Here is a 57136-nt window from a genome sequence, read left to right on the forward strand (position 1 = left end):
CGCAGCGTCGACCGAAGATGGCATATGCGGATTGATCGTCTCTACCGCCGACAACACGCCAACCTTGGGCACTTTGATGCCGATGGAATGGGCCAGATGAATGGCGTTTTGAACGATGTCGGCTTTGGTTTCGAGATCGGGTGAAATGTTTACGGCCGCATCGGTGACCATGATGGGCCGTGACATGCCCGGCACGTCCATAACAAACACATGCGACAAACGCCGCCCCGTCCTCAGGCCTTTCTCGCGACGCAAGACGGCCCGCAAAAGAACATCCGTATGCAGATGCCCCTTCATCAGCATCCGAGCCTTGCCCTCCACGACCAGATCGACGGCACGATGCGCGGCCATCTCGTGGCTGTCGACCTCGATGATTTCAGTTCCGGATAAATCAGCGCCAAGCTCGGTCGCAGCAGCAGCAATTTTGTCGGGATCGCCGACAAGTATCGGAGTGATTATGCTGTTTGATTTCGCCAACAAAGCGCCGCCCAGTGAGTTCGGCTCTTCCGGGGCGATGACGGCTGTTGGCATAGGGTCCATGGGGCGCGCCTTTTCCAGCAGAGCGTCAAAATGCCGGTGCCTTTGAACGATCAGCCCAGGAACTTCGACCGAGTCAAACTTCAAATGCCGGGCGGGTGGCGTGACTTGCACTGTACCGCTTAGAATCAACGCGTTGTCCCCGACCCGGCGCACTTCGGCGGCGCAGGTCAAATCGCCATCTTCGCGCTTTTCCGTGACCGAAACAAAGGCGGTCAGTTCTTCGCCCGCCAGAACCGGGGCATGGAATCTGAGGTTTGCCCGGCGTGTCTGCGTGCCCGCCCCTGGCAGGACGTTTCCCAGTACCGCCGCAACAAGGCCAGCGGGCCACAACGCGGGTGCAACAGCTTCGGGGCGCCCATCACCATCCCCATCATAAGCGGCCAGATGCAACGGATTATGGTCTCCGGACGCCGATGCAAACGCGTAAAGATCGTCAACGGTGCAAAGCCTTGTAACCTGGGCCTTATCGCCGACTTTCAATTGTGAAAACGTCCGGTTTTCTTGAATTTTCATCTCGTCAGGCTTTGATTTTTGCAAATGATCGTATTTGAAACCGACGCTCGGCACTTCAGTCCCACCCGACTCGAGCTTGCCGCCGATTCCCCTGTATTTCTGCGCTGCAGCGTAGCCAAAAGAACTTCTGACCACAATTGATTAAGCTTCTTAGCGGCAATCTGGCGGGTAGCGCCCTTTGTCGCCTGCCAGACCTCAGCCCCGCTGAGCCGTCTGACGCGCTAAAGCTGTCTTCCAATCGCCACAACAAGGGGTCTTCGGTTTTGAGCTTGACCAATAATGCGAACTCGGGCACTTCTCGTCGTCGATGGTTCCCGATGGTGCGCCCAAGGGATGAAAAGGGAATACGGTGAGGTTGCCGAACGGCGCCAATTCCGTGACTGCCCCCGCAACTGTAAGCGGTGAGCGACGCCAACAGACCACTGGCCCAAACGGGCTGGGAAGGACGGCCAAGCCACGACCCGCAAGTCAGGAGACCTGCCATCTGATGTTCAACCAACCCGGGGCGGGGCGTCCTGGAAGGAGGCTATATGGCACGTCTGACGCGTGTTTTCATGATCGGCACCTTCTGTCCGCGCTTGACAACAAGCGGAGCGGGCAATGCTGAGAAAACCTGATCATTTCATTCCGATTTGCGAGACGTGCATGGGCACGGGTGTCGTCGGCTCGATCCAAAGCGGGTTGCCGGACAGGCTTCCTCGCGCGTTGTCCGCCCGTACGACCTTGCGCAAAACGCGTTGGGTCAACGCTGACGGTCGCTTGCGCGCATTGTTCAGAAAGAGTCATTCGCACCCGCCTCAGATCAAGCAGGAGGAACGCGTATGACCCGCAGACCATTTCTTGAAACTCGCGAGTTGGAATACCAAGCCCTGAATGGCGAAGTCCTGCTGAAAGACGTCAAGTTTGATTTGGACGAAGGGGCGATACTGGCGATTGCCGGGCCGAATGGCGCGGGCAAGACAACGCTCCTCAACCTCTTGTGCGGGGCAGAAGAGATCGTTCAGGGGGACGTTTTGATCAAGGGGCGCAGCCTTCGGCAACTTTCGGCAATGGATCGTGCCCGTATGATCGCAGTTGTTAGTCAACAAGAGGCCCCCGATGGACGGTTGTTCCTGCGTGACTATGTGGCCCTGGGACAAATTCCGATCCGCGCGGACCGATCCGCAAGCGAGCACGCCGACGAACTGGACCGTATCCTGAACCTGACCAGTTTGTACGCTTTGGCCGACAAGCGTATGGCCGTCCTGTCCGGCGGCGAGCGCCAACGGGCCCATATCGCGCGGGCTTTGGCCCAGAAACCGTCACTGTTGTTTTTGGACGAACCAACCAACCACCTGGACCCGGACGCCAAGGGCCGCATGCTGTCCCTGGTGGCGGAACTGGGCATCACGGTAGTGATGATCGTCCACGACCTGGTCATGATCCCCGAGTTCGCCACCCATGTCGCACTGATGAAGTCCGCCCGGCTGACCGGCTTTGGGTTGGTGCACGAGGTGCTGACCCCCGAACGCGTCCGCGAAACCTTTGGCGTCGATTACCTGTGTTTTCAACACGAAGGCCGCGTGATCCCGGCGCTGGATATCCGAAGAACCACAATCTCAAAATGAGGAACAAAACCATGAAACAGGCACTCTGGCCCGCGGCGCTGATCACCGGCCTGGCAACAAGCGCGGCCGCACTTGAGACCACAGTCGATAATTGCGGCGAACCTTTGATTTTCGAAACCCAACCCGAGCGGCTGGTCGTCCACGACATGAACATGACCGACATGGCCTTTGCGCTGGGTCTGCAGGATAAGATCGTTGGGCTGACGGGCATCACCGGCTGGTACAAAACAAGCCCGGAATTCGACACTTTGCGCGGCGACATCCCCGAGCTGGCGCCGAAATACCCGACTGTGGAAAACCTTGTCGCGGTAGAACCCGACTTGTTTTTTGCGGGCTGGTACTATGGCATGAAGCCCGGCGGCGATGTGACCCCGGACACTCTGGAGCCCTTCGGGATCAAAACGATGATCCTGACCGAAAGCTGCGTACATCTGGACAAGGAACGCCCCGAAGCAAGCATGGACCTGCTGTTTGATGACGTCCTGCGTCTGGGCAAAGTCATGCAGGTCGAAGACAAAGCTGAAGAACTGGTCGATGGCTGGAAGTCTGAACTGTCTGCTATCGAAGCCCAGACCGCCGACCTGCCCAAACCCCGCGTCTTCCTGCTGGACGGCCCCGCCGACGCGCCATTCACCGCTGGCAAATTCGCCATTCCCGACGCCATGATTTCGGCGGCGGGCGGTGAAAATGTCACACATGACATGGAAACCAGCTGGGGTCGCTCCTCGTGGGAGGCTGTAGCCGCTTCCAACCCGGAATTCCTGGTTCTGTTGGACTATCAAACCGGCAATGGTGCGGCGGATACGTTCAAGTTCCTGCAGGAACACCCGGTGATGTCCCAGACGGACGCTGTCAAAAACGAACGCTGGATTGGCCTGCGGTACGAAGAACTGACCCCCGGACCGGCAAATATCGAAGCGATCTCGAAAATGGCTCAGGCCATGCATCCGGGCTTGAACTGATATGGGCCGATTGTGCCTGACACTATTGCTGGGGGCGGCCGTTCTGGCCGCCCTCTTGCTGATTTCGACCGTATACGGGACCACGTCCATACCGGCATCTGATGCTTTTACCGGCGTCATGCTGGGCACCGGATTGATGGACGGGCAGATGTCACCGCTGCACCGCATCGTGTTCGACCTGCGCCTACCACGCGCCCTGTTCGCCGCGGTGATCGGAGCGGGTTTGGGCATCGTTGGAGTTGTCTTGCAGACGACCACCCGAAACGATCTGGCCGACCCGTTCCTGTTTGGCCTGTCTTCGGGCGCAGCCGCAGGGGCGGTTTTTGTCATCACGGTAACCGGAGACGTTCTGGGCTTTTGGACCCTGCCGCTGGCGGCGTTTTGTGGTGGTCTTGTTGCTTCAGGCATCGTGCTGGCCCTGGTTCACGGGCTGCGTACCAGCGCGCCTGAAAAGCTGATCCTTGCAGGTCTGGCTGTGTCGTTTCTGTTCTCGGCCGTCACCAACTACCTTATTTTCGCAGGCGACAGCCGCGCGGCTCACTCGGTTATTTTCTGGATGCTGGGTGGCCTGGGACTTGCCCGATGGGAAACGTTTCCGCTGGTCTGCGCCGGATTGCTTTTGATCCTTGCTTACGCATCGTATCGCAGCCGATGGCTTGACGCGCTGCTGACCGGCGATCTGACGGCCGCCACATTGGGCGTGCCAGTTCAGGGCCTGAGGTTCAGAATGTTTTTCGTGGCCGCCCTTGCCACAGCAGTGTTCGTTTCGGTCGCGGGGGTGATTGGATTTGTCGGTTTGATGGTGCCGCATATCGCCCGCGGGATTGCCGGACCGCTCCACAAACATTTGGTCCCTACTGCTGCCGTTGTTGGCGCTGCGTTGTTGACAGGTTCCGATATTCTCAGCCGGTTGCTGCTTGCGCCTCAAGAACTGCCAGTCGGCATCGTGACAACATCTTTGGGGTCGATATTCGTCTTTCTACTTCTGATCCGAACCGCCCGCCCACGCCGCTGATCGCCCCCCGGCGACAAACAACGCGGCAGAACGCGGTGGGAGATTTCCTAACTTTCAATAATTAATCGCAACTAAATGACCTAGATCAAAAAAAGTCCGCACAGCGCACGGTATGCGATACACTCGATCAGGGGAATCGAGTGCAGCCAGGTCGCATAGAATGCAACAACTGACCAGCCGACGCGCGTTTCTAAGCGCCAACATCCGACGCGAGGACGGCAAGACAGCCAGACCTCCGGGTTCTGTCGTGCAGGGTTTTACCGATTTGTGCACCAAATGTGGTGCGTGTTCCGACGCCTGCCCCGAGGATGTGGTGGCCGTCGGTCCGGACGGATATCCGGTGTTTCGACCCGGCGACAATGCCTGCACGTTCTGCGGTGACTGCGCGCAGAGCTGCCCTACCCCAGCGCTCGAAATCGGACGACTTGCAGACTGGCCGTGGCGCGCCACAATAAAAACGGCAAGCTGCCTTTCCATGAATGGGATCAGCTGTCGCGTTTGCCAGGATAATTGCGAACAAAACGCCATCCGTTTCAAGCTAAAGACCGGCGGCCGCGCTGAACCTGCGCTGGACGTCGAATCCTGCAATGGCTGCGGCCTCTGTCCAACCCTCTGTCCCGCCGATGCCATCGCGCTTGAACGCCAATCACAACCCCGAACGGAAGCCATTCAATGAACATCTGCGGCTGCCTTGCCCATGTCGTACCTGAACACGCCAGCGCTGCGGCGCAGGTGATGAAGGACACCCCGGGTGTCGAAGTGCACGCCGAAACGGAAGACGGCCGTTTTGTCGTTGTTGTCGAGGACACCGCTTCACGCCTTGCATCCGAGATCATCATGGATCTGCACCAAATCCAGGGCGTGATCTCACTAACCCTGACTTATCACCATTTCGAGGATCTCGCGGACGCCCATCCGCAGCCCGATGCCCCAAGCCAATCCACCAGCCGGAGGCCCACGCTATGACACACTCTGAATCTCGCCGGACTTTTCTCAAGGCCTCAGCGGCCGCAGCCACGGCATCCGCCGCAGGCATTCCCATGGCCGCTGGACAAGCCAACGCACAGACCGGAGCACCCGATATCCGCTGGGACAAGGCAGCATGCCGGTTCTGCGGCACAGGTTGCTCTGTTCTGGTCGGCACCAAAGACGGTCGCGTTGTCGCGACCCAGGGCGACCCTGACGCGCCTGTAAACCGGGGCCTGAACTGCATCAAAGGCTATTTCCTGTCCAAGATCATGTACGGCAGGGACCGCCTAACCACGCCGCTGCTGCGCAAAACCAATGGCGAATATGACAAGAACGGCGAGTTCGAGCCGGTCAGCTGGGACGAAGCTTTCGACGTCATGGCCGCCAAATGGAAAGAAGCTTTGGCCAAGAAAGGCCCAACCAGTGTCGGTATGTTCGGCTCGGGCCAATGGACAGTGTGGGAAGGGTATGCAGCTTCCAAACTGATGAAAGCTGGCTTCCGCTCCAACAACATCGACCCCAACGCGCGGCACTGCATGGCCTCGGCGGTTGTGGGCTTTATGCGCACCTTCGGCATTGATGAGCCTATGGGTTGCTATGACGACCTCGAGCACGCAGATACTTTCGTGCTGTGGGGCTCGAACATGGCCGAGATGCACCCGATCCTGTGGTCGCGCCTGACCGATACGCGCCTGACCAAGCCGGGATGTGAGGTTCACGTATTGTCGACCTTCGAACATCGTTCGTTTGAACTAGCAGACAATGACATTATTTTTGCACCGCAAACCGATCTGGCGATCCTGAACTACATCGCCAACTACATCATTCAGAATGGCGCGGTGAACGAAGAGTTCGTCAAAAACCACGTCAATATCACCAAGACCGACACTGATATTGGCTATGGCCTGCGTGACAACAATCCGCTGCAGCAAGAAGCGGCGAACCCGAACTCGGGCAAGCTGGAGACCATCAGCTTCGAAGAATACGCCGAAGCCGTTGCCCCCTATACGCTCGAATACACCTCTGAACTGTCGGGCGTTCCTGCTGACAAGCTGGAAAAGCTGGCGCAGCAATATGCCGACCCGAACCGCAAGGTCATGAGCCTGTGGACCATGGGCTTTAACCAGCACACCCGCGGGTCCTGGGTGAACTCGCTGATGTACAACGTGCACCTGCTGGTCGGTAAAATTTCGGAACCTGGAAACTCGCCCTTCTCGCTGACCGGTCAGCCTTCAGCCTGCGGCACCGCGCGTGAGGTCGGCACCTTTGCCCACCGTCTGCCCGCAGACATGGTTGTGGCAAATGACGAGCACCGGAAAATCTGCGAAACGGCCTGGAACATCCCCGAAGGCACCATTCCGCCCAAGCCCGGCTTCCACGCGGTGCTTCAGCACCGCAAGCTGAAGGACGGTGATCTGAACGCCTATTGGGTGCAGTGCAACAACAACATGCAGGCCGCGCCGAACATTAACGAAGAAGGCTATCCCGGCTATCGTAACCCGGACAACTTCATCACCGTCTCGGACCCCTATCCAACGGTCACCGCAGTCTCGGCCGACCTGATCTTGCCCACCGCCATGTGGGTTGAAAAGGAAGGTGCCTACGGTAACGCTGAGCGCCGCACCCAGTTCTGGCGTCAGCAGGTGAAAGCGCCGGGTGAAGCCAAGTCTGACCTGTGGCAGTTGATGGAGTTCTCGAAACGCTTTACCGTCGAAGAAGTCTGGGGTGAAGAACTGCTGGCCAAAATGCCCGAGCATCGCGGTAAGACCATGTACGATGTGCTGTATGCCAACGGTACGGTGGACAAGTTCCCGCTGTCCGAGACGGCAGAAGGCTTCGACAACGACGACGCCGAGCACTTTGGCTACTATGTCCAGAAAGGCCTGTTCGAAGAATATGCCGAGTTCGGGCGCGGCCACGCGCATGACCTTGCTCCGTTCGAGATGTATCACGAGGCTCGTGGCATGCGCTGGCCGGTCGTAGACGGCAAGGAAACGCTCTATCGCTTCCGCGAAGGTTACGACCCGTATGTACCCGAAGGTGCTGATGTAAAGTTCTACGGGCACAAGGACGGCAAGGCCAAAATCATCTTTGCGCCTTACGAACCCGCCGCGGAAGAGCCTGATGCGGAATACGATCTGTGGCTGTGCACCGGTCGGGTGCTGGAACACTGGCATTCCGGTTCGATGACACGCCGCGTGCCGGAACTGCACCGCGCCTATCCAGCAGCCGTCGTCTACATGCATCCTCTGGACGCAAAGGATCGCGGTGTGCGCCGTGGCCAGGAAATCGTTCTGTCTACACGTCGCGGCGAAGTTGTCAGCCGGGTGGAAACACGGGGACGCAACAAAGTGCCACGTGGGTTGGTCTTCATGCCGTGGTTTGACGAGGGTCAGCTGACAAACAAGCTGACACTGGATGCCACTTGCCCGTTGTCCAAAGAGACGGACTTCAAAAAGTGCGCCTGCAAGGTTGAGCGCGCGTAACGGACAAGCGAGGCAAAGGTCGTCCCCATGCCCCATGGAGGTAAACCCCTTTCGCCGCAGCGGCGCCGCTTCCTGCAGGATGCGGCCCGCGCGTCGGGCGGCTGCGTAGTCGCCGGGTCTTTGCTGGCCTGGCTGGCCCGCGACGCCCGGGCCCTGCCGGCCGAGGCTTTGCGGCCCCCCGGCGCGCTGCCTGAAAAGGAGTTCCTTTCTGCCTGCATCCGCTGTGGGCTCTGCGTGCGGGATTGCCCCTATGACACGTTGAAACTGGCCGAGCTGGGTGTGGATGCCGTGGCAACCGGAACGCCGTATTTTACGGCGCGGGATATTCCCTGCGAAATGTGCGATGATATCCCATGCGTTGCCGCCTGCCCGACTGGTGCGCTGGATCCGAATCTGGACAATATCGACGACGCTAAAATGGGCGTCGCCGTATTGGTCGATCAGGAAAATTGCCTAAATTTCCTCGGCTTGCGCTGTGATGTCTGTTACCGCGTCTGCCCTGTCATTGACGAGGCCATCACGCTGGAAGCCGCTCACAACACGCGGTCAGGCCATCATGCGTTGTTCATTCCGACTGTTCACGCAGATCACTGCACCGGTTGCGGAATGTGCGAGAAAAGCTGCGTTCTACCCGAGGCGGCGATCAAAGTTCTGCCGGCCCGCCTGGCGCGTGGCACCAGCGCAGATCACTATCGAAAGGGCTGGGAAGAAAAAGAGGCCAAGGGCGGTCCTCTGGTCGAGGGGATCATTGATCTGCCCGACCGCCTACCCGGCCCTGGCACCGACAATTTGGCAACCCCCGGCGGGTTCGCCCCCGGATACAATCTTCCGGGAGCCGGACAATGAGCGCCCGTACCCAAATGGCGGTAGGCCAAGAGGCCACCCAGGTCAAAGGTTGGCTCCGCGCCCACAAATACCTCCTGCTGCGGCGCACAAGTCAGCTGTTTTTTCTGGCGCTGTTTCTATTGGGTCCGTGGTTCGGGATATGGATCGTGCAGGGTACGTTGGCGGGATCGCTGACGCTCGGCGTGCTGCCCCTGACAGATCCGTTTATCCTGCTGCAAAGCGTAATCGCCGGGCACTGGCCTGAATTGACGGCCCTTGTCGGTGGCCTGATTGTCCTGGCCACCTACGCACTGATTGGCGGTCGCGTCTATTGTTCCTGGGTATGCCCCATAAACCCGGTCACCGATGCTGCCAACTGGCTGCACAGGCGTTTGGACTTGCCTAAGGGCTGGCAGCCAAAACGCAGTACGCGCCTTTGGATTCTGGCAACAGTCATGATCGTCTCTGGCCTGACCGGCGTGATCGCGTGGGAACTGATCAACCCGATCACCATGCTGCATCGCGGCCTGATTTTTGGTGCTGGGTTCGTGTGGGCCATGGTCCTCGCCATCTTCGTATTCGACCTCTTCGTATCCCGGCACGGCTGGTGTGGTCACATTTGCCCGGTTGGCGCGTTCTACGGCCTGATCGGCAAAAAAAGCCTGCTGCGGGTCAGTGCCTCGAACCGGGCCGCCTGCGACGACTGCATGGACTGCTATGCCGTTTGCCCCGAAAACCAGATCATCTCGCCAGCTCTGAAAGGTAAGCCGGGTTCAACGCCGCTGATCCTTTCCTCCGACTGCACCAATTGCGGTCGTTGCATCGATGTCTGCGCAGTGGATGTCTTCAACTTTACTCACCGGTTCGACGACCACGTCGCCGCACCTTCCGATCCAGTTCCCGCGCCCGATCCGCGCGCAGCCAGACCTATTTAAGGGAGTGCCAAAATGAACAAGCCAATCCGAACAGGCGTTGCCGCCCTAATCCCCGTATTACTCCTGAGCGGGTTCGCTCTGGCGCAATCAGCCCAGGTGGAAGCACTGCGTGGGGCAGAAGTAGACGAACCCGTTGTTCTGGATCAGGTCCATCGCAACGTCGAAGGCCGGATGCAGCGCAACTATCGCCAGCAACCGCCGCTGATCCCGCACTCGATCGAGCAATACCAGATTGACCTGCGCACCAACCAGTGCCTGTCGTGCCACGACTGGACCAAGGCCGGCGAACGAAATGCGCCCACCTTGTCGATGACGCATTATCTGGACCGTGAAGGGCGCGAGTTGGATCGCGTCGCCGGCACCCGGTATTTCTGCAATCAGTGCCACGTGCCGCAGGCAGACGCCCCTGCGTTGGTTGACAACGTATTCGAACCCTCATCCGGCAATTAATCCAACGCTTGTCTGAAAGGAGCACCAAAATGGCGGACTCTCCTGAAAATCGCGGTTGGATCGGCCGCATCTGGAATGCAATCTGGACACCTGCGGTCATGTTCAGTTCAGGGTTCCTGCTGTTGGCAGGTTTTCTGGCCGGGATCCTGTTCTGGGGCGGGTTTCACTGGACGCTCGAACTGACCAACACCGAGGAATTCTGCGTTTCCTGTCACACGATGGAAACCAACCTGGGCGAATATCGTGAGACGATTCACTACAACAACCACTCTGGTGTGCGTGCGATCTGTTCCGATTGTCACGTTCCGCATGAGTGGAACCACAAGATCAAAGCCAAGATCATGGCGGTCAAGGACGTGTATCACGAGCTTGCCGGCACCATCAGCACACCCGAAAAATACGAAGAACACCGCCTGAGTATGGCGACCGCCGTTTGGAAGAAAATGAAGGCGTCGGACAGCCGCGAATGCCGGAACTGTCATAACTTCGACTACATGGATTTCACGCTGCAAGAGACGCGAGCCGCCTCGGAACACCAGCGCGCCATTGACGAAAACATGACCTGCATCGACTGCCATCAGGGCATCGCGCACAGCCTGCCACCAGGATATCAAGAGCGGTATCAGGAAGTTACCGAGACCCTGGCTGGCAAATCCTCCGGCACACTGCAACACCAGACCGCCTCCAATGGCGATGACATCCGGTCATTCCTGACCACTCGGGCAGACTGAAAGAGGGACAAGAAATGCTGGAAATACTGGGAACTATCGGAGCAAACGTCATAAGCCTGCCGGGCATCCTTGGACTGGCGCTGGGAATGATGACACGTCGCGTCTGGCTGGGCGCCCTGATGGGCGGATTGGTCGGAGTTGCCGAAACTTTGATCTTTGCCCATGGGTCTTTTGCCAACGTGCAAACAATCGAGTTGTTGATCGCAGTTGTTGTCGGCCTGTGTGCCGGCAGCCTGGGATCGGCAATCCGCATCAAAGGCACAACGGCCTGATCCCAAAACACGACTTTGTTCTCAGGCGGACGGCAAACGTCCGCCAAAACACCCCAATCATTGACTTTGAACGCGATTAGCCTTTCCCGGGAAATAGTTTTCCAGTGGAACAAACAGATTTCATCATCTGCCTTGGTTGCATCCGCTTTTTTGATGGCCAATCAATTTAGAACGTTAACGAGCAACCTTTTATTTCGGAGCGCAAAAACGGTGCGCGATGTCGCGTGACCTGTCGATCAGTCGAATTGTAAAGCGGGGTGGGAACAAGGCAGCCGTCGTATCGGTATTGTTTCTCGGGTTGGTAGCCGCAGCGCAATTGTCAACCGGCCATGTTGCGACCGAGGTGATAACAACTCGGTAAAACACCCCTACCGTTTTCGCAAATTGCGAAGACAACACCACCACAAGTACCGGCTCTGTAAAGCTTACGACTAGCGCTCAATTTCTAACTAGGACTGACTTGCTCCTTCTGATGCGGATCAAACGGTTATCCACGCAAAGTTGCCGAACGGCACCGTCGAGACACGCCTGCTCGGCATAACCGGAATCTGGTTAACCGGCTGAGCTCCAGCCGATTACACTCTACCTCCGACCCTTCCTTTTGTTCTTCCAGAAAGGTGGGACGTCGCCGGCCATGATGCAGCCGTAGGGATCTATATAGTCTTCGATCTCAGCCAGATCATAAGACTTAATCTGCGCCACGACGCTGTCAGCGCTTTTGTAGCTGGACGGAAGTTCGGACGCATCCACCCCGCCGGCGTGGAACCTGATATCCAGCCCGTCGGTTTCCGCCATTAGCATCTGCTGAGGCGTCACCGATCCCATTCGCCGCTTGTGCTCTGAGCGGGAAAAGTTCCGCCCCGCGCCATGCGGACTGAACCCCAGGCCGTGACCCGCATCCTTGCCACGCACGACCAGTACCGGCTCGGACATGTTCAGAGGGATCAGCGTCAACCCTGTGGCGTCGGCGGCATAGTCACCCCAGGCAGGTGTCGCGCCCTTACCGTGGAAGTACAGATCACCCCGCTTGAACACAAAGTTATGCTCATTCCAGAGCCGTTCCCCAACATCTCCAACGCGCGCGGCCTCGACCGTGGCCTGATGGATCGCGTTATGGTTGGCCTTGGTCCACTTGCGGATCAGCTGCAGCGCTTCCCAGTAATCCCGCCCCTCCTCGGTATCCGCAGGAATCCAAGCGTTCTGTTTGGCGGTCATCGGAGACAGTTTTTTTCGAAACCGCTCGGCCACAGCCATGCCGTTCTTGTACAGAACCGCCCCCGGACCACGCGATCCGTGATGCGTCACAATGGCCGTCCGCCCGGTCTTGCGAGAGCGGCCCACGAACAGGAAATGGTTCCCGTCACCTTGCGTACCCATATGCTCCTGCGCCATGCGCAGGGATTTCGGGTTGTCCAGAAACGGGTTCTCACGGAACGCATCCAGCAGTTTCAGCGAGATCGTGAACCGCTGACCCTGCGGGCGTCCGCCCGGCCCGAAATGCGTCACTGACTGCGCGGCATCCAGAACCGCCTTGGGATCGGCATCCCCCAAATCGGTCATCATCACCGAACAGCAGATATCGGCCGAGTGCATCCCCGGATGGATCGCGTTGCGCGCAGCTGCCACACCGCCCACCGGGATCGTGCCGACGGGCCCTGCAGGGCAGGCATCGGGCATGATCGCGCCAGCCTCAACTGTTGGTGTCCTCATCAGGGCGGTCATCGTCTCGCGCACTTTTGCAACGTTGTCCTCTTCATCCGGATCAGAGGCGTCAATGTTTTCGTGAAATGCCATCTCTCCGGGTGCGCGCAATTCCATCGTTGGCAGGATCGGAGGGATTTCACCCTCCAGTTCCTGCCGGATGCGCACCAGCCCAAACCCTTCGGCCCGCATTTCATTTGCACGCGCCAGCAGGGCTGGAAATTGCTTTCCCGGGCGGTGACCCCAATCTTTCAGATGCTCCCCGGTCACGGGATCGAATGTCTTTTTTTCCATCATCATTACTCGCTTACGTTCCCAACCTGATCGGGCGACAAGGTGTTCGCAAACCATTTTTTCCGCCACCGGATCGCTCCGGGCTAGACTTGAACCAGCACGACATGGTTACCCACGCCACCCTCTCGGGTGCGTCTACCTGTAGGTCTGCGGGCATTCGCCCTGCGGGTTTAAACGGCCCCGGCGACAAAGGGTGAAGAAACAATTGGGAGGTCCGCCCCGCATCTGAATGGGCAGATGCGTTTGCCGTCTGGGCGCCGGCACGGAGGGGAGTTGAACCCACTCGACCTATCCCGGTTTTGAGAGCCATGTAGTTCCTTCGGCATTCGCCGGGGTGTTCCTTTCGTTTCGGGTCAGGCAGACAAGGAATGATGAGACAGCGCCCTTTAACGGGCGCGGATCGGATTCAGCGATGTAGTCCCACCGGCATTCTGCCTGATGTTGTTTGTGTCCCGGCGACAAAAGATTGGTGAAACATTAGGGCCAACTGCTCTATCCACCTGAGCTACATCGCCGAGCGCGATGGCGGGACTCGAACCCGCGACCTGTTGATAATGTAGTTCCACCGGCATTCGCCGAGTTTGTGTTCCTCTCATAGTTCACTACCGCGACGGCGTCTTGCGATCCTTTAGACGACATAGCGATCTCGCCAGGGCGTGACGCGACCCACACATTTCCGAAGGGTATTCTATGTTTCCAGTTTGGTTGGGTCAGGCGGACAAAACATGTGTGAGACATCTGACAGAGTTCAAAGCTGTAGTCCCACAGGCATTCCGCCTGAACCGTTTTCATACTTCGATCTTCTCGATCTGACCGACCCAATGATCTGGGCCGGTTCGACCGTCGGCGAAGGCCGCGATCTGGTCAAAAACCGCATCCGAGAACCCGCCGACATTCAACACGCCGGAACACGTCTGTGCCTGCGTGGTCCCGTACGGGGCGATGTCGATGCAGACCAGTTTGGCCTTCGGGTTGCGGCGTTTGATAGCCTCCCACTCTTTCAACATCGCCGTGCCCTGCCCGCCGTTCCGAGCATCAACCCAGGATTGGTTATCGGACACGAACACCACCAGATCCGGCGCGCGGCCGCGTTTGTTCAACCATGCCAGTGGAGCGGAACAGTTCGTGCCACCACCAGCCAACGCAGCCAAACGCTCGGCGTTGGTCAGGATCGTGTCGCGCGGCTCCAGACGTACATCACGCACATCGAAGTCGAACGGCAGAACCTGACAACCGCGGTTCACGCGCTGGAAGGACGCTGCGACCAGCGCCGCCACATCCACGTGCCGCACAGCGGAGGTCGCCCCCGGGCGATACCCGGTCACGGCCCATGTCATCGAACCCGAAACGTCCGGGCACACGACAACCTGACCCGTGGCCTGCGGCACGTTCTGCGCCGCGATTTCCATCGCATCGTGCAACGCGTCCACGATCTCTCGCGGCATATCCGCCGTCACATTTTGCGCCGCCACCATCAGCTGGTACGGAAACGCGCGTGCTTTGGCGATCGCCTTCGGATCTCGCAGCAGTGCGGCAACATGATCTACATTCTTCGCCACTTCAAAAACGCCGTGACGCTGGAACGTGTTCAGGTTCTGCCGCAACATCTGCCACGAGCCCTTGCGCGCGATCCGCGCCCAGTGCTGCGGCATCAGTTCCAGTTGTGTCAGCATCTGAAACGGTACGTCCGGCACCTGGCCTTTCCCGGTTTCGCGAAACGCGATCCAATCCTGCAGGGCCTGTGGCAGCCGTGCCAGATTGCACGGCCGCCCGACGATCCAGGCAAACAGTGCCTCCCGCTCGGCCGAGGCCGGTTTCGGGTGCACCATCTTTATCACGTCCGCCAATGACGGATCGTTCCCGATATTGGCGTTCAGCAGCGCCCGGTCAGACGCGGTGTTCAACCAGTTCTGCACCATCGCTTTCGGTGCCGATCCCAGAGACTTACGCCCCGTCTGACCCGACCGGATGACTTGCACAAAGGTGCGCAGCATCTTGCCGTTATCCACCACCCGGCCAAACGCCGCGCGGAACAGAACCGGGTCACGCCGGGCCAGAATAGCCAGCAACACGGCGGGCATATCCTTCATGTACCCGCATTGACGGGCATAGATTGCCGCCTGTGCCAGAAACTTCGGCTCGACCGCCTCAGCCACATCCAGAACGTATTCCAGCTCTTCCTGTGGCGACTGATAGAACATACCCCCAAAAGTGCCGGTCACGGCGACCTGTGCCAGAGCATGGGCATCGGAATAAGCGTAGGCCGGCGCCCCGTGCGTGTTCTCGGCAGTTGCCTTTGGCAGCAAGCGGCCTTTGATCGATGCAAACACGGATTTGTTCGCCATTGTCTTGTCCTCATTTTGTATGAGGACTTTTTGGCATGGCTAAGGGTTTATACCGAGGGAAATCTAAATTTCGCATAAGCCAATGTTTTAAATATGGAATTCTCGTTATTGAGTTTTGTGCACGCCCATCATACGATACAACAGTATCGTAATTTATAAACAGTTATACACAGTGAAAAACATCGTTATCGGATTCCTCGGCACCCAGTTGGACATGGGCAAGAAACGGCGTTGGAAACCGACGCTAAGCCTGACGACGCACGACCATTTTGACGTGCACCGGTTGGAGCTTCTGTATGCCCACAAGTTCAACCGCCTCGCTCATCAGGTCAAAAACGAGATTACCGAGGCATCGCCCGAAACCGAAGTTCTGCTGCATCGTATGGACTTGGACGACCCGTGGGACTTTCAGGAAGTCTACGGCAAGCTGTTCGACTTTGCCCGTGGTTACGGTTTTGATGAAGAGCGCGAGCAGTACCACGTCCACCTCACGACAGGAACGCATGTGGCGCAAATCTGCTGGTTCCTGCTGACCGAAAGCCGCCATGTCCCCGCGCGCCTGATCCAGACCGGCCCGCCGGGACCAGACGACAGTACGCCCAAATTCGATATCATCGACCTGGATCTGAGCCGCTACAACGCGTTGCAACAACGGTTTGACCAGTTGTCGCGCGAGTACAGCGATCAGTTGAAAGGCGGCATCCAAACTCGAAATCCGCAGTACAATGCGCTGATTGATCGGATCGAACTGGTGGCCAGCAACTCGGACGAGCCGATCCTGTTGTTGGGCGAAACTGGCACCGGTAAGACCGAGCTGGCCGCAAGGATTTACAACCTCAAACTGGACAGGCGCCGTGTTAAAGGCCGTCTGGTCCATGTCAATTGCGCCACTTTGAACGGCCCGGATGCGCTCGCCTCATTGTTTGGCCAAAGGCGCAGCTATTTGGGTCAGGCCGGAACCGAACGCAGTGGCCTGCTACGTGAAGCCGACGGCGGCGTCTTGTTTCTGGATGAGGTGGACGAACTTGGCTGGTCCGAACAGTCTTTGCTGCTACATGCGATTGAAACCGGGCGGTTCTACCCGCTTGGGTCAGACCATGAGACCACCAGCCGCTTCCAGATCATAGCCGGGGCGAACCGTGACCTTCAAACTTTGGCGGCCGAGGGGCAATTTCGCCTAGACCTGCTGGCCCGTCTGAGCATGTGGCAGTTTCGTTTGCCCGCCTTGCGTGATCGTCGCGAGGATATCGAAGCCAATCTTCTGTTTGAACTGGCAAGGTCCGAGCGGGTGCTAGGCACACAGGTCGGCTTCAACATCGACGCACGCGAAAGATTTCTGCAGTTCGCGACCAGCCCGACAACGCTCTGGCCCGGGAACTTTCGCGATTTCAGCGGTCTGGTGAAACGCTTGTGCACCCTAGCACCGAGGGGGCGGATCACACGCGCGATGATTGACGAAGAAATCGCGGCTCTTCAATCGAATTGGCAGTCGGCATCTTCGGACAAGGACTTCCTGCTGGTGAAAGATCAACTGGGATCTGCCGCCAGCGATATTGATCCCTTTGACATGGTTCAACTCGCGAAGGTTATTCGAACGTGCCAAACCGCCCCAAGCCTCAGTGCGGCAGGTCGGTCATTGTTCGCCGTGTCGCGGGAAAAGAGGTCAACCCAGAACGATGCGGATCGCCTGCGCAAATACCTTCAGAAGTTCGGTCTGGATTGGAATGCCGTATCGGCTGGAGCGCGCAGCTGAAATCTATGCCGCAATATGCGGCGAGGGTGATGGTACCAGACTGATCCAGGCGTCGTATTGCGACAGGAAAACTCGCCCGTTCAACTGATCAATGAAATGCGACCGCCTCAACCTGTCCATCACAGGACCCTTCACCTCTGACAAGTGCAGGCCAACGCCCATTTCAACGAGCCGGAGATTGATGGCCTCAAGACTTTCCAGTGCGGAATAGTCCACCTCATTCACAGCTGAGAACATAAGAACGACTTCGCGCACGTCGCTGCCTTCAGTTACGCGATTTTGGACCAGATCCTCGAGAAACCGAGCGTTCACAAAATACAGGCTCTCATCGACGCGCAGAGTCACGACTGTCGGGTCCGTCAGAACCTGATGCCGGTGGATGTTCCTAAAATGTTGAGTGTCCGGCACCAGTCCCACCTCGGCCACATGTGGTCGGGATGTCTTGTAAAGATGTAGCAGGATAGAAAGCGCCACGCCCGATGCGACCCCCACTTCGACCCCCATTCCAAGAGTCAGCAAAATGGTCGCCGTCACCGCCGCAAAATCAGCGCGCGAGTAGTTCCATGTCTTTCTCAGGATCGACAGATCAACCAGACCAAGGACCGCAACAATGATTGTCGCCGCAAGCGTCGCGTTGGGCAGGTAGAACACCAGCGGCGTCAAGGCCAGGGCCGCGATAGCCAAACCTAGGGCGGTGAACGCGCCCGCAGCGGGCGTTTCGGCTCCAGCGTCGAAGTTGACTACAGAGCGCGCAAAGCCCCCCGTGACCGGATACCCTCCGGTGAAGGCGGCGCCCAGATTGGCGGCACCTAGGCCGATCAACTCCTGATCCGGGTTTATCCTCTGGCGTTTCTTTGCCGCCAAAGTTTGCGCCACGGACACGCTTTCGACAAATCCTATGACCGAGATCAGAATGGCCGGAACCATTAATGCGCTCAACAGGTCCATGGAAAGCCCCGGCATCGTCAGGGGCGGTAGGCTTTGGGGAACCGCTCCGACGATCTTGACGCCCTTGTCGGCAAGATCAAACGCCCAAACGGAGATTGTGGTCGCGACGACGGCAGCAACCGGCCCCGCCTTGGTGAGGATATCGGCAAGCAACGGGGGTGTTTGCAATTTTCTCAACGTCGGCTTCAAAAAGGTTCGCCCCCAAAACAGAAAAGCCGTGGCAGACACTCCGATCGCGAAGGTAAACCAGTTGATCTGAGGCAGGTGGGAAACGATGTCCGCTAGCATTTCAGGCAAGGTGTGCCCATGGGCGCTGATGCCAAGGATGTGCTTTAACTGACTGGTCGCGATAAGGATCCCAGAGGCTGTGATGAATCCCGCAATCACGGGATGGCTGAGGAAATTCGCGAGCATTCCCAAGCGCAATATGCCCATGAGCACAAGAAACCCGCCTGACAAAAAGGCCAGGGTCAACGCGGCAACCGCATAGCCGGCCGTTCCCTGTTCGGCCACCTGCCCGATGGCAGACGCGGTCAAAAGTGACACCACCGCCACCGGACCGACCGCCAAAGATCGGCTTGTTCCAAAGATGGAATACAGCAATATCGGCACAATCGACGCATAAAGGCCCGCTTCGGGCGGCAATCCTGCCAAAAGCGCATAAGCCAGCGATTGCGGGATCAGCATGATCGTCACGATCACTGCCGCGATCAGGTCGTTCGACAGCGCCGCCCGAGTGTAGGAGCGTCCCCAATCAAGAATGGGGATATAGCGGCGCACAGCCGCGCCCCTGTGCGCGTTCAAGGCAGCCTTCATGACTTGTCCGCAGCCACCTTCAGCTTTTCGGGCTTTGCCAGCCACTCCTTGCCGCGCAGCATCGCCTTCCAGTAGATCGGAGGCAGCAGCCTCTCTTTCAGGAACCACGCCGTTCGCGACGGTTTGGTGCCGTCGATCAGAAAGGACGGAAAGCTGGGTTTGAGAGCACCACCATAGCCGAACTCTGCCAACACGATCTTGCCGCGCTCGACGGTCAAGGGACAGGACCCATAGCCGTCATACTGCGCCACGGCGGAACGCCCGTCGATGTCGGCCACAATGTTGTCTGCCACTGTGGGCGCCTGTTTGCGCGCGGCCGCCGCCGTTTTGGCATTCGGGGCATTCATTACATCGCCAAGCGACCAGATATTGTCGTAAGCTTTATGGCGCAACGTCGCCTGATCCACGTCGACCCATCCCGCTGTGTCTGCCAGTGGCGACACGCGAATAAAGTCCGGTGCCGTTTGAGGCGGACAGACATGGACCATGTCAAACTCGATGTCGACGAATTCCGGATCAGCGTCCGGCTTTCTCACCTCGAACCGCGCCGTTTTGGCAGGACCATCAACCGAAACAAGATTGTGGAAGAAATTCAGTGTTGCCCCGTATTTCTGCACATAGCTTTCCAACGCCGGGACGTAATCCTTGACCCCGAACAACACGCCACCGGCATTCATGAATTGGATATCGATATCCTTGAGAACGCCGCTGCGGAACCACGCGTCGCCCGACAGATACATCGCCTTTTGAGGCGCGCCAGCGCACTTGATCGGCATCGGAGGTTGCGTGAAAACCGCCCGGCCGCCTCGCAGCTGCTGCACCAATTGCCAGGTGTAAGGCGCGAGGTCGTAACGGTAGTTCGAGGTGACGCCATTGCGGCCCAGAGTCTCTTCCAGCCCTTTGATACCACCCCAATCCAGTTTGAGGCCCGGGCACACAACAAGCCGGTCATATTTCACCACCCGGCATCCATCCAGGATCACCGCGTTATTTCCCGGCTCAAACGCCGCCACTGCGGACTTCAACCAGTGCACCCCTTTGGGGATCAGGCTGCCCATTGTACGTGCAGTTGTTTGGGCGTCAAAGATGCCGCCGCCGACCATCGTCCAGCCGGGTTGATAGTAGTGTATGTCAGCCGGATCGATGACCGCGATGTTCAGGTCGGATTTGCGAGATTGTAGGCTTGCAGCGACCGAAATTCCGCCCGCGCCCCCTCCGACGATGACCACGTCGAAATGCGCATCACCGGTATCGGTGGGCGTTTTTCCACCATTGGCAATGCGACGCGCAACACCGTTCATGTCGTAGCCCGCAGCACCGGTTGCCGCCAGAATTTCGGCCATAGGGCGTGTTGGTGCCTCGTTGAAAGACCATAAAGTGACCGACCGGGTACCGGTGCGGCAGTAGGCCAGCACCGGCTTGGGCAGATCCTGCAAAGCCGCACCGAAGGCTGCCACATCCTCATCGCGCACCATGCCACTTTGGATAGGAGCGTAGCGGGCCTCGATCCCGGCTGCCTTGGCGGCCGCCTCGATCTCTTCGAACGAAGGCTGATCGGCGGCCTCACCATCGGGCCTATTACAAAGGATGGCGCGGTATCCGTCGGCGGCGGCAACTGCAACATCTGCGATTGAGATTTGCGGGCTCGCCGTGAATTGCGGTGTTATTTTCCTGAGTTCCATCTCTCTTCCCCCACCGTTCAAAGGCTGTTCACGGGAACCTTGAGCATCGGGTTTCCATCGCTATCGGTTGGCACCTCTCCGGCGCGCATATTGACCTGCAGCGATGGAATGATGAGCTTGGGCATGTCCAGCACCGCATCACGCTCGGTCCGGAATTTGACGAACTCTTCTTTCGTCTTGCCGCCGCCGACGTGAATATTTGAAGCCTTTTCCTCAGCCACGGTGGTTTCCCATGCAATGTCGCGACCGTTTGGTCCGTAGTCATGACACATGAACAGGCGGGTCTCATCCGGCAGGGCGAGAACTTTTTGAATCGAGTCGTACAGAACTCCAGCGTCGCCACCGGGGAAGTCGGCCCGGGCCGACCCACCATCAGGCATGAACAACGTATCGCCGACGAAAGCCGCATCGCCCATCACATGCACCATGCAGGCCGGGGTATGGCCCGGCGTATACATGGCAACCGCCTGCATATTGCCGACCGTGTAGGTGTCGCCATCTTCGAACAGGGCATCGAATTGCGATCCGTCCCGCTGGAACTCGGTGCCTTCATTGAAGACTTTGCCGAAGGTGTCCTGCACCACCAGAATGTTTGAACCGATACCTATCTTGCCGCCCAGCTTTTCCTGAATGTAGGGCGCGGCCGACAGATGGTCCGCGTGGACATGAGTTTCGATAATCCACTCAAGCTTCAGACCCTGATCCTGAATCTGCCGGATCAGTTCGTCCGCGTGATCGTAAGTGATCCGCCCAGCCGAGTAATCAATATCCATGACGCTATCGACAATCGCGCAGGCCAATGATGTCGGGTCTTTAACGATGTAACTGATGGTGTTGGTGGCCTCGTCAAAAAAGGCCTGAACGATTGGCTTTGTGCCGAGATTGACGGGATAGTCAGTCATGTCGAGTTTCTCCTCCGGTGATCGGTCAGGTCGTGGCCCGGGCGCGGTTCGCCGCTACAGATTGAATAAATTTGGCCACGAATATCCCCACGATCAGGGTCGCCAGGAAGGCAAACACCTGCCAGTTTCCGGTTCCGAGCGCGGGTATTGCGCCTCCGGGGCAGAACCCGGACAGTCCCCACCCGATGCCGAACAGCGCGGCACCGCCGACAAGTTTTAAGTCTATGTCGCGCGAGGTGGGCAGGCTGAAGCTGGTCGCAAAAACAGGTGCCGCGCGCCCAAACACCAGCTTGTAGCCGACGAACGTTGTGACCAGTGCTCCACCCATTACAAAGATAAGGGACGGGTCCCACGTTCCCGCAAGATCAAAGAAGTTCAGTACCTTAGCAGGGTTTATCATGCCAGACACAGAAATTCCGACACCAAAGATCAAGCCGATCAGATAGGTGATTATCAGTTTCATGGATCAGGCTCCGATCACATGTCGAACCACAAAAACAGTGGCGAAGGTAAAGGCCATAAAGGTCAGAGTTGCGATTATGGATCGAGGGCTGAGCCGGGCCATTCCGCACACGCCGTGACCCGAGGTGCAGCCCGCGCCGAAGGTCACACCGACGCCGACGATCAGGCCTCCGATCAGCAGGGCAGCAGTTGAAACGGGCACGTCGACCGCGGGCATATCACCAGTAGCCAGCCAAGTGACAGCAGGACCCGAAACCATCCCTGCGACAAGCGCTGCACGCCAGCCAAATTCTTGACCGGACGCGGGTTGGATCAACCCGGCCAAAATGCCAGTGGCGCCCATCACGCGACCCAGAACAAGCATCAGCAAGGTCGAGGCGACACCGATCAGGATACCGCCAGCCAGCGAAGCGAAGGGTGTGAACTCTGTCCCGGTCATCCGCACTTCCTGCAGGTTTTCAGGCCAATGGCACTATAGATCGGGCAATTGCCCACCAGTGCAGTAACGAAAAAAATGGCCGCGACGATCAGTGCGCCCCAGAACACAACAGCAGATCCCGTCAGCGTCGTACCGAAGGCCACAAACAGCAGAACCCCTGCAGCGGCAATACGCGCTGCCCGGTCGAATTTCCCCATATTGGTCGTCACGTTTCACTCCATCACGATTTGATGGAGCTTTATTGGCATAACCGATTCCGAACCTTTGGTGACATGGTCACCAAACTTGCGTTTTTTTTGCAAATCAGAGGTGCACGCCGGACGACCTGACGAGTTGTTCAAGCCCGGCGCGATCAGTCAGATGAACTTCACCACGTGACTGTTCGATCCAACCCCGACGGTGGAATTCGGACAGGGTTCGGGAAACCACCTCTCTTGCCGTACCGAGTTCGGTACCGAGCACAGCGTGGGTTGCACGTACAATATTGTCCTCATCGGAAAGCTCCAGCAGGCGCGATGCAAGCCGGACGTCCATGCGGCGGAACACGAGGTCATCAATCAACGAAAACAGGTCGGAAATTCGCCGCGAATAGGCTGTGAAGACGAAAGCACGAAAGACCGGTGACTTTGCCACAAGCTCATCAAATGTCGATCTTGGAATAGCGACCGCGCGCACGTCCGTTTCGGCTATGCCATCGGCTGAGTAGTCTTCGAAAGCAAGCATACAGGCCGTGGTCAGCACGCAGCTTTCGCCCGCGTGCACGCGATACAAAAAGACTTCTCGCCCGGTATCCGATTTCTGCTGCACGCGGATCGTACCTTCCAGCAACAAAAGCAGGTTGTCTGCCGTTTGACCGGGCGCAAACACTTGCGTACCTGCCGGAACACTGACGACCTGGCTGCCTTTTTCCAACTCATCGCGGATGTCAGAGGGCAACTGGCTTAGCCCTTTGAATTTATCAATCCATGACATGTCCATAACCGGAATTCCCGAGTTCAATGCTCTATAGGGTAGTGTGGACCCTGAATACATCTTCCATACCGCATATGAAACTGCGTCAAACAACCTCTGCAACGTCTAAACCGAAGATATCGGAAAGAACGACAAGTCGCAGAAAAAACAGTAATGTAACAAATTAAGGACTTCACGGTTTGCGCGCAGGTTCGCGCAGTTAATCCATTCAGATGGAGAGGCATCGATGCCGCGAGCAAGACGGTACAGACATTTCCCTATCCATGCCTTGGCGGCAGCAACTATGTTTTTTTCTGTCGAACTGGCGGGCGCTCAATCAAACTCAACCCCACCAAATGAAGGCACGGCCACCGATGCGCATTCGTCCCAGGGCGGTGACTGGAACGATGTGCAAACGATCCTCAACCGCAGATGCGTTGTGTGCCACAGTTGTTATGACGCACCCTGCCAATTGAAGCTTACGTCTCCTGCCGGGATACTACGTGGCGCCAGTAAAGAGGCCATTTATCATACCGAGCGGTTGACAGATGCACAGCCTACACGACTTGGAATCGACGCTCAGACAGTTCTGGAGTGGCGGAAATTAGGGTTCTTTCCTATCGTGCAGTCTTCCGATCAATCCGACAAGGCCGGAACCCTGTTGGAAAGCTATCTTGAACTCGGCAGGCAATCCCAATTGCAGGCCAACGCGCCTGTTCCAGCAGAACTTGGTCTTGATATTGATCGTCCTTTGGTTTGCCCGACGGCACAAGAGTTTGATGCCTTTCGCAATGCACATCCTCTGGCTGGAATGCCCTATGCGACTTCCCCGTTGGGCCACGACGAATATCAAACGCTATTGTTATGGGCGCGTAGTGGTGCCCCAATGCCGTCTTCATCACTGGAAATACCTGAGGACATTCAGGTTCAAATTGCTGAATGGGAAGCGTTTCTGAACCATCCCGACGCAAGAAACCAGTTGATGAGCAGGTATGTATACGAACACCTGTTTCTCGCCCGGCTTCACTTTCCGACTGGCGATCCAAGGCTGTTCTTCCAACTTGTTCGTTCGACAACTGCGCCCGGTTCAGAGATCGAAATCATCGCGACACGCCGCCCGTTTGATGACCCCGGCTCCGGTTCATTTTTTTATCGGTTGGAACCGATCAATGAGACCATCGTGCACAAAGATCATCTGGTTTATAAGTTCGGGCTGGACCGGATGGCTCGATACCAGCAGTTGTTCCTCGATCCCCCTTGGTCGGTGTCAGCACTGCCGTCCTATGGAGAGGCAGAAGGCGGTAACCCGTTCAGCACATTTGCACAAATACCTGCCCGCAGCCGTTATCAGTTTCTACTGGACGACGCGCTGTTTTTTGTACGCAGCTTCATCCGTGGACCCGTTTGCCATGGCGAAACCGCAGTTGACGTGATCGAAGACAGGTTCTGGGTCAGTTTCCTGGATCCAGATGCCGACCTGTCCATTACCGATCCAAGTTTTTTAGCGGACGGAGCGGCCTTCCTCGAACTACCCGTAGCCGACCTTGATGGCCGGGCGTTGGGTGACCTGCAGGGGCTGTCGCACGAAAACCAGGTTAAGTACCTGGAGTTTCGGGATGACCGGTATCGCAATAGCCCGGCCCATTTGACCGGGTTTGGATATGACGCGATCTGGGATGGGGATGACACCAACCACCAAGCGCTGATTACCGTCTTCCGTCACTTCGACAATGCTTCTGCCATGACCGGATTCCTCGGCGGCATTCCCGAAACCGCCTGGGTTATCGATTTTCCAGTATTCGAGCGCATCTACTACGATCTGGTGGCGGGTTACGATGTGTTCGGGCGTGTCGAGCATCAGCTTTCGACGCGGTTGTACATGGATGAACTACGTATGGAGAGCGAGGACACGTTTCTGAACTTCATGCCCAGAGGCGCTAGGCAAAGGATGCATGAAACCTGGTATGAGGGAGCGCTGGCTGAATTGCACACCTATTGGCACCGGCGGCGCGTCGATGACAGTTTCCCAACGGGCATCGATTTTGCAACGGACACGCCCAAGCAAGAGTTTCTTCTGGAGCTGCTAAACCGTGGAAACAGTCTTTGGGCCATCGAGGATTCGATCAACAGGTGTACCGGTTCAGACTGTTCGACTGATGACGCGGGCATCAATACAAACCTGCGCGCGCTGGCAAATCAAACCGGCGACTGGGTCAGGTATCTGCCGGATGTTTCTTTGCTTTTAGTCGAAATGGACGACGGGCCCACAGCGCTGTATTCGCTGCTGCATGACAAAGCACATTATAATGTGGCGTTCCTGTTCGACGAAAAAGACCGGCGCAATCCACAAGCCGACGTGCTGACAATTCTACCGGGTGTGATCGGAAGCTATCCGAATTTCTTTTTTAGAACCCGGCAAGATCAATTGGCCTCATTTGTTGCAGCCATGAAATCCGTGCGTTCGCAGGAAGAGTGGGTGGATTTTGTCGCAACTTACGGTCTGCGCCGCACTAGCCCCGAGTTTTGGGAAACAAGCGATCAGGTGACAGCGATGTTCTTGCAGCAAGCCCCCATCCAAGCAGGCGTGCTGGATCTGAATCGTTACAAAGACCCCAAATCAAGTGGAAATCCCGAAAACAACTGAACCTGCTTTCTGCAAGATGGACGCCGGGACCTGCTCGCTCTATCACTTTGGTGAAAACCAGCAGCACCCGGCATGTCCTTTGGGAGAAACGACAATGACCTCGAACCTGACCAACCGCAGTGTGATCCTGTCGAGCCGCCCGAAAGGTATACCGCAAGCCAAGCATTTCACGGTCCAAGAAAGCCCGGTTCCCGATTTGCTGGATGGATGCATACTGGTCAAAACGTCCTATTGGTCGGCTGATCCGGCACAGCGGGGCTGGGCCAATGATGCGCCCAATTACCTCCCACCCGTCGAGATCGGAGCTGCAATGCGCGGGTTTGCCGTAGGCGAGGTCGTTGCATCCCGGAACGCTGAATTTGCAGAAGGCGACCTTGTGTCTGGAATGCTCGGATGGAGCCGCTACGCGATTTCGGATGGATCAAATGTCGATCGCAAAGTGACCGAAACGGACCTGTCACCATCCATGTCTTTGGGCATTCTGGGTTTGAACGGTGTGACGGCGTATTTTGGCCTTCTTGAAGTGTGCGCCGCCAAGGAAGGCGATACCGTCGTTGTTTCCACAGCGGCTGGGGCGGTTGGCTCTGCGGTTGGGCAAATTGCCAAAATCAAGAGATGCCGGACGGTTGGCATTACCTCCAGCGCCGAAAAGATGGCCCTTTGCACGAACAAGTTCAGCTACGACGAGACCATCAACTACAAGGAGGAGGACGTTGCCGAGGCAATTCGCACTGCCTGCCCCGATGGCGTGAACTGCTATTTCGACAATACCTGCGGCCCGATCTCGGATGCGGTGATGACACATCTGGCGCATGGCGCGCATATCGCAATCTGTGGCACTGCAGCGTTGGGCGATTGGGATCCGATCCCTTTGGGTCCGCGCGTTCATCGCCAGCTACTGGTGGCCCGAGCGCGAATGCAAGGCTTCATCGCTTTTGACTATCAAGCGCGCTTTCCCGAGGCTATTGCCCAGCTTGCTGATTGGGTCCGGTCTGGCAAACTGTCCGCCAACGAACATGTCCTGGAAGGGGCAGAAGCCGCCCGAGACGCGATTGCGATGCTCTATCGCGGTGAAAATACCGGGAAACTGCTTATCCGCGTGGACTGAAATCGCCCTTCGGTTCAGCCGACTACCAAGAATACCGCTGGCAGGATTAAGCCCGAGAGCCGACCTTTTCCCGCCAGACGGATTCGTGTGCGTTACTTATACGTCGTTACGCCGTGGTAACTGCTGAAGGCCGGGTTGCCTTCGGATGGGAACGTCACTTTAAAGGTGTCGTTCTGGAAAATCTTTCCCTTGTAACCGCTTATTTCATAGTCAGTGGTCAGGCGACCAGTTACGGTTACGTCCTCACCTACCCTTTGAGCCCCCAGAATTTCAAAGGACTGAGCGGTTTCCTTGTAACCCTCAAAATACTGCTGATATTCCACGGGAATCTCGGCTTCGATATACTGCTTCAGGTCCCTGGGACTGTAGGTGATCGTTTCTTCCGGGTATGCCTTTCCAAAGTTGTAAACGCTTGTCGCTTTGGCATTGGGTTGAAACATATCAATCGCTACTTCATATTTCTCATCAATCAGGCTGGTGTAAAAGCTTTCAACCAGAGATTGGGCCCGGGCCACGTCATCTGCCCATACTGCAGTTGTGGCCAGAATTACGCCCGCAGCTGCGCCGGCGGTCATCGCAGTCAGTTTTACGAAAGCCATTATCGTCTCCCAGTTCGTTTATTTTCTCTTATGACAATTTACTTCATATATGTACTGGCTAGAGGTATGGAACCTGCGATTTTCCATACCTGTGGCCAGACTTCGGTTAACAAGCCGTCCGTTTTGACAAACTACTTGGAAAAGGCCCCTCTCTTGGGGGCAGAGTCCTGTGCGCCAGCCTCCTGGCTGCCGGTCAGGTAGCCGATAAGACGCTCAACACTGTGCGCGATGTCGTCAACGGTAACAGGCAGACCAGCAATAGATTGCTGGAGGAAATAGCGATAAGCCCCATCCAGCATCAAATAAATCTCTAGACCGCGCACATCGTTGAGGGCGAATTTCCTTCCCAGTTCGTCACAAACGGAAACGAACTTGGCTTCGACATCTGCGACCCGGTGCCTGAGCTGGCTATCAAACATGGCCTGGTTGCGAATGTCGTACCACAGCCGATGCAAATGCGCGTAATTGATAATCGAATGAGCAAACAGTTCGACATAAGCTCCGCGTGCTTCGCGCGGGCTCAGCTTGGCATCAACGATCTCGGTTAGTTGGCCGATGAAGCGATTGACCGACAAGTCAATGCAATACAACAGCAATCCTTCTTTCTCGGGGAAATAGTACTGGATCTTTCCCAGCGACACGCCGGTCGAAGCCGCGATATCCCGCAGAGTTGTGTTGGCATACCCAGCCTGCGCGATCGTCGTAATCGCGCTCTCTGCAAGCGCGCGCCGTTTCTGTTCTCGGTTCTTGTCGCGCTGCTTGGCGCGATTCTCTGTCAAATTTGGCATCATCGGCCTTCAATAACGTATTTTCCACCAAGATGTGAGGGGCTTCACAGCATTGGCGGGACCTAGATCAAAGCATTGAAAATACAACGTTTGCCGCGAAAGAAAATTTCAATGCATCCGTACAATACAAATGTATTGAAAAAGTGCAAATTGTGTGCAACAAAAATATTGTCATAAAAGACAGTTATGCCAGCGATAAGGCAAGCAACAGGGACAGACCTATGACCAATCCTGGATACGTCCGGATCTTTGGCAGGAATCATGCAGGAAATTTTTCCGACGCGCGGCGCTGTTTAAGGAGGAGCGCGCCGACATTGATTGGGAAAATCACTCAGCAAGCTCAACCAAATGACGAGGAGGTGTCAGACCGGTAGCACTCGCACCACGTTAACAAAAGAATATCGGCCTGCGACTGGGCTGCAGAACTTACAGGGACAATGAAAAATCGCGCAACCGGCATTCTTGCCGACCCATTTCGTATTGCCTGCTTCCAACTGCCCACTCCACAGGCGCAGAAAGCGACGCAACCGGAAATCTTCAATCCGTTTTCGCATGTGATTGCGACGGCCTCATTCTGCGCGTCTCCCTAATGCACAGCACGCAGCTCGACAAGCCAAAAACACTGCCAATGGAACGCATGTTTTTAGCTGGCCGTTCAAACACACGCCGTTCGTGGCGTCATCAACTGACAAACGGCCCGAATGCGCCGAGGTCAATGCAGTCCCCCCGGACAAAACAACTGAACTGACACCGGGGAAAAGGGAGGGAAGTATGAAAAAATTTGCAACGCTGGCATTGGGTGCGGGTCTGGTTTCAGGCCCTGTACTAGCCGGAGGGATCGAGGGGTTCCCGTCGGAAACAAGGTTCCTGTTTGAACAAGGCCGGTATGTCGAAATCACCGGGGGATGGGCGGATTCGAAAACAGAAGGCACCGAGTTTGGGCAGCCGACAGGTGACGTCACACCCAGCATCAGCGGCCTGTCTCTGGCCTACAAACAAGACATCGGTGAAAAGTGGGTTTTTGCAATCCGCGGTTTCAACTCGATCAACTACAAGCTGCTTTACCCCACCGGAACGGGGGCACCGTCGGCAGGCACCAACGTCCGGTATCGCGGCACCGAAGTAAACCTAATGGCGCGATACAAGTTCAATGAGAACATCAGCGCCTATGCGGGTATTCGCTTTGAAAAGCTGAACGACTTCAGCGGTGCATTGATCAACCCCTCTCTCAGCTATTCGCTGGACTCCGAAGGGGATTTCAACCCCGGCTTCCTTGTCGGTGCCGCATATGAGATCCCATCCCTCGCGTTTCGCGCCGACTTGACCTACTACTCGGAAATCAATCACGATCTGGACGGTGTCGAACAACTCCAGCCTCTTGATCCTGCTGACGTAACGACAGAACTGACCACTCCGCAGACAGTTGCGCTGAATGTTCAAAGTGCGATCAAGGGTCCTTGGGGTGCCTTCGGGTCGATCCGTTGGAGAAATTGGGATGACGTCGCAGTGCAATCCCCGGCACTTGGCGGTCCGCTTGCGGAATTCGCCGAAGATTCAATCGATTACCAAATTGGCGTCGGATACCTGTTGAACCCGAAATGGTACTTCTACGGCATCCTATCCAGATCGCAGCCCGAAGGCGGTTTTGAAGGGTTTAACTACGAGGGTGGCGGCCAGGGCATCACACTTGGCGCCGTGCACTCGATTGGTCAGACCCGCATTCTGGTCGATTTCACATACGGCACGCTTGGGGATGTGAACGAACCTGACGCCGGCCTGCAGATCCGGGACGTTTCCGGCACCGCAGTTCGTGTCAGCCTGTCGCACAACTTCTGATCGTGCGCCCGACAGTTCTGACTGTCGGGCTTCACACCTCAATCAAAGAACGGTCGCCGCTGTACGCTTTTTCAGCGATGGCCATTACCGCTCACCAAAAAAGTTGTCTGGTAAAATTACCTTTCACCTTTGACAAAAAATGAACCTTGTGATCATTTCGAAGTGATCGTTCACTAACCCGATTGTTGCGATGAGATCCGGAGGAGATAAATGAGCACCAGAACTGACAGCCCACCGGTCAGCATGCAACTGTTTTACGGGGCGGGCGGCATAGCCAATGGCATCCTGTCTAACGGCCTTAGCTTTTTCCTGCTGATCTACTACAATCTGGTGATCGGGCTTCCCGCTGAAACCGTAGGATTTGCTCTTTTTGTCGCTTTGATGTTCGATGCCGTGTCGGACCCCGTCGTCGGATACCTTTCGGACAACACACGTTCGCGGGCAGGCAAGCGCCACCCATTTATGTATGTGGCCATTATTCCGGTCGCGTTCCTCTTCTGGTTTATCTGGAACCCGCCCGAGTTCCTGACATCGCAAACGCAACAGTTCTGGTTTCTGCTGATCACGACGATCCTTTTGCGAACCGCTATGACGCTGTTCGACGTACCGCACAACGCGATGGTTCCGGAGCTGACAAAAAAGTACAGCGGCCGGACCATGCTGGCGGGCCTGAAGGTCTCGGTCACCTGGATCGCCGGTCAGATCATGGTGATCGCCATGTATGTGATCTGGTTGGTTCCAACCGACACCATGCCTTACGGCATCCTCAATCAGGCAGGCTATCAGGAAGCCGGGTTGGTCGGCGCCCTCATCATCGCGCTGGCCATTGCAATCACCGCAATTGGCACCCGCCGGTGGCAAGACAGGATGCACGACATTTCTCATGACGCGACATACAGCGCCTCGGGGTTTTTCAGCCAGTTTATTGCCGCGTTCAAACTACCTGCTCTTAGGGCGATCTTTATCAGCTCGGCCATCTTTGCCGTGGGCGCAGGGATCGGGGCTGCCCTATGGACCTACCTGACATCATTCTTCTGGGAGCTGAACAACGACCAGATCTCACTGATCCTGGTGGCCAACCTGATCGGAGCCTTGATCGCGGGTGCCACCCTGAAAGGGATAGCACGCTTTGGCGACAAAAAGTCGAGCGCGATTTTCCTGTCGATCCTGTCGGCAGTGGTCGGCGTCGCCCCATATATGCTGCGTGAAATCGGGTTCTTTCCCGCCAATGGCACAGAACTGCTGATCTGGTTGCTGTTCATCCACGGCATCCTGCAAATCGTCCTGATTGTCTGGACCTCATCCTTGCTGACGTCCATGACCGCAGATGTTGTCGAACTGGGCATCAAGACAAACGGATATCAGAACGAAGGGATCATCACCTCTGTCATAACGTTCGTGCTCAAGGCCGGAACCGCGGGCGGGCTGGCGGTGTCCGGACTGTTTCTTGCCTTTGTCGGCTTTCCGGAGGTCCCGGATCAATCCAATCTGACTGCCGAAGTTACACGCTCGCTGGGGTGGAACTATGCCTGCCTAAGCTTGGTCATCTACATGGCCTCGGTCGTAGCACTGATGTTCTATCGACTGGACAAGGCGCAGTTTGACGAACTGATGGCGATCCGCGACTGAGCAGCAGACACATAAACCCATCGCGCTCCGGGCAACCAAAGCAACTGCGGCCGCCCGGTAGTCGTCGGCACTCCTAATCCGCAAGCTGATTGCCCAGAAGCACACAGAAAGCTCCGCACCAGCACCACGTTAGGCGGACATGTCCCAACACGGGCAATGAGCCCAAAGAAAAGAGACTACAGAATGAAATATCTCCAATCCCATCCCCTTTCCTGGGTCGTTGTCGTTGTTTTGCTTTTGGCAACCTGGTTTCAGGTCTATTCGATTTGGGGTCTATTGTTCATGTGGTGGGCCATCTCATCTTTCATGACCGGCCAAGCCTTCCTGATCGAGACCATCGACAGCCGGGAAAACCCACCCCTTTTCTACGTCATTACGATCATGTGGTTTGGCTTTGGCTTGCTTTACGTCGTGCAGGATCTGGCATGGCGTCTGTTCGGAATTTACATCGGTTAACTGTTCGGGAGGAACCCAATGACCAAAACTGCATTCATCGCTGGCCTTATGGCACTCGCTGCATCTCAGGCCGTGGCCGGAGACATTCAGGTAGACATTTCCGGTGTCGATGCCGGTCGCGGGGGCGTCATTCATGTTCTGGCATTTGACGACAAGACTGCATTTGACCAAAGCCAGATGGCTAAAATCGTGGGCTACGCGAAAATCCCCGCCTCCGGAAGCTCGATTTCGGGAACTCTAAAAAACCAGAAACCAGGGCAGCTTGCGATCATGATCCATCATGATCAAAACGACAACGGGCAATTCGAGATGAAAGGCCCGGTTCCTCAGGAAGGGTGGGCCTACTCCAAAGGCGCTGGCGTCAGGTCCGTGCCAGTCTTCGAGGACGCGGCAATCGCCTACGATGGCAACAACGCCTCGGTTGGGCTGAAGATGAACTACGCCAACTAATGCTACCCAAAGTTTTGACCCCGACTGCCCCGGAAACGGGGCTTTTTTTGGCCTATCTCGAAATTTCGGGTTGAAAGACCACGGTTAAAATTTATTCTGTCTTTATTGACAGTTTAATGCTGCCTCAGCCATCGACTTCAGTTTTGAAGGACCGCTATCCACCATGAAAACATCACTTGAAGAAACCAGCCGTTTTTTGATGCAAGCCACGCTGGGCGCGGATCAGGACCTTCTTCAGCAGGTCAGCAAGATCGGCGTTGAACGCTGGCTGGAAGATCAGTTGAACGCCCCGATCGGGAAAAATGGTCCCTTCGAAATGTCCACGCGCAAGATATGGAAGAGCTTCCGAAAACGCCTGAAACGCGCCCATGGTGAGTGGGCGATCAACGGCGACGGCAACAACCCCGCCCTCCCCTACAAGTGGTATTTCCACATGGCCTGGTGGAACCACACGCTGACCCAACGCGACGACCTGTTGCGCCAAAGGGTTGCGCAGGCACTGTCCGAGATCCTGGTCATCTCGGACGCCTCATCGCTAGAGCTGGATGCCATCGGGATGGCGAACTACTACGACCTGCTCTACAAACACGCATTCGGCAGCTACGCGGACCTACTGCACGATGTGTCGATGCACCCGATGATGGGCATCTACCTGTCGCATATGACCAATCAGAAGGCCAACAAGGCCAAGAACATCCATCCCGATGAAAACTTTGCGCGTGAGATCATGCAGCTGTTTTCGATTGGCCTGTTCGAACTGAACGCCGATGGCACCGAGAAACTGGGCGCCAGCGGAGATCCAATCCCGACCTATGACAACCGTGACATCAAGGAACTGGCCCGCGTTTTCACCGGGTTGCTGCCTGCGGCCTATGAATACGAATGGAACACCTCGTTCTGGGAAAGCAGCTATAACGGTTATCCCGTTCAATTCGATGACGGGATCGAAGAAGCTTATAAGACGGTGCCCTTCATCGACGCAACCAAACCGATGATCGTGGAAGAGGCCTATCACGACCGCGGCGCCAAATCTCTGTTGAATGGCCGCCTGACCCTGCCCGGCAACCAGACCGGCCCGAAAGAGATCCGCTCGACCGTCAGTCAACTGGTGGCCCACCCGACGACCGCACCGTTCATCGCGACCCACCTGATCAACCGGCTGGTCACCTCGAACCCTTCACCCGCTTATGTCGAGGCCGTATCCCGTGCATTCGGCCCAACTGGCGACCTGAAGAATGCGGTGCGCACGATCCTAACCTACCCGCTGACCAACGAAGTCGCCTCCAAGCGCTTGCCGTCGGCCTACAAGACGTCGGCCAAGATCGTGCAGTCCCAAAAGCTGAAATCACCCCTGCATCGGGTGACGCAGGTCTTGCTGGCGTTTGGTGCTCATAACCAAAGCGGCAAGCTGTGGTTGCTGGGGGATGACATTCAGGACGCATTGCAGATGCATCCCCTGTCGGCACCCACGGTGTTTAACTTCTACAAACCCGATTTCACCCCGCACGGTGCCCTTCAGAAAATGGGCCTGCGCGCGCCCGAATTTGAGCTTCATACCGCCGCAACCTCAGTCGCTTATGTGAACACCATCTACTACTGGTTTTTTGGCGGCTATCTGCCTCTGGTCTCCAACCAGATCGGGTCCGGGTCCGAGCAGATGATGGTGATGGAGATGGATCCCGATACGCTCAGGGCCAACACCAAAAACGCGCTGCGCTTCGATCTGAGTGAAGAGATCAAGATCGCCCGGAACCGTGGCCGCCATGATGAGTTGATCGACCGGATCTCGGTTCTGTTGACCGGGCAGGCAAATGCGGCGGCGCGCAAGCGGATCAAGCAGGCCTATGTGCAATATGCCGACAATCCCGAATGGGTGGTGCAGACCATCGCCTTCATGATCGCCGTTTCCCCTGAATTCACTGTGCAGGAGGCCTAAGCCCATGCTGACCAAATCCATTACCCGCCGTCAGTTTCTGGCTTCGACAGGTGTTGCCGCAACAGGCGCGATGATGGGAGCGGCATTGCCCGGGCTGGCGCAAGTCGGTGGCGGCATGATCAAGCCCGCTCGCAAGGCGCTGGTGTTCGTAATGCTGGACGGCGGCAACGACAGCTTCAACATGCTGGTGCCGAACGACAAGATCGCCCACGGGCAATATACGGAAACTCGAGCCAATCTGTCACTGTCCCGAAAAGAACTGCTGAACCTGGATACCCCCAAGGACCGGCTTGGCCGCAGCTTTGGCCTGCACCCATCGATGCCAGAGGTGGCAGACCTGTTCAATCAAAAGCGCCTGTCCTTCGTCGCCAATGTTGGCCCACTCGTCGAGCGGGTCCGAAAAGAGCAGTTCTATGACGGTTCCGTGGCCCTGCCCCTTGGGCTGCTTAGCCATGCGGACCAGTTCAAGCATTGGCAAACGTCACGCCCTGACCTGCGCGTTAACGATGGCTGGTTCGGGTTTTTTGCAGATGATCTACAGCCATCGAAATCCGCACACGAGATCGGGATGAACATCTCTTTGGCTGGGAACAACATTGCCCAGAACGGCAAGATCGACCTGCCTTATGCGATCACCGACAAGGGCAGCGTTGGGCTTTATGTCAAAGACGAAAGAAGCCCACTGAACGATCTGCTGCTGGACAGTTTCAACCAGATGATGATTGCTGAACATACCGGCGATCCCTTTCGCGAAACCTATCTGCACCTGACGCGCGACGCCCAGGCCAAGCACGAGACGTTCAAATCCGCTACCCGCGGCATCAAAATCCCGCGATCATTCCCATCGTCTGATCTGGCCCAGCAATTGCGCATGGTCGCCAAGACGATTGCCGCCTCTGACCGGTTGGGACACGAGCAGCAGACGTTCTTTGTGCGCTACATCGGCTGGGATCACCATGACGAACTGCTGGTCAACCACGCCCGGATGCTGCGCGTGTTGTCCGAAGCGCTCGGGACTTTCCAGGCAACACTGGATGACATGGGGCTTGCGGATCGCGTCGTGACGTTCACCGGATCCGATTTCGGCCGGACCTTAACGTCGAACGGCAATGGCACAGACCATGGCTGGGGCGGAAATACGTTGGTGATGGGCAATTCTGTCAAAGGCGGGCAGATTCTGGGCGACTACCCGGAGCTGGGCTTGGCCAGTGACAACGCGCTGGATGTGGGCGATGGGGTGCTGATCCCGACAACTTCAACCGACCAGCTTTATGCTGACCTGTCCCTTTGGTTTGGCGTTCAGCCATCGGCGCTGGACACTCTGTTCCCGAATCTCAACCGGTTCGCCGATGTGGCGGGGGGCGAAAGGCTGGGTCTTTTCTCCTGACCCCGCCAACCCCGGGCACCCTGCCCACCGGGGTGCTCGAACCTTATCCAATTATCCGGAGCCCATTAGTCCGAACAGCTACGTGGAAGCGCCCTACACTCTGTTAAACAAAAAGCAGACCTATTGCGGTCTAATCAGTGTTTAAAACAACAGTTTACTGTCAAACTTGACAGTTTATTCAGAATATTATATTTTCGGGACAATCTGTATCTAGCAAAGAGTAATCGCATGGGTCGCCCCTCGGTACAAGATCAACGCAAAAAAGAAGTCCTCGACGCGTTCATGACATGCGTTGCCTTATACGGCGTCGAAGGCGCTACGCTTGAACATATTGCAGCTGAGGCCGGGCTGAAACGCCCCTTGATCCGGCACCATCTTGGCAACCGCAAAGCTATGGTTCTGGCGCTTGGTGAGCACATCGCAGATACCCTCAGCACTCAGAGCGAGATGCTGCGCGTTGCGTTGGAGGATCACCCCGGTGTTCGCAACTTGATCGAGGCGCTGTTCAATTCCGATGGTGAGTTGGATCCGAGGATCAACATTTGCTACCAGGCGTTGGTCAATTCGGTTGAGATTTACCCGGAACTTCGCAAACCGTTGCTTGAATCGATGGAGACCTTTTATAAGGTTGCGATAAATATCGTACTGGCGTCGCATCCAAATGCTGACAAACAAGCCTGTGAAATCGTCGCGCACGGCATCGTCAACCTGTTCATTACGACGGACGCGTTCATCCCGCTAAAACCGCCGAAAACGTGGGGCTACTCATCTTATTTCGCTGCGTTGAAACTGGCCGAAACACTCGAAACCACGTCGTGAGCACAGCCACCCGGCCTCAGGATGATCAATTGTAATTGACGGCCAGCTTTTCTGTGGTCGCGACAGCCTGACATGAAAGCACTGCACCCCTCGCGATTTCGCTGTCGTCCAGCGCAGTGCGCGCCCGCATGTGGACCGAACCCTTCTTCAATTGGCACCGGCACGCCCCGCAGACTCCGGATTGGCAGGAATACGGTGGTTCCAGCCCCGCCTGTTGTGCAGCCTGCAATATCGTTTGGCCGGCCGCCATCTGAACCGATTGGCGTTGTCCGTTCAACGTGATGTCCACGACGGCGTCGACACCTTTTACACTATCGTCCGTGTCCTGCGCGCCACCATAGCTTTCCATATGGATACGGTTTGCAGGCACATCCAAAGACATCAACGCCTCTTTGACCGATTTGTTCATTCCGCCCGGACCGCAGATGTAGTACTGAGCATTCTGAGCGTATGGTGGGTTCTCGGCAATCAATGCCTCAACCGCGTCCTTGTCGATGATCCCGCGTCGCCAATCGCTGAAACTGGACCACATCGAAGGCTTCGACAGCAGGTGATGAACCGTCAGACGATCGGCGAACGCCTCTTGGTAATCAGCGAGTTCGTCTCTGAACAGAATACTGTCCGCGTTCGCATTGCCATAGGCCAGATGCGCAACCGACCACGGCTCGGCCAATAGCACCGACTGAAGCATGGAATGCAGAGGGGTAATGCCACTGCCAGCGCCAAAGAAATAGTGCGTGCGACGCTCGGTCGGGTCTGTATCCAGACAAAAGCTGCCAAAAGGCGGCATCACGTCGATCACATCGCCCGGTTGCACCATGTCGTTGATATGGTTGCTGACAAGTCCTTTCTTGACCCGCTTGACGGTAATGCGCAACGGATCGCCCGACACCGGAGAAGAGGATATCGAATAGCTTCTGCGGACCTCTTCTCCTTTGATTTGAAATCGAAGAGTCAGATGCTGGCCCGCGCGCCAAGCGAATTCCTGCGCCAATTGCGGTGGGACGTCAAACATGACCGACTTAGCCTGCCCGCCGATCTCTTCGCGGGTCTCAACCACGGTAAGCGGGTGAAAAGCTCTGGTCATTGGAAACCTCCGAAAAGCGCGCCATTCGTCTGTGCTGGATGGGTAATAATATCCGATAAGATCCGGATACTTGAATTGGGTCTATCACGCATTCGCGCGCCTTCCCGATGCAGGTGCGTTGATCCGCTCTGTGATCTCAGACAATCGCGCAAGGCTTTGCAGCACCATCGGGACGACCACGACCGATTGCACGAACTCGAAAGAGTAAGTGACGACCGAGAATATTTGCCCTGCGGTGGCCTGACTTTGGGTCGCCGCGAACCACAGATTAAAGGCCAACATACTCAGCAAAACCGCAAAGATCGCACCGTAAACATAGGCTTCGGAATCCGATAGGCGCACCTCATGCGCGCGCAATCTGAACAAATGCTGGCCGATCTTTTTCAGGTCTTTGCTTTGCAAGGATGTGACCTGCCTTTCCGACTGCTGGTTCAGCAACCCGTTCAAACGAAAGAAACGGCGCGCAAACAAAGTGAAAATGATCAGGATCAGCGCCGCGGCGAGGCCGGCAGCGGCCGCCAACGCCCCATGAAACGACATCAGAATGCCGACGGAAACCAACACCTGAACGACGGCACCCATCGACTCGGGGGCTTCACCTTCCAGAAAATCGACCAACTCGCGCGCCATCAGGACGCGCGCATTCAGCACCGAAACCTCTTGCCCAGAATCGCGCATGGCCTGCGCTTTACCCATTTCGACGCGGATCGTGCCATAAGCGCGCGTGTCGTAGATACGGCGCAGTGTTGCGACCACCAACAGCGCCGCCATGACAGCGCCAAAATGGATGAAAGACGTGTAGTCACCGTTAGACAATCCGTCGATTGAATAGCCGATCAACAACGGAAGAAAGGCGAACAACGCTGTCTCGACAAGAGTCAGGCCCCAGGTCATTGCAATCTTTGCCCGGAATACCCGCAACAAAGTGGCAATAGACAGCCGGTCGTCAGGTCCGATCATTTGCCTTGCAACCAGTCGCGAACGACCCTCTGGTGTTGGACGACCGGGCTTTCGCCGACCGCGGCGGGGCCAACCTCGAAATAAGGCGAGGTCAAGGATTTCTGCTGCTGTTCACAGGCATAGATGTCCTCTTGTGTGAAATCGCCCGAGGCCATCGGGTCGTTTTCATCATAAACATCGTCACCTTCGTATTTGCCCTTGATCCCAAAACTGTTCCAGAACGACGCAGATCGACTGGCCTGTTTCGTAAACTCCCACGCCGAGGCATTGGCGACACGTGTCCGGTTCAGAATTCGCGTCCTGTCGGGCGCCAGCGGCGTGACGATAAAGACGTTCCACACATCCTCGGACGCACCAATTCCTATGCCTGGAAACAGCATCGGAACCCACGCTCCGTTCTGATCTTCAGGAACGACCCGCGGCATCTGCAATTTTTTGTTCTGGTCCTGGGCGAATTCTTCGACCGGCGGCTCCCAGAAGATGTAGTGCGGCCCATACCAGCCATACCGCGCCTTGGCATGGTCATACATCTGTAATGTGTTCGAGTGCAGGTGGCTCAGGTGATAGACGTCAATGTAATTTTCGATGACGATCTTCCAGTTGGCCTTGATCTCATAAGTATGAGAGGTGTCTTCATGCTCAACCAGTTCTTCGGGAACGTGCGGACCGACCTTGTCATCGACATCCCCGAACCACTTCATGATCGAGCCCGCGTTCGGATCGGGGTGAACGAACAACATGCCCTTCCAGATATCGACAGACGCCGGTTTCAGGCCGAAGCAGGATTTGTCGACCGATTTGTATTCGCGATGCTCGTCCGGCACTGAAACAAGGTTGCCCTCAAGGTCATAGGTCCAGTCGTGATAGGGACAGGTCAGCGCCTTTTGGGTCTTTCCAACCGCTCGGATTAATTGCGTGCCCCGATGGCGACAGATGTTATGAAATGCCCGCAGCCGCCGGTCGCGGCCCATCACGATAAAAAGGTTGTTCAAACCGGCCTGAACCGAGAGATAGTGGCCCGGCTCGGGCAGGTCTTCCATAAAACCCGCAAAGCGCCATGTTTTCGAGAAAATCTCGCGCTGCTCACGGTCGAACCACTCCTGCGAAGTGTAGGCTTTCGCGGGTAATTCGTGGTACATCTGTGGCATGCTGTCCCCTCCTCGGGCCGTATTTTATCACGGTTGGCAAGCTAATTTACTTCTGGTCCCGGCAACGTCGCTTGTCCGATGACGTTTCGCGACGGCATTCCGATGCGAAATAGGCAATCCACCCTTAGCTGTCAATAGTGACAATTAAATTGAAGGCCACAGGTAAGACCCTCATACGTGCTCAGGCGACATTTGGCCCGCCCGATCGGTGCCTTCCCGCCGAGGCACGAACCAGACACCTGAAAAGGAAACCAAGTCAGGCAACCATGACTCAACAACCGGCGATTGCCTCGCTAAGGAGCCTCGACCTTTTCGAGACGGACACGCCCGCATGCCTTCGCTGAAGAATTGCCTCCACATCGCTCTTGTTTTTTTGCTGACGGCCTGCGCTGCCAGCTACGATCGCACGGAGCTGACACCGACAGCAAAAACTTACGAAACATTCCTGCCTGTCGGTACAAATGCAGACAGTCGGTATTTCGAGGATGACAGCGGCGCCCGGCTGGCCGACCTGGACTCGGAGATGCGCAAGACACTGGCACAGGTACCGAAGGGACGCGGGCTGAACATCCTGGCGCTGTCAGGAGGTGGCCAGCATGGGGCGTACGGTGCTGGTGTACTCAACGGCTGGAGCGACACGGGAACCCGACCATCATTTGATGTCGTCACCGGAATTTCCACTGGGGCGCTGATTGCGCCTTTTGCCTTTCTCGGACCGGAATACGACAGCAGCCTAAAACGGTTCTATACCGCAACTGCGACGCGCGACGTGGTCCGGCTGGACCTGACTGGCGCAGTGTTCGGGCGCGGATTTCTGACAAAAGCGACACCGCTAAAACAGGCTATACAACAGGAACTAACGGATGACCTGATCCGGAAAGTCGCAGAAGAACACCGAAAGGGCCGCCAGCTGCTTATCGGCACCACCAACATTGATGCCGAGCGGCCCGTGATTTGGAACATCGGCGCAATTGCGCAATCCGATACACCGCAAGCGCGAGAACTCATCCACGATGTGATTTTGGCTTCAGCCTCTATCCCAGTCGTATTTCAACCGGTCACAATTGACGTAACAAACGGCGAAATCGTTCGCGAGGAACTACACGTGGACGGTGGGCTGACACGCGAGATATTTGCCTACCCCTACGAACTGCAGATGCGACAGCTTTTGCGCTCAGCCGGCTTGAGCAACCGGAACAACCGCATTTGGCTGATCCACAACAAAAAGCTGGAACCGACATTCGATCCCTTGCCGGGTAACGCAACAGCGGTGGCCAACCGCGCGTTCGAGATGCTGATCCGGTCGCAAAGTCTGGGCAATATCGACAGTATTCTGGCCCTAGCCAACCGCGACGGCCTTCGGGCGAACATCACCTATATTCCAAAAGAGTTTCTGACCAAACCTGACGAACCATTTGATCCTGATTACATGACCGAATTGTTTGCGATCGGGTTTTGGGCGGGTCAGCATAAAGATGGATGGGTCTACGACGTCCAGGACTGGCAGTAATTCCGGCGGGGACGCACAAGTTTCTTAAACTGTAGCGGTTGCAACATTCGCCTTTCAGCCATTAAGACGTGCAAACATTGAACAAATCGCAAATAACTGCGATGTATCGACAAAAAACCATGATCAAAACGCATAGATGATACCGCCACGCCGCCTTTTTCCTTCAATCTCGTCGCTCCGCGCCCTCGAAGCGTTGGACCGTCTCGGCTCGGCTTCAGCCGTCGCGGACGAGCTGGCACTGACCCAAAGTGCCGTAAGCCGCCAGCTGCAGACATTGGAAGCGCAATTGGGCGTGGACCTGATCCGCCGCGACCGTAAACGCCTGCTACTTACTCCGGTCGCGCAAGAATATGTGGCTGAAGTGCGTCAAGGATTGAACCAGATCGCTCAGGCCTCACTGAAACTGCACGTTGCGCCCGCCGGAGGAACTCTGAGCCTTGCGATTCTGCCGACCTTCGGCATGCGTTGGTTGGTGCCAAGGCTACCCGAGTTTGCTCGCATTCATCCAGACATAACAATCAACATGTCCACTCGCCTGCGCCCCTTTAGCTTTACCACCGAACCCTTTGATGCAGCGCTGCATTTTGGTGAACCTGATTGGCCCGGCACGGATCGGCTTTTGCTGCGGGTAGAAAGTGTGCAACCGGTATGCGCACCATCATTGCTGCCCAATGGCGCGCCAGAGTCACCGCGCGATCTACTGAAACTGCCTTTACTACACATCCAGACGAGGCCACACGCATGGCAAGAGTGGTTCCGCCACATGGGAACAAGCCACCCGGAAGCGTTGCCGGGAACAATTTACGATCAATACACCACGATCAATCAGGCAGCGGTGCATGGGCTCGGCGTGGCGTTGCTGCCGAATTATTTGATTGAACAGGACCTGGCGACTGGCAAATTGATCGCAGCCTTTCCCGATGCGGTCGAAATGATGGGAGCCTATTACCTCGTTTGGCCAAAATCCAAGTCCGACGACCCATCCTTGCGCAGCTTCAGGCACTGGCTTGCAACGCAGGCCCAGACCGAAGAGGGCCTGCCGCGATAAGAAGGCCAGACACCTATGCTCCAGTCGCCCCCGCTTAGCCGGGCGCGTCAAGCGTCTCAGTCAACAACAATGCCGCCCGCTCCAACTCCAGCCGCCAGTCTGACGGGGCATCAAGCGCAGCCAGCGAGTCAAGCGACAGAAATACAGTCGAAATCCCCTGCGCAACGGCCCGCACTTTATCTGCACTTGCGTTGGGCGACACGCGGCGAAGGGCTTTTTCAATGACTGACAAAAATCGCGAAAGGACCTCTAGCAGAGGTTTCGCAAGGTCCGGTTTGTCGCCAACCGACGTGGACAAAGCCTGCCACGCGGCCAGCAGTCTGGGGTCGATTTCCTCGTCTTCGGTAAACAGGATTTCCACCAGCTGACTGCCGGACTCAATCTGACTCAGGTAAAAATCCAACTCGGTCGTCTGATTGTTAAACGTGTTTGCAACGTGAAGGTTCAAGGCAACAATCATCTGATCCCGGTTGCCAAGATAGTGCCGCAACAAAGGGCGCTTCACACCCGCCTCGGCAGCAACGCGCTCCTGCGTGGCGCCCTCAAGGCCGAACCGGGCGACACATGTCATGTATGCATCAAGAATTTCTTCGGACCGTTGAGTTCTGAGGCTTGGACGCGGCATGGCAGATCCTATTTTGCCGAAGCGAGACACATTTGCCCGGCAGTTTGTCTTTAACCGCTCTTCTTGCAGCATTTTGGCCACTACATCAATTTAAGTGAACGGTCACTTTTTATTGACAAAAGACATATTTCCCGTTACCTGTCAATATTGACAATCTAGAGACAGCCAACCAGCCAATTGCGAGACTTAACATGCAACAACCCGACAAAATGCCGGAGGTCGCCACTCAGGAACTTCCACCCGAGGCATATACTTCAGAAGAATGGCTGGCGCAGGAGAACAAAAAGCTTTTCTCGCGCAGTTGGGTGTTTGCGGGGACGGAAGCGAAGGTTGCCAATGCCGGCGATTACATGACTGCGAAGGCTGGCCATTTTACTCTGGTTGTCATCCGCGGCAATGACGGCGAACTGCGTGCTTTTCACAATATCTGTCGCCACCGAGGGACTGAACTGCTCGACCGCGGCTGCGGCAATACAGGCAAAACCATCGTTTGCCCCTACCACTCGTGGACATTTGGTCTGGATGGCGCGTTGCGCGGCATCCCCGAGCAGCGCGCATGCTTTCCGGATATCGATAAGAAGGAAAACGGCCTCCATAAGGCCTCGGTGGCCGTGTTCAAAGGCTTTGTCTTCGTTAACCCTGAGCCGGATCAGGACTTGTCCGACTGGCTCAGCGGTTTGGAAGATGTCGTTTGGCCTCATGATATCACCAGCCCCGAACTTATCTCTTACGGTGAAGCGGTCACTTACGAGATGCAGTGCAACTGGAAAGTGTTCTTTGAGAACGCGATTGACGGGTATCACCTGGCCTACCTTCACAAGAACACCCTTGGTGGCCCAACCCAGGACAAAAACATCTGGGATCCCTACGGCGACAATCAGGTATGGTATTCGACAGAGAATGAAACCGTGCGTTCACGTGTTCCGAACTACGTATCGAACCGCATGGACAAGTGGAATGCAAAGAAAATCCCGCATGCCGAGAAAGAAGGCTATGGCGGTGTCTACATGTTGTTCCCGACAACCCTCATCGTGGCCAGCCCATGGTCTTTCTCGGTTTCCGTGATGGAGCCGGTCAGCGCAGGTGTAACCCGACTGAACGTCTATGTCTGGGCCGCGAAATCGTGGATGTCCAATCGTGGATCGGTCAAGGACATTCCCGGTTATGACAAGGCGACCGGACTGATCAAAAGCTCTCACTGGAAGGTTCATCCACTGGAAACTCAGGATTTCCAGACCGAGGACGTCTATGTGGTTGAAAAAATGCAACGCGCCTTGATGTCTCCGAAGTATTCAGTCGGCAAAATGGCTGATGGTGCCGGGGCGGAATCGCCGCTGACTTACTTCCAGAGATCCGTTCTCCGCCACATGGAGGCATAGACCCCTCCACCTTGTGCCGCTCAGGGGCCGCCGCCCGGCGACCCTCAGGCAAGGGTCAGATTCGGGCTGCTTTCGCACAGTTCGGATGCCTGCCGAAACAGCACATCTTCAAAGTCCTGCAAAGCCTCGGATTTTTCTTGTGTAACGGGATAGAGCAGGCCGAAAGTCATCCAACGTTCCGGCGCGATAGGAACCAGCGATAACCGGCCGAAAGGTTCCTGGGCCGCAATAAGTTCATCTGCAATGGTGACGCCGGCTCCTTCCGCAACAAGCGAGCAAGCAAGCTGTGACGCGGCGACCTCACAGGTATGACGGGGATCGACCCCTGCGGACCGAAAAATATCATCAAGTTGTTCGCGCAACAAAAGACCGTTCATCAACCGGATGACCGGTTCTTTGGCCAGATCGTTTGCCGATACCGACTGACGATCGGACAAGGCGTGCCCCGCTGGCAATACCGCCTGTGCTCGAACCCGCAACAATGGCTTTGTCCGCACGCCGGGATGTTCAACCGGCAATGCACCAATACCAATGTCATACTCGCGACCTGCCAGCCACTTGCTGGCCTCTCGCCGCGCGCGGATATCAAGGCTGACATTTGTGTCAGGATGAACTTTCAGGAACTTGGCCAGCGCGGGCGCCGAGATAGCGCGGGCTATGCGGGGCATCGTGACAACGCGCAGCGTTTCGGTCCGACCCGCACGTATTTCAGCCGCGATGCGAGGAACTTCATCTAAGTTGTCCAAAATTCGCCCGGCTTCGCGGTAAAAGGCCAACCCCTCACGCGTGGGTGTCAGATTGCGCCCGCTTCGATCAAACAAGGTCAGGCCCAGTTCCGCCTCCAACCCAGATATCAAACGGCTGATAGCTGGTTGGCTCAAATGGAGTATCTTTGACGCGGCGATCAACGATCCCTCGGAAAGAGTTGCACGGAATGCGCGAAGAGCCTTGATATTCATCGAATCCACTCTTTACTTTTTTGCAAGAGAAGATAACGCATTTGCATTTTTTTTAACATTCTTTTTCACCTAATTTGGATGGCATCTCAGGGAGGATGCTATGAAGCGTAGAACAATTCTCACTGCCGTCCTCGCGGCAGTAACCGTGACCGTAACCGCAACTGCGAGCTTTGCCGCCGATTGGCCGAAACGCCCGATCAATTTGGTCGTCCCCTACAAAGCCGGCGGCGGTACAGACGCCTATGCCCGCGCCATCTCGGCTGCGGCCGAAGGCATTCTGGACGTTCCGGTTGTCGTTGTGAACAAGCCCGGTTCGGGCGGTCTGAACGGGGCTAACTCTGTCGTGGGCGCACGCCCCGATGGCTACACGATGATGATGACATCGGGCGGTTCGTTCCTGCTGTCGACGATGACGCGCGACACCGACATTGACGCACTGGAAAGCTTTGACTTTGTCGCTCAGGTCGGCCAACTGCAAACCTCGCTGATGGTGCCACTCAACAGCCCGTTCCAATCCGTTCAAGACGTGATCGATGCGGCCAAAGCCAATCCCGGGCAACTGCGTTGGGCACATTCGGGACGCGGTGGTTTCCACCACGTTGGCGGCATGGGGTTTCTGGCCAATAACGGCATCGAGGCTCAGGACGTACCGTTCAAAGGTGGCGGACCGACCCGTGCCGCTCTGATCGGCGAACAGGCTGATTTTGGTTTCCTGGGCGTTCAGCAGTTGGCTGGGTTTGAAGAGCAGCTGCGCGCGCTGGCCGTCAACAGCCAAGACCGCGATGGCATCATGAAGGACGTGCCTTCGTTTGGTGAACTGGGCATTCCGTTCGCCGCAGTCTCCTCACCGGTGATCGTGTTCGCACCGAAGGGCACCCCGGCCGAGGTCGTTGCCGCGATGCAGACCGCGCTGGAGCAAATCGCCGCCAAGCCCGAGTTCGCTGAACTTCTGGCCTCGCGCGGAACCGGCCCGGTTTACCAGAATGGTGCGGATGCCAAAGCGACGCTGTCCGCCATGAAAGAGGACGCCACTCCCCTGGTCGAAAGCCTGACCAACTAAAGTCCTCAGGGCCGGGTGGGTTTTCTCCCCCCGGCCCTTTTGTATCTACTGTAATCAGGGAGGATCGACATGCGCGCCTATGCAGAAGGCCTTGTGCTAGCCCTCATCTCTATCATTGCCATCTGGGGTGCCTGGCAAGTGCCCGCAGCGTCACCGGGGGATACCTGGGCAGGCATCGTGCCATTCTCAGCGTCCATCGCATTGTTGTTTCTTTCCGGACTGCTGTTGTTGGGTGCCGCACGTCAAACAGCCGACGGCACCAGCCAGACGCAAGACCACGGGGCAACGCTTCAAATCATCGGCCTGTTCATCATCGCCTTGATCTATCAGCAGTCCTTCCGCTGGTTTGGCTACCTGCTGCCGACGGCGATTGCCGCGCCGATCGTTCTGTACTTTTTCGGCGTGCGCAACTGGATCGGGCTGGCGGTGTCCGTGGTGCTATGCCCGCTGATCTTCCACCTCATCTTTTTTATCCTGCTTGGCGTGTTCCCGCCGTACGGCGAGGTCTTTGACCTGCTCAACTGGATACAGGGGTAAATCGTCATGGAAATTTTTCCCGCACTTCTTTCGGTGATCACCGACCCCTCGCTGCTTTTTGCAATTGTGCTGGCCGCAGTCGTGGGCATGGTGGTCGGGGCCACACCCGGGCTGACCGCGTCGGCAGCGATTGCGATGCTGCTGCCCATCACCTTTTACATGTCGCCAATCTTTGCGCTCGCATTCCTGTACGTGATCGGAAAATCCGGCCGGTACGGCGGCTCAATCGCTGCTATTCTGTTCAATACGCCCGGAACAGCAGCCAGCGCCGCAACGCAGATTGACGGCTATCCATTGGCCCGGGCCGGCAAGGCCGGCAAAGCGATGAAAGTCGCGACGATTTCTTCCATCATCGGAGACCTGATGGGTGACATCATGTTAGTCGTCGGAGTCGGATTCATTGCGGCCATCGCCCTTAAACTTGGCCCGCCGGAAACTTTTGCGATCTACTTTGCAGCCTTCGTGGTCATCGGATCGGTTATCGGCAACTCAATCGTTAAGGGGTTGGCGTCTGCGTTGCTGGGTATTCTGATCGCCATGGTAGGCCTCGACCCGATCTCCAGCGAGGAACGGTATACCTTTGGTTCATTTGAACTGTCGAACGGCATCGGGCTTGTCCCGCTGATGATTGGCGTCTTTGTTCTGGGCGAAGTCTTTGCCCAATTGGAATCGCGCCGTAAGGCAACCAGCGAAACCAAAGAGAATGAAAGCAGCGAAAACGGCAACAGCCTGACCTGGGAAGAATACAAACCTTGCTTACCGCACGCATTCCGAGGTGGCTTTATCGGCGCTGGCATCGGCGTTCTGCCGGGCCTCGGGTCCGCGATCGCTGCGTTCATCTCATACGGCGAAGGCAAGCGCCGGGCCAAGAACCCCGAGATGTGGGGCAAGGGCGCGCTGGAAGGCGTCGCAGCCCCCGAAGCCGCCAACAACGCGGTGTCCGGCCCTTCGATGGCACCGCTTCTGACGCTCGGCATTCCGGGTTCGACCATCGGGGCGATTCTGCTGGGTGTTTTCCTGATCCACGGCATTCAGGTCGGTCCGACCCTGTTCCTGACGGATAAGGAGCTGGTCTATAAACTGTTTGCCTGTGGTATGCTGGGTATTCTGGCCTATGGCCTAATCGGATACTTCGGCGCCACTCAGGTTGCGCGCCTGATCCTGAAGATCCCGACCAATGTCCTGTATCCGCTGATCTTCCTGACCTCGTTCGTCGCAGCTTATTCAGCGCGCGGATCAATGTTCGACGTCACTGTCATGACCTGCGCAGGCTTTGCCGGCTGGCTGATGCGGAAGTACGACTTTAACGTTGCGGCCTTCGTGATCTCGTTCGTTCTGGCAAAAGGCGCGGAAGAGACCTTCCGCCAGTCGCTACTGATGTCCGATGGCGGCGCGTTGATCTTCGTCGAACGCCCGATCGCTCTGGCCTTCCTGGTCATCGGCGCAGGGGCTATCGCCTTCCGCATCCGGGGGATCATGAAGGAGCGCAAAATCGCAAAAGGAGAGCTGGAAGATGCTTGAGCACTCTCTTTACCGCGACTGCTTTTCCAGCGCTGACATGCGGTCCGTCTGGTCACAACACGCCACGATCTCGGCCTGGCTAAAGGTTGAACAGACACTGGCGCGCCATCAGGCGCTGGAGAACCTGATCCCGCAACAGACCGCTGACGCGCTCGACGCGATTTCGGTCTGCGACCTGGACACAGAACGCCTGCACGAAGACATGATACATGTTGGGCGCCCGATCGTCGGTCTCGTCGAACAACTCAGAAGGCAGGTAGGCGATCAGGCGACGAGCGTTCACTACCAGGCGACAACGCAGGACATCATGGACACGGCGCTGGCGCTGCAAATGAAGATCGGGCTGGAACACATCCAGACCGGACTGGTAAGGTTGACCGCCGCTATCGGACTGCAGATCGACGAACTTGGTGACACTGTCATGATGGGGCGCACCAACGGCCAACACGCAGTTCCCATTCGTGCTGGCACCAAGTTGACGGTTTGGAAAGTCGAGCTGCAGCGGCGCGCACAAGCGCTTGAAGAGGCGGCGGCGCGAGGCCTGAACGTTCAGATTGGCGGCCCTGTCGGCGATCTTCGAGGATACGAAAATGGAACAGGTCATCGGATCAAGGAAGGCGTCGCCGCCACGTTGGGTCTGAATGTCATACAGCCCCATTGGCAAAACGCCCGCGACGGCATTGCCGACATTGTCGGCGCGCTTGGGGGTCTGTGCGCGACGCTGTGCAAAATCTCTCATAACGTCAATCTGCTGTCATCCTCGGACATATTAGAATGGTCCGAGGTATCTACCGCAGGCAAGGGTGCGTCGTCTGCCATGGCTCATAAAAAAAACCAGCGCGCATCCGAATTTGGTGAAGCCGTCGCCCGGCTTGGCCGGCAGCGGGCCGAGCAGATCGGCGAATTCACAACCCATCAGCATGAACGCTCGGGCGGGATGTGGATTGGCGAATGGATTGTCGTGCCCGAGACCTTTTTGCTGACTTCGGGCGCACTGTCCTGGGTCGAGACCATCTTTGCCAATCTGATACTGGATACAGACGCCATGGCGCGCAAAGTCTCGAACTTTGACCATGCTGCGGCGGCAAACCCGCACTAAGTCCGTCAAAACACTTCCCTGACCACAGCGCACACAGGCACCCGGTCAGGGAGTTTTCTCAGGCAGCGCCGCTGTGGCTGGCGCGACTGCAGATGTCGATGATCTCACGCTTTTGAATTTTTCCAGTCGGCCCTTTGGGCAGCGCGTCCCAGATTTCGATTTCCTTCGGAATTTTGAAGTTGGCGATTTTGCCGCGACAGTATTCGCGCAATTCTGCCCCGCTGACAGGCGCATCGGAATTCAGGGTCACAACGGCATGTATCCGATCCCCCCATTTCGGATCGGGCAAACCGAACACGCTCACCTCGTCGACCGCTTCATGCTCGGCCAGGCAGTTTTCGACCTCAACCGGGAACACGTTGTACCCGCCAGACTTAATGCGGAATTTGGCCCGGTCTTTTAGGTGAACATAGCCCTCAGCATCAATCACAGCGATATCCCCGGTACGCAACCAACCATCGCGCACGGTTTCCGAGTATTCCACCGCTTGGTTCCAATACCCGGGTATCACATAGGGTGAGTGGATCAGTAGTTCACCCGCCACTCCGCTGGGCAGGTCATTGCCTTGCTCATCCACAACACGGACGTCCACGTAGTACAGGGGCCGACCTGCGCTCTCCAGACAGTTGTGCCCTTCTTTCAATGCGCGCTCGTGATCTGTTGCCGTCAACATCATCCCCATTCCCATCAGTTCGGTCGTCCCGAACATCTGCAGGAACTTGCACCCAAACGCCTTGAGCGCCTCGCGCACCGTGGCCGGCGGAATCGGGGCCGAGCCATAGCCGAGTTGCCGGATCGACGAACAATTGTATTGTGTGATCAGTCCCGATGACAAAAGATCGTTCAGCATAGTCGGCACCAGTACGCAGATCGTGGCCTGTTCCCGGTCGATCAGTTTCAGGGCCGTCTCGGCATTCCACTCGCCGATAATGGCGCATTTGGTGCCGTGGAACATGTTGCGCAGCAGGTGAATGATCGGAACGCCCGAGGCTGGCATCGCGTGCAACCAGACATCGTCCGGACCCGCACCTTCGGCCAGGGCGATTACGCCCATCGACTCGATCATCAACGCGTGGGGATAGATCGCGCCCTTTGGCAAACCGGTTGAACCGGTCGTGTAACAGATCATCAGTTGCTCATGCGGTGTATGAGCGAAACGTCCGCGATCAGCGGCCGCTGCGATCAGTGTTTCATAGTCCCGCTCCAGTTCATGCTGCGAACCGACACCCACAAGTGCAGGCTGGCGGTCACTGAACTTCAAGGCGTCCTGAGCGATCGCGACCTTCGAGTCCTGAACGAACAGCACATCCAAACCCGCATCGTCTATCAGCGCTCCGATCTCTCGCGGTGCCAGGCGATAGTTCAAACCCACTCGGATCGCGCCTGCCTTGGCGCAGGCTCCGATGGTTTCAGCCACTTCGATGCAGTCGGGCAGGATGACCCCAACCCGATCTCCTTTGCGGACACCCAAAGAACGCAACGCATGCGCCAGCGCATCAGTGCGCTTGCCAAGGGCACGCCAGCTGCGTCGGCGATCCAGTTCTACATATGCATCCCGATCCCCAAAACGGTCTGCGTTTCGGTCAATCAGCTGGCCGAGTGTCGCCATTTCTATCTCCTCCCGGGCATCATCACACCACGTCCGTGAAATGTCGCCCAAATGTTATTTGGTCGTGAAACCTGTCTGTTCACGGCGAGTGCGTCGCCACAAATCCAGTGTCAGCTCTCAAGCGGGGTGAGTTTGTGGAACCCTTTGCGCCCGTATATCAGCGCCGATTTTTCGGGGTTCAGGTGAACCTTTTTCACCAAGCCAAAGAACACCGCATGTGTCTTTGTGTTGGCCCAGTTGTCGACCACGCATTCAAAAGACACAACGGCCTCTTGCAACACGGGCAGACCAAAATCGCCTTGGATCCAGGTTCCCGCCGCCTGAAACTGTTTTTCCTTGTCCATTTTCGATGAAAAGGCACCGACAACGTCAGTCATGTCATCGGGCACAAGGTTCACGGCGAATTTCCGGCTGTCCATGACAACACCATAGGTTCGGGCGGTTCGGTTGATACAGACCAGCAACGCGGGCGGATCTGCGGTCAGCGAACACACCGCCGTTGCCGCCATACCGGCGCGCGCGCCTTCGAAACTGGACGTGATGATTGTGGTTGAGGCCGCAAGTAACTGCATGCCGGTCTTGAACCTGTCTTCGGTGGTCAGGGTCATTCTGCGCTCTTGCTTATTAGTGAACGATCACTTACCTTTCATATTGCCGGGCAGATGTCAACGTGAACTTGGCGGCCCGGCAATAAAGAACCAAAAGCCCTGCCCTTGCGACCAAGGGTTCAAAACAGGCACACAGATCAACAGGAAGGCGGTTGCACACCGCAGGACAACCGCAGGAGACGCACAGTGAATCAACATAGCCCCAACACAGTCGAGGGCCTTTCAACTCTTCTGGAAACGCAAAAGTCCCACCGGGCAGATCATGGCACACCGAATGCGGCTGAACGCAAGGAACGTATCACGCGCCTAATCGATTTGGTTTTGGATAACCGCGACGCCATGGTGGATACGATTTCGGCCGATTTCGGCAATCGGTCGAAACACGAGACGATCACGGCAGATATAGTTGGAACGGTAAAACAGCTGAAATTCGCACGGGACAATCTCGATCGCTGGATGCGCCCCGAGAAGGCCAAGATCGAGTTTCCCCTTGGGCTGCTGGGCGCGCGTGGTCACATTCAGTACCAGCCGCTGGGCGTAATCGGCATCGTCAGCCCCTGGAACTTTCCAATCTATCTGGCCATTGGCCCGATGGGCGAAGCCTTTGCTGCAGGCAACTCGGTCATGCTGAAGCCATCCGAATTCACGCCCCGCACGTCCGGCCTGCTGAAATCACTGATCGAAATGAATTTTGCCCCGCATGAAGCCGTTGTTGCAACCGGCGGCGTCGATGTCGCACAAGCATTCACCGTCCTGCCGTTCGATCATCTGCTTTTCACCGGAGCCAGCACAATCGGGCCTCAAGTGTTGCGAGCAGCGGCTGAACACATGGTCCCGACGACACTGGAACTGGGCGGCAAGAACCCAGCCATCATCGCCCCAAGCGCAGATATGGACCTGTCAGTTGCCCGCATCGCGGCTGGCAAGGTTTTCAATGCAGGTCAGGTCTGTCTTGCGCCAGACTACGTTTTGGTCCCGCGCGCAAAGATGGAAGACTTTGCAACCGCGCTGGCGACAAAGATCGCCGAAGCCTACCCGACCCTGTCCGGTAACCCGGATGTCACCCATATCGTGACCGACCGCCAGTTTGACCGCCTCAAGAACCTTGTCGCGCAGGCGCGCTCGGCCGGTGCGCGCATCACGCAGGTCAATCCCGCGAACGAGGATTTCTCGGCCACTAACGAGAAAATCTTACCGCCGACTCTGATCATCGACGCCGACCCTGACCTGGACGTCATGCAGGACGAGATTTTTGGGCCAATACTGCCAATCCTGCCCTATGACTCGCTGGATCAGGCCATAGCATTCGCGAATGCGCGCCCGCGCCCGCTTGCGGCCTATGTTTTCGCCAAGGATGCGAACGAGCAGCAAAAGGTGATGGAGAGCACAATTTCCGGCGGCGCGTGCGTCAATGACACCATCATGCACTCGACCCAAAACACTCTGCCATTTGGCGGCGTCGGAAACAGTGGCATGGGTGCATACCATGGCCACCACGGATTCAAACGGTTCAGCCATGCAAAGGCCGTTTACAAACAGATCAACATGGACGGCGTCTTCAAAGCCGTACGCCCACCCTATGGTGAGAAGTTCTTCAAGACGATGGCGCCGTTCCTGAAGAAGTAATTGGCCTCATAAAAAGGGAACTCCAAGTTTTGGAGCTCCCTTTACCCACTTCTGCCTGTCTCTACGCCAGTAACGCCGATTGACGCACAATAGAGTGGCCTCAGACCTCCAGCCATTCCTTGCGGATATCGTCATTTTCGCGCAGCGCTTGCGGAGTTCCTTCGTAGACCATGTGCCCATGCCCCATCACATAGACGCGGTTGGTCACCCTCAATGCGATGGTCAGCTTTTGCTCGACCAGCAGGATTGAAACGCCTCGCTCGGCGATCTGCAGCAGCAAATCCCCCACCTGCTCGACAATCTTCGGCGCCAGCCCTTCGGTCGGCTCGTCGATCATGATGAAGTCGGGATCACCCATCAACGCGCGGCATATGGTCAGCATTTGCTTCTCACCGCCTGACATGACCGAGGCATCCACATCCGCACGGTTGCGCAGGTTTGGGAACAACTCGAACATATCCTCCATGCACCAACGTCCGTCGCCATCTTTTTGGCCAGGCTTCAGCCCAAGCATCAGGTTCTGCCGCGTTGTGAGGCCAGGAAAGATATCCCGGTTCTCGGGCACATAGCCGATCCCGGCCTTTGCGATCTCAAAGCTTTTGCGGCCCGCGATCTCTTTGCCGCGGAACTGGATCGACCCGTGCGGCGCAACCTCGCCCATGATCGCCTTGCAGGTAGTGGAACGCCCCACACCGTTGCGACCCAAAAGCGAGACAATCTCGCCCTCACCCACCTTAAGATTCACACCCTGCAGAATGTGGCTTTTGCCGTAATAGGCGTGCAAGTCTTTGACGAGAAGCATCACACTGCCTCCTCTTCCAAACTCGCGCCCAAGTAAGCTTCTTTCACCTTTGCCGAGGATCGAACAACGTCCGGCGTGTTGGATTCGATTACTTCGCCGTAGACCAGAACCGAAATCTTGTCGGCCAGATCGAATATCACGCCCATATCATGCTCTACGATCAACAGAGTTTTGTCCTCGGTTACCTTGCGGATCAGATCGACGATCAGATCAGTTTCCGAATAGCTCATCCCGGCGCAGGGTTCGTCCAGCAGGATGATGTCAGCGCCCCCGGCAATCGTGATCCCGATCTCTAGCGCGCGCTGTTCCGCATAGGCCAGAGTACCCGCCAGTTCATTCCGGCGTTGGCTCAGATTGATCTGGGCCAGGATTTCGTCAGCCTTTTCCGTTACATCCTGTTGCCGCCAAACCATGTGCCAGAAGGAATACCGATACCCCATGGTCCACAACAGACCACAGCGAATGTTTTCGAATACGGTCATGTTGGGAAAAATGTTGGTGATCTGGAAAGACCGACTGAGGCCCCTGCGATTGATCTCGAAAGGTTTCATGCCAGTCACTTCCTCGCCATGCAGGAAAATCCCGCCCGACGTCGGCGCAAACCGACCGGTGATCAGATTGAACAGGGTCGATTTCCCGGCCCCGTTCGGACCAATGACGGCGTGGCGTTCGCCCTTAGCGATTTGCAAGTTCACCCCCTGGATAATCTTGGCAAGACCAAAGCTTTTCTCAAGTTTTCTCAGCTCGATGGCGGGCGCATTCATGCCTGACCCTCCGCGTGATTTGCATTATCCCAAGCGGCCCGAATTTCTGGCAACACGCGAGACACGAGGAAAAGGGATATCGCGGCGATGACTACGGCCATGCCGATGGCATGATAGCCGCTGCTGTCAAAGGCGATTCCGTAAAGCTCCATCTCATGATCGCCGCCGTAACCGTGGCGCTTATGAAACAGGATCTCCAGTGTGGCCGCCAGCGACAGAACACTAGTAATGGAGGGGATTGCCACCTTAAGATACGGCTTGATCAGCAGGTGCAGCTTACCCAGTGAAAACGGGCGGCGGTGCATTGCGATCAGCCCGGCGAACCCTGATGGGAAGAACATCACACAAGCGACAAACAAGATGCCCAGATACAGCGCCCAAAGCTCGGTATGCAGGCCAAGGACGGTTTGCAGCAACGTGAACACCACCGCTCCGATGATCGGCCCTACAAAGAACCCGGCCCCACCGATGAATGTAATCAGCAGTATTGATCCCGAAGTCGCAAGGTTCAGATTCTCTTCCGTCAGGATTTCAAAGTTGATCGCAAACAACGACCCGGCGACGCCAGCGAAGAACCCTGAGGCGCAGAAGGAAATCCAACGAACGTTGCGTTGCGAATAGCCCAGAAACTCTGCTCGTTCCTCGTTGTCACGCACCGCGTTGGCGATCCGCCCGATTGGCGTGCGCGAGAACAGATACATCAGCAAAGTCGCTACAAGCAGCCAGAAGATGGTCAGGTAGTAAACCTCTTGCTGAGTAAGGAATTCATACCCGAATACAGGCGGACCCATGGTGCGGTCGCCCGAGATACCCTCTTCACCACCAAAGAACACGACGATTATCACCGAGCAGGCGGCGATAAGTTCTCCAACGCCCAAAGAGATCATGGCGAAAACCGTACCCGCCCGGCGGGTCGAGAAGCTGCCGATCAGGAATGCAAAAACCAGACCGAACAAACCGCCGACAATCGGCAAAAGGGGCAAGGGAAGCCACAATCCGCCCTCGACCATGTTCATGACGTGCATGGCAAAGAATCCACCCAGCCCCATATAGACCGCGTGGCCAAAGGACAGCATACCGCCCTGCCCCAGCAGCATATTATAGCTGAGCGCGAACACGATGGTGATCGCCATCTGGTTCATGATCGTCAGCGCCGAGCTGGTTTGGAACACCAGCGGCAGGCACAGCAGAAACAAGGCAGCAAAGGCCCAGGGTATCGCATTCGACAACGAAACCAGCCGCGCCGTACCTGCTGTCAGGGGAGTCTTACTTGCGATACTCATGATTCACGGTTCCCCATAAGACCCTGCGGTCGCAGGACGAGCACGATGATCATCAGAAGATACGGCAGGATCGGACCCAGTTGAGGCAGCGTCAGCGTCCACAGGTCCTGCAGAGGATGATCCCAGATCATTTCCGGCTTGGTAAAACCGATGGCGGTCAACACCTGTTCGGCAGTGATGTCATAGGCGGTGGCAAAGGTTTGCATCCACCCGATGATCAGAGATGCGACCAAAGCACCCCAAAGCGACCCCAGGCCACCG

53 protein-coding genes and 1 riboswitch (2 of these 54 only partly in view) are annotated in these 57136 nt (G+C 56.6%); of the genes, 30 read left to right on the forward strand and 23 right to left on the reverse strand.

Features of this window, described 5'->3' with window-relative positions; genetic code table 11:
* On the reverse strand, positions 1–1053 hold the 5' portion of the coding sequence (locus ACR0AA_RS13290) for a bifunctional enoyl-CoA hydratase/phosphate acetyltransferase (protein WP_480756209.1). It extends 342 nt beyond the left edge of the window; 1053 of the gene's 1395 nt are visible here — the first part of the coding sequence; the start codon lies at positions 1051–1053; its stop codon lies beyond the left edge, outside the window.
* 291 nt (positions 1054–1344) lie between these two features.
* Positions 1345–1552, forward strand: a riboswitch (cobalamin riboswitch).
* A 101-nt stretch (positions 1553–1653) separates the two neighbouring features.
* Here ACR0AA_RS13290 and ACR0AA_RS13295 point away from each other — a divergent pair.
* The 12 genes from ACR0AA_RS13295 (at position 1654) to ACR0AA_RS13350 (ending at position 11305) form a co-directional block, all read left to right on the forward strand.
* Complete coding sequence (locus ACR0AA_RS13295) at positions 1654–1878, forward strand: hypothetical protein (protein ID WP_480756210.1); 225 nt, start codon at positions 1654–1656, stop codon at positions 1876–1878.
* On the forward strand, positions 1875–2660 hold the full coding sequence (locus ACR0AA_RS13300) for an ABC transporter ATP-binding protein (protein ID WP_480756211.1): 786 nt from the start codon (positions 1875–1877) through the stop codon (positions 2658–2660). Before ACR0AA_RS13295 ends, ACR0AA_RS13300 begins: the two co-directional genes overlap by 4 nt.
* 11 nt (positions 2661–2671) lie before the next feature.
* A complete protein-coding gene (locus ACR0AA_RS13305) occupies positions 2672–3622 on the forward strand; it encodes an ABC transporter substrate-binding protein (protein ID WP_480664547.1) in 951 nt (316 codons plus the stop codon).
* 1 nt (position 3623) lies between these two features.
* On the forward strand, positions 3624–4637 hold the full coding sequence (locus ACR0AA_RS13310; protein WP_480664548.1) for a FecCD family ABC transporter permease: 1014 nt from the start codon (positions 3624–3626) through the stop codon (positions 4635–4637).
* Positions 4638–4797: 160 nt separating this feature from the next.
* On the forward strand, positions 4798–5313 hold the full coding sequence (locus ACR0AA_RS13315) for a ferredoxin-type protein NapF (RefSeq protein ID WP_480664549.1): 516 nt from the start codon (positions 4798–4800) through the stop codon (positions 5311–5313).
* Complete coding sequence (locus ACR0AA_RS13320; RefSeq protein ID WP_480664550.1) at positions 5310–5603, forward strand: chaperone NapD; 294 nt, start codon at positions 5310–5312, stop codon at positions 5601–5603. Before ACR0AA_RS13315 ends, ACR0AA_RS13320 begins: the two co-directional genes overlap by 4 nt.
* Positions 5600–8092, forward strand: coding sequence for a nitrate reductase catalytic subunit NapA (gene napA / locus ACR0AA_RS13325; RefSeq protein ID WP_480664551.1), 2493 nt, complete (start codon positions 5600–5602; stop codon positions 8090–8092). The genes ACR0AA_RS13320 and napA overlap by 4 nt, the downstream gene beginning before the upstream one ends.
* A 27-nt stretch (positions 8093–8119) precedes the next feature.
* Entirely contained in the window at positions 8120–8938 is an 819-nt protein-coding gene (gene napG, locus ACR0AA_RS13330) for a ferredoxin-type protein NapG (protein WP_480664552.1), read from the forward strand.
* Entirely contained in the window at positions 8935–9852 is a 918-nt protein-coding gene (napH, locus tag ACR0AA_RS13335) for a quinol dehydrogenase ferredoxin subunit NapH (protein ID WP_480664553.1), read from the forward strand. Before napG ends, napH begins: the two co-directional genes overlap by 4 nt.
* A gap of 12 nt (positions 9853–9864) precedes the next feature.
* A complete protein-coding gene (locus tag ACR0AA_RS13340) occupies positions 9865–10302 on the forward strand; it encodes a nitrate reductase cytochrome c-type subunit (RefSeq protein WP_480664554.1) in 438 nt (145 codons plus the stop codon).
* Between the two features lie 29 nt (positions 10303–10331).
* A complete protein-coding gene (locus tag ACR0AA_RS13345) occupies positions 10332–11033 on the forward strand; it encodes a NapC/NirT family cytochrome c (protein WP_480664555.1) in 702 nt (233 codons plus the stop codon).
* A 14-nt stretch (positions 11034–11047) separates the two neighbouring features.
* The gene (locus ACR0AA_RS13350) at positions 11048–11305 is read left to right on the forward strand and encodes a hypothetical protein (RefSeq protein WP_480664556.1); all 258 of its coding nucleotides are present in this window, start codon (positions 11048–11050) and stop codon (positions 11303–11305) included.
* A 582-nt stretch (positions 11306–11887) separates the two neighbouring features.
* Here ACR0AA_RS13350 and ACR0AA_RS13355 read toward each other — a convergent pair.
* Positions 11888–13369 (reverse strand): RtcB family protein, encoded by a 1482-nt coding sequence (locus ACR0AA_RS13355; protein WP_480756212.1) that lies wholly within the window; start codon positions 13367–13369, stop codon positions 11888–11890.
* Between the two features lie 719 nt (positions 13370–14088).
* The gene (locus ACR0AA_RS13360) at positions 14089–15645 is read right to left on the reverse strand and encodes an RNA-binding protein (RefSeq protein WP_480664558.1); all 1557 of its coding nucleotides are present in this window, start codon (positions 15643–15645) and stop codon (positions 14089–14091) included.
* A gap of 172 nt (positions 15646–15817) precedes the next feature.
* Between ACR0AA_RS13360 and rtcR the strand changes: the two genes are divergently transcribed.
* Positions 15818–17398 (forward strand): RNA repair transcriptional activator RtcR, encoded by a 1581-nt coding sequence (gene rtcR, locus ACR0AA_RS13365; RefSeq protein ID WP_480756213.1) that lies wholly within the window; start codon positions 15818–15820, stop codon positions 17396–17398.
* Positions 17399–17401: 3 nt separating this feature from the next.
* Here rtcR and ACR0AA_RS13370 read toward each other — a convergent pair whose 3' ends face one another.
* The 7 genes from ACR0AA_RS13370 to ACR0AA_RS13400 form a co-directional block, all read right to left on the reverse strand.
* Entirely contained in the window at positions 17402–19162 is a 1761-nt protein-coding gene (locus ACR0AA_RS13370) for a SulP family inorganic anion transporter (protein ID WP_480664560.1), read from the reverse strand.
* Positions 19159–20844: a bifunctional protein tyrosine phosphatase family protein/NAD(P)/FAD-dependent oxidoreductase gene (locus tag ACR0AA_RS13375; RefSeq protein ID WP_480756214.1), complete on the reverse strand. Its 1686-nt coding sequence runs from the start codon at positions 20842–20844 to the stop codon at positions 19159–19161. Before ACR0AA_RS13375 ends, ACR0AA_RS13370 begins: the two co-directional genes overlap by 4 nt.
* A gap of 17 nt (positions 20845–20861) precedes the next feature.
* The gene (locus tag ACR0AA_RS13380) at positions 20862–21746 is read right to left on the reverse strand and encodes an MBL fold metallo-hydrolase (RefSeq protein WP_480756215.1); all 885 of its coding nucleotides are present in this window, start codon (positions 21744–21746) and stop codon (positions 20862–20864) included.
* A gap of 25 nt (positions 21747–21771) precedes the next feature.
* Positions 21772–22209, reverse strand: a complete 438-nt coding sequence (locus ACR0AA_RS13385) for a DUF6691 family protein (RefSeq protein ID WP_480756216.1) — start codon at positions 22207–22209, stop codon at positions 21772–21774.
* A gap of 3 nt (positions 22210–22212) precedes the next feature.
* On the reverse strand, positions 22213–22647 hold the full coding sequence (locus ACR0AA_RS13390; RefSeq protein WP_480756217.1) for a YeeE/YedE family protein: 435 nt from the start codon (positions 22645–22647) through the stop codon (positions 22213–22215).
* Positions 22644–22856, reverse strand: coding sequence for a YgaP family membrane protein (locus ACR0AA_RS13395; RefSeq protein WP_480756218.1), 213 nt, complete (start codon positions 22854–22856; stop codon positions 22644–22646). The genes ACR0AA_RS13390 and ACR0AA_RS13395 overlap by 4 nt, the downstream gene beginning before the upstream one ends.
* Before the next feature lie 94 nt (positions 22857–22950).
* A complete protein-coding gene (locus ACR0AA_RS13400; RefSeq protein ID WP_480664566.1) occupies positions 22951–23625 on the reverse strand; it encodes a Crp/Fnr family transcriptional regulator in 675 nt (224 codons plus the stop codon).
* A gap of 277 nt (positions 23626–23902) precedes the next feature.
* Between ACR0AA_RS13400 and ACR0AA_RS13405 the strand changes: the two genes are divergently transcribed.
* Positions 23903–26242 carry a fatty acid cis/trans isomerase gene (locus ACR0AA_RS13405; RefSeq protein ID WP_480756219.1) on the forward strand — a complete coding sequence of 780 codons (2340 nt, stop codon included), beginning with the start codon at positions 23903–23905 and terminating at the stop codon, positions 26240–26242.
* A 94-nt stretch (positions 26243–26336) separates the two neighbouring features.
* Positions 26337–27350 (forward strand): NADP-dependent oxidoreductase, encoded by a 1014-nt coding sequence (locus ACR0AA_RS13410; RefSeq protein WP_480664568.1) that lies wholly within the window; start codon positions 26337–26339, stop codon positions 27348–27350.
* A 92-nt stretch (positions 27351–27442) separates the two neighbouring features.
* Here ACR0AA_RS13410 and ACR0AA_RS13415 read toward each other — a convergent pair whose 3' ends face one another.
* Together ACR0AA_RS13415 and ACR0AA_RS13420 are read right to left on the reverse strand one after the other, a co-directional pair.
* The gene (locus ACR0AA_RS13415; RefSeq protein WP_480664569.1) at positions 27443–27949 is read right to left on the reverse strand and encodes a hypothetical protein; all 507 of its coding nucleotides are present in this window, start codon (positions 27947–27949) and stop codon (positions 27443–27445) included.
* A 131-nt stretch (positions 27950–28080) separates the two neighbouring features.
* Positions 28081–28737 (reverse strand): TetR/AcrR family transcriptional regulator, encoded by a 657-nt coding sequence (locus ACR0AA_RS13420; RefSeq protein WP_480756220.1) that lies wholly within the window; start codon positions 28735–28737, stop codon positions 28081–28083.
* A 771-nt stretch (positions 28738–29508) separates the two neighbouring features.
* Between ACR0AA_RS13420 and ACR0AA_RS13425 the strand changes: the two genes are divergently transcribed.
* The 7 genes from ACR0AA_RS13425 (at position 29509) to ACR0AA_RS13455 (ending at position 37250) form a co-directional block, all read left to right on the forward strand.
* Positions 29509–30573, forward strand: a complete 1065-nt coding sequence (locus ACR0AA_RS13425) for a hypothetical protein (protein ID WP_480664571.1) — start codon at positions 29509–29511, stop codon at positions 30571–30573.
* Between the two features lie 210 nt (positions 30574–30783).
* Positions 30784–32202: an MFS transporter gene (locus ACR0AA_RS13430; protein ID WP_480756221.1), complete on the forward strand. Its 1419-nt coding sequence runs from the start codon at positions 30784–30786 to the stop codon at positions 32200–32202.
* 183 nt (positions 32203–32385) lie between these two features.
* Positions 32386–32658, forward strand: coding sequence for a hypothetical protein (locus tag ACR0AA_RS13435; RefSeq protein WP_480756222.1), 273 nt, complete (start codon positions 32386–32388; stop codon positions 32656–32658).
* An 18-nt stretch (positions 32659–32676) separates the two neighbouring features.
* The gene (locus ACR0AA_RS13440) at positions 32677–33108 is read left to right on the forward strand and encodes a DUF2141 domain-containing protein (RefSeq protein ID WP_480756223.1); all 432 of its coding nucleotides are present in this window, start codon (positions 32677–32679) and stop codon (positions 33106–33108) included.
* A 163-nt stretch (positions 33109–33271) separates the two neighbouring features.
* Positions 33272–35044 (forward strand): DUF1800 family protein, encoded by a 1773-nt coding sequence (locus tag ACR0AA_RS13445; RefSeq protein WP_480756224.1) that lies wholly within the window; start codon positions 33272–33274, stop codon positions 35042–35044.
* 4 nt (positions 35045–35048) lie between these two features.
* Positions 35049–36431 (forward strand): DUF1501 domain-containing protein, encoded by a 1383-nt coding sequence (locus tag ACR0AA_RS13450; protein ID WP_480756225.1) that lies wholly within the window; start codon positions 35049–35051, stop codon positions 36429–36431.
* Positions 36432–36659: 228 nt separating this feature from the next.
* Entirely contained in the window at positions 36660–37250 is a 591-nt protein-coding gene (locus tag ACR0AA_RS13455; protein WP_480756226.1) for a TetR/AcrR family transcriptional regulator, read from the forward strand.
* 25 nt (positions 37251–37275) lie between these two features.
* Here ACR0AA_RS13455 and ACR0AA_RS13460 read toward each other — a convergent pair whose 3' ends face one another.
* From ACR0AA_RS13460 to ACR0AA_RS13470, 3 genes are all read right to left on the reverse strand, one after another.
* Positions 37276–38337 carry a 2Fe-2S iron-sulfur cluster-binding protein gene (locus ACR0AA_RS13460; RefSeq protein WP_480664578.1) on the reverse strand — a complete coding sequence of 354 codons (1062 nt, stop codon included), beginning with the start codon at positions 38335–38337 and terminating at the stop codon, positions 37276–37278.
* 84 nt (positions 38338–38421) lie between these two features.
* On the reverse strand, positions 38422–39297 hold the full coding sequence (locus tag ACR0AA_RS13465; RefSeq protein WP_480664579.1) for an ABC transporter six-transmembrane domain-containing protein: 876 nt from the start codon (positions 39295–39297) through the stop codon (positions 38422–38424).
* The gene (locus tag ACR0AA_RS13470) at positions 39294–40445 is read right to left on the reverse strand and encodes an aromatic ring-hydroxylating oxygenase subunit alpha (RefSeq protein ID WP_480664580.1); all 1152 of its coding nucleotides are present in this window, start codon (positions 40443–40445) and stop codon (positions 39294–39296) included. The genes ACR0AA_RS13465 and ACR0AA_RS13470 overlap by 4 nt, the downstream gene beginning before the upstream one ends.
* A 331-nt stretch (positions 40446–40776) precedes the next feature.
* Here ACR0AA_RS13470 and ACR0AA_RS13475 point away from each other — a divergent pair, with 331 nt between their 5' ends.
* Both ACR0AA_RS13475 and ACR0AA_RS13480 read left to right on the forward strand, forming a co-directional pair.
* Positions 40777–41955: a patatin-like phospholipase family protein gene (locus ACR0AA_RS13475; protein ID WP_480756227.1), complete on the forward strand. Its 1179-nt coding sequence runs from the start codon at positions 40777–40779 to the stop codon at positions 41953–41955.
* Between the two features lie 136 nt (positions 41956–42091).
* A complete protein-coding gene (locus ACR0AA_RS13480; RefSeq protein ID WP_480664582.1) occupies positions 42092–43003 on the forward strand; it encodes a LysR family transcriptional regulator in 912 nt (303 codons plus the stop codon).
* Positions 43004–43037: 34 nt separating this feature from the next.
* On the opposite strand, the gene ACR0AA_RS13485 is transcribed toward ACR0AA_RS13480, so the two are convergent.
* Positions 43038–43628 (reverse strand): TetR/AcrR family transcriptional regulator, encoded by a 591-nt coding sequence (locus ACR0AA_RS13485; RefSeq protein WP_480756228.1) that lies wholly within the window; start codon positions 43626–43628, stop codon positions 43038–43040.
* A gap of 191 nt (positions 43629–43819) precedes the next feature.
* Here ACR0AA_RS13485 and ACR0AA_RS13490 point away from each other — a divergent pair, with 191 nt between their 5' ends.
* Entirely contained in the window at positions 43820–45007 is a 1188-nt protein-coding gene (locus ACR0AA_RS13490; protein ID WP_480664584.1) for an aromatic ring-hydroxylating oxygenase subunit alpha, read from the forward strand.
* Positions 45008–45051: 44 nt separating this feature from the next.
* On the opposite strand, the gene ACR0AA_RS13495 is transcribed toward ACR0AA_RS13490, so the two are convergent.
* Positions 45052–45966: a LysR family transcriptional regulator gene (locus ACR0AA_RS13495; RefSeq protein WP_480664585.1), complete on the reverse strand. Its 915-nt coding sequence runs from the start codon at positions 45964–45966 to the stop codon at positions 45052–45054.
* Positions 45967–46066: 100 nt separating this feature from the next.
* On the opposite strand from ACR0AA_RS13495, the gene ACR0AA_RS13500 reads away from it, so the two are divergent.
* From ACR0AA_RS13500 to ACR0AA_RS13515, 4 genes are all read left to right on the forward strand, one after another.
* Positions 46067–47026: a tripartite tricarboxylate transporter substrate binding protein gene (locus ACR0AA_RS13500; RefSeq protein WP_480664586.1), complete on the forward strand. Its 960-nt coding sequence runs from the start codon at positions 46067–46069 to the stop codon at positions 47024–47026.
* A 69-nt stretch (positions 47027–47095) separates the two neighbouring features.
* Positions 47096–47563 carry a tripartite tricarboxylate transporter TctB family protein gene (locus ACR0AA_RS13505; RefSeq protein ID WP_480664587.1) on the forward strand — a complete coding sequence of 156 codons (468 nt, stop codon included), beginning with the start codon at positions 47096–47098 and terminating at the stop codon, positions 47561–47563.
* Positions 47564–47569: 6 nt separating this feature from the next.
* Positions 47570–49084, forward strand: coding sequence for a tripartite tricarboxylate transporter permease (locus ACR0AA_RS13510; RefSeq protein ID WP_480664588.1), 1515 nt, complete (start codon positions 47570–47572; stop codon positions 49082–49084).
* Complete coding sequence (locus ACR0AA_RS13515; RefSeq protein WP_480664589.1) at positions 49077–50183, forward strand: lyase family protein; 1107 nt, start codon at positions 49077–49079, stop codon at positions 50181–50183. Before ACR0AA_RS13510 ends, ACR0AA_RS13515 begins: the two co-directional genes overlap by 8 nt.
* A 58-nt stretch (positions 50184–50241) precedes the next feature.
* Here ACR0AA_RS13515 and ACR0AA_RS13520 read toward each other — a convergent pair whose 3' ends face one another.
* Complete coding sequence (locus ACR0AA_RS13520; RefSeq protein ID WP_480664590.1) at positions 50242–51792, reverse strand: class I adenylate-forming enzyme family protein; 1551 nt, start codon at positions 51790–51792, stop codon at positions 50242–50244.
* 110 nt (positions 51793–51902) lie between these two features.
* Positions 51903–52400, reverse strand: a complete 498-nt coding sequence (locus tag ACR0AA_RS13525) for a flavin reductase family protein (protein WP_480664591.1) — start codon at positions 52398–52400, stop codon at positions 51903–51905.
* A gap of 186 nt (positions 52401–52586) precedes the next feature.
* Between ACR0AA_RS13525 and ACR0AA_RS13530 the strand changes: the two genes are divergently transcribed.
* Positions 52587–54026: a coniferyl aldehyde dehydrogenase gene (locus ACR0AA_RS13530; protein ID WP_480664592.1), complete on the forward strand. Its 1440-nt coding sequence runs from the start codon at positions 52587–52589 to the stop codon at positions 54024–54026.
* 100 nt (positions 54027–54126) lie between these two features.
* Here ACR0AA_RS13530 and ACR0AA_RS13535 read toward each other — a convergent pair whose 3' ends face one another.
* The 4 genes in view from ACR0AA_RS13535 to ACR0AA_RS13550 are tightly spaced (each overlapping or abutting the next) and all read right to left on the reverse strand, a layout consistent with a single transcriptional unit that may run on beyond the window.
* Positions 54127–54828 (reverse strand): ABC transporter ATP-binding protein, encoded by a 702-nt coding sequence (locus ACR0AA_RS13535; protein ID WP_480664593.1) that lies wholly within the window; start codon positions 54826–54828, stop codon positions 54127–54129.
* Positions 54828–55592 (reverse strand): ABC transporter ATP-binding protein, encoded by a 765-nt coding sequence (locus tag ACR0AA_RS13540; RefSeq protein ID WP_480756229.1) that lies wholly within the window; start codon positions 55590–55592, stop codon positions 54828–54830. Before ACR0AA_RS13540 ends, ACR0AA_RS13535 begins: the two co-directional genes overlap by 1 nt.
* Entirely contained in the window at positions 55589–56875 is a 1287-nt protein-coding gene (locus ACR0AA_RS13545) for a branched-chain amino acid ABC transporter permease (RefSeq protein WP_480664595.1), read from the reverse strand. The genes ACR0AA_RS13540 and ACR0AA_RS13545 overlap by 4 nt, the downstream gene beginning before the upstream one ends.
* Positions 56872–57136, reverse strand: partial view of a branched-chain amino acid ABC transporter permease gene (locus tag ACR0AA_RS13550; protein ID WP_480756230.1) — the 3' portion only. Its footprint extends 692 nt past the window's final position; the window shows 265 of its 957 coding nt (coding positions 693–957); its start codon lies beyond the right edge, outside the window; it ends in the stop codon at positions 56872–56874. Before ACR0AA_RS13550 ends, ACR0AA_RS13545 begins: the two co-directional genes overlap by 4 nt.

The organism is Ruegeria sp. CE8 (assembly GCF_056537465.1).

Excerpts from the sequence above, each read along its gene's own strand:
- ACR0AA_RS13295 (WP_480756210.1), top strand. The coding sequence starts at position 1,654 with ATGCTGAGAAAACCTGATCATTTCATTCCGATTTGCGAGACGTGCATG.
- ACR0AA_RS13300 (WP_480756211.1), top strand. The coding sequence starts at position 1,875 with ATGACCCGCAGACCATTTCTTGAAACTCGCGAGTTGGAATACCAAGCC.
- ACR0AA_RS13305 (WP_480664547.1), top strand. The coding sequence starts at position 2,672 with ATGAAACAGGCACTCTGGCCCGCGGCGCTGATCACCGGCCTGGCAACA.
- ACR0AA_RS13310 (WP_480664548.1), top strand. The coding sequence starts at position 3,624 with ATGGGCCGATTGTGCCTGACACTATTGCTGGGGGCGGCCGTTCTGGCC.
- ACR0AA_RS13315 (WP_480664549.1), top strand. The coding sequence starts at position 4,798 with ATGCAACAACTGACCAGCCGACGCGCGTTTCTAAGCGCCAACATCCGA.
- ACR0AA_RS13320 (WP_480664550.1), top strand. The coding sequence starts at position 5,310 with ATGAACATCTGCGGCTGCCTTGCCCATGTCGTACCTGAACACGCCAGC.
- napA (WP_480664551.1), top strand. The coding sequence starts at position 5,600 with ATGACACACTCTGAATCTCGCCGGACTTTTCTCAAGGCCTCAGCGGCC.
- napG (WP_480664552.1), top strand. The coding sequence starts at position 8,120 with ATGCCCCATGGAGGTAAACCCCTTTCGCCGCAGCGGCGCCGCTTCCTG.
- napH (WP_480664553.1), top strand. The coding sequence starts at position 8,935 with ATGAGCGCCCGTACCCAAATGGCGGTAGGCCAAGAGGCCACCCAGGTC.
- ACR0AA_RS13340 (WP_480664554.1), top strand. The coding sequence starts at position 9,865 with ATGAACAAGCCAATCCGAACAGGCGTTGCCGCCCTAATCCCCGTATTA.
- ACR0AA_RS13345 (WP_480664555.1), top strand. The coding sequence starts at position 10,332 with ATGGCGGACTCTCCTGAAAATCGCGGTTGGATCGGCCGCATCTGGAAT.
- ACR0AA_RS13350 (WP_480664556.1), top strand. The coding sequence starts at position 11,048 with ATGCTGGAAATACTGGGAACTATCGGAGCAAACGTCATAAGCCTGCCG.
- ACR0AA_RS13360 (WP_480664558.1), bottom strand. The coding sequence starts at position 15,645 with ATGGCGAACAAATCCGTGTTTGCATCGATCAAAGGCCGCTTGCTGCCA.
- ACR0AA_RS13370 (WP_480664560.1), bottom strand. The coding sequence starts at position 19,162 with ATGAAGGCTGCCTTGAACGCGCACAGGGGCGCGGCTGTGCGCCGCTAT.
- ACR0AA_RS13375 (WP_480756214.1), bottom strand. The coding sequence starts at position 20,844 with ATGGAACTCAGGAAAATAACACCGCAATTCACGGCGAGCCCGCAAATC.
- ACR0AA_RS13380 (WP_480756215.1), bottom strand. The coding sequence starts at position 21,746 with ATGACTGACTATCCCGTCAATCTCGGCACAAAGCCAATCGTTCAGGCC.
- ACR0AA_RS13385 (WP_480756216.1), bottom strand. The coding sequence starts at position 22,209 with ATGAAACTGATAATCACCTATCTGATCGGCTTGATCTTTGGTGTCGGA.
- ACR0AA_RS13390 (WP_480756217.1), bottom strand. The coding sequence starts at position 22,647 with ATGACCGGGACAGAGTTCACACCCTTCGCTTCGCTGGCTGGCGGTATC.
- ACR0AA_RS13400 (WP_480664566.1), bottom strand. The coding sequence starts at position 23,625 with ATGGACATGTCATGGATTGATAAATTCAAAGGGCTAAGCCAGTTGCCC.
- ACR0AA_RS13405 (WP_480756219.1), top strand. The coding sequence starts at position 23,903 with ATGTTTTTTTCTGTCGAACTGGCGGGCGCTCAATCAAACTCAACCCCA.
- ACR0AA_RS13410 (WP_480664568.1), top strand. The coding sequence starts at position 26,337 with ATGACCTCGAACCTGACCAACCGCAGTGTGATCCTGTCGAGCCGCCCG.
- ACR0AA_RS13415 (WP_480664569.1), bottom strand. The coding sequence starts at position 27,949 with ATGGCTTTCGTAAAACTGACTGCGATGACCGCCGGCGCAGCTGCGGGC.
- ACR0AA_RS13420 (WP_480756220.1), bottom strand. The coding sequence starts at position 28,737 with ATGCCAAATTTGACAGAGAATCGCGCCAAGCAGCGCGACAAGAACCGA.
- ACR0AA_RS13425 (WP_480664571.1), top strand. The coding sequence starts at position 29,509 with ATGAAAAAATTTGCAACGCTGGCATTGGGTGCGGGTCTGGTTTCAGGC.
- ACR0AA_RS13430 (WP_480756221.1), top strand. The coding sequence starts at position 30,784 with ATGAGCACCAGAACTGACAGCCCACCGGTCAGCATGCAACTGTTTTAC.
- ACR0AA_RS13435 (WP_480756222.1), top strand. The coding sequence starts at position 32,386 with ATGAAATATCTCCAATCCCATCCCCTTTCCTGGGTCGTTGTCGTTGTT.
- ACR0AA_RS13440 (WP_480756223.1), top strand. The coding sequence starts at position 32,677 with ATGACCAAAACTGCATTCATCGCTGGCCTTATGGCACTCGCTGCATCT.
- ACR0AA_RS13445 (WP_480756224.1), top strand. The coding sequence starts at position 33,272 with ATGAAAACATCACTTGAAGAAACCAGCCGTTTTTTGATGCAAGCCACG.
- ACR0AA_RS13450 (WP_480756225.1), top strand. The coding sequence starts at position 35,049 with ATGCTGACCAAATCCATTACCCGCCGTCAGTTTCTGGCTTCGACAGGT.
- ACR0AA_RS13455 (WP_480756226.1), top strand. The coding sequence starts at position 36,660 with ATGGGTCGCCCCTCGGTACAAGATCAACGCAAAAAAGAAGTCCTCGAC.
- ACR0AA_RS13460 (WP_480664578.1), bottom strand. The coding sequence starts at position 38,337 with ATGACCAGAGCTTTTCACCCGCTTACCGTGGTTGAGACCCGCGAAGAG.
- ACR0AA_RS13465 (WP_480664579.1), bottom strand. The coding sequence starts at position 39,297 with ATGATCGGACCTGACGACCGGCTGTCTATTGCCACTTTGTTGCGGGTA.
- ACR0AA_RS13470 (WP_480664580.1), bottom strand. The coding sequence starts at position 40,445 with ATGCCACAGATGTACCACGAATTACCCGCGAAAGCCTACACTTCGCAG.
- ACR0AA_RS13475 (WP_480756227.1), top strand. The coding sequence starts at position 40,777 with ATGCCTTCGCTGAAGAATTGCCTCCACATCGCTCTTGTTTTTTTGCTG.
- ACR0AA_RS13480 (WP_480664582.1), top strand. The coding sequence starts at position 42,092 with ATGATACCGCCACGCCGCCTTTTTCCTTCAATCTCGTCGCTCCGCGCC.
- ACR0AA_RS13485 (WP_480756228.1), bottom strand. The coding sequence starts at position 43,628 with ATGCCGCGTCCAAGCCTCAGAACTCAACGGTCCGAAGAAATTCTTGAT.
- ACR0AA_RS13490 (WP_480664584.1), top strand. The coding sequence starts at position 43,820 with ATGCAACAACCCGACAAAATGCCGGAGGTCGCCACTCAGGAACTTCCA.
- ACR0AA_RS13495 (WP_480664585.1), bottom strand. The coding sequence starts at position 45,966 with ATGAATATCAAGGCTCTTCGCGCATTCCGTGCAACTCTTTCCGAGGGA.
- ACR0AA_RS13500 (WP_480664586.1), top strand. The coding sequence starts at position 46,067 with ATGAAGCGTAGAACAATTCTCACTGCCGTCCTCGCGGCAGTAACCGTG.
- ACR0AA_RS13505 (WP_480664587.1), top strand. The coding sequence starts at position 47,096 with ATGCGCGCCTATGCAGAAGGCCTTGTGCTAGCCCTCATCTCTATCATT.
- ACR0AA_RS13510 (WP_480664588.1), top strand. The coding sequence starts at position 47,570 with ATGGAAATTTTTCCCGCACTTCTTTCGGTGATCACCGACCCCTCGCTG.
- ACR0AA_RS13515 (WP_480664589.1), top strand. The coding sequence starts at position 49,077 with ATGCTTGAGCACTCTCTTTACCGCGACTGCTTTTCCAGCGCTGACATG.
- ACR0AA_RS13520 (WP_480664590.1), bottom strand. The coding sequence starts at position 51,792 with ATGGCGACACTCGGCCAGCTGATTGACCGAAACGCAGACCGTTTTGGG.
- ACR0AA_RS13525 (WP_480664591.1), bottom strand. The coding sequence starts at position 52,400 with ATGACCCTGACCACCGAAGACAGGTTCAAGACCGGCATGCAGTTACTT.
- ACR0AA_RS13535 (WP_480664593.1), bottom strand. The coding sequence starts at position 54,828 with ATGCTTCTCGTCAAAGACTTGCACGCCTATTACGGCAAAAGCCACATT.
- ACR0AA_RS13540 (WP_480756229.1), bottom strand. The coding sequence starts at position 55,592 with ATGAATGCGCCCGCCATCGAGCTGAGAAAACTTGAGAAAAGCTTTGGT.
- ACR0AA_RS13545 (WP_480664595.1), bottom strand. The coding sequence starts at position 56,875 with ATGAGTATCGCAAGTAAGACTCCCCTGACAGCAGGTACGGCGCGGCTG.